We start from the raw sequence: 55,755 nt of genomic DNA, 5'->3' as shown, positions 1-55,755 counted from the left end.
TCTGGGCCAGCTCGTCCGTAGCCGCAGCCGGGGCCGCCGCGCCGCCGATGCCGAGCTTCTGCTTGATCTGCGTCTCGATCGTTCCGGCGACGTCGGGGTTCTTGATCAGGAAGTTGCGGGCGTTCTCCTTGCCCTGGCCGAGCTGGTCGCCGTCGTAGGTGTACCACGCGCCCGACTTCTTCACGATGCCGTGGTCGACACCGAAGTCGATCAGGCTGCCCTCGCGGGAGATGCCCACGCCATAGAGGATGTCGAACTCGGCCTGCTTGAACGGCGGGGCCATCTTGTTCTTCACGACCTTGACGCGGGTGCGGTTGCCGACGGCGTCCGCACCGTCCTTGAGCGTCTCGATGCGGCGGATGTCGAGGCGGACCGAGGCGTAGAACTTCAGCGCCTTGCCGCCGGCGGTGGTCTCGGGCGAGCCGAAGAACACGCCGATCTTCTCGCGCAGCTGGTTGATGAAGATCATCGTGGTGTTGGTCTGGTTCAGACCGCCGGTGAGCTTGCGCAGCGCCTGCGACATCAGACGGGCCTGCAGGCCGACATGCGAGTCGCCCATCTCGCCCTCGATCTCCGCGCGCGGCACCAGAGCCGCGACGGAGTCGATGACGATGAGGTCGATGGCGCCCGAGCGCACGAGCATGTCGGCGATCTCGAGGGCCTGCTCACCGGTGTCGGGCTGGGAGACGAGCAGCGCGTCGATGTCGACGCCGAGCTTGGCGGCGTAGTCGGGGTCGAGGGCGTGCTCCGCATCGATGAACGCCGCGATGCCGCCGGCGCGCTGCGCGTTCGCGATCGCGTGCAGCGTGAGCGTGGTCTTGCCCGAGGACTCCGGGCCGTAGATCTCGACGATGCGGCCGCGCGGCAGCCCGCCGACGCCGAGCGCGACGTCCAGGGCGATGGATCCGGTGGGGATCACGGCGACGGGAGCGCGCTCGTCACTGCCCAGCCGCATGACCGAGCCCTTTCCGAACTGCTTGTCGATCTGGGCGAGGGCGGTCTCGAGGGACTTCTCGCGGTCTGCGGGTGAGGGCATGACGTGCTCCTTCGTGCTCGTGAACTGCCGCCTGTAGGCTGTCGCGGCTGCTCCGGCTGGGGCGAGCTCTCCGACAAGGCGAATGACCTCGTGGTCATGTCGAACACGCTAGGAGGGGCCACCGACATTGCAGTGGGGATCCCGGAAAGCGGGGACGATCCGATCACGAAACCATCTGTGCAGGACGATACCCGCTCATCGAACATGTCTTCGACGACACGCCGTGCGGATCGGGATGCGCCTCGAACACCGCGCGGCTCAGGCGCGCTTCGGCTCCCGCCGCCCCGCGCCATGACGGCGCGCGTCCGGCACGTCCATCTCGGCGCACAGCGCCAGCCACACGTCGCGCGGAGGAACGCCGTCCTCCATCGCCTGCGCGGCCGTGCGGTTCCCGACCGCGGACATCACCAGGTCCGCCACGAGGGCAGCACCGCGCGGCCCGAACTCCGCGTCGACAGCGCGGAGGAACTCGCTTCGCCGCATCCGGTCAGCGCAGGGAGAGCTCGGACTCGACGGACGCCACCAGCTCGTCCGGAACGACGTCCGGGATGACCTGCAGCCCCTCGAGCACCGCGATCCGGTCGCCGACCTCGCGCATGATCGTGGAGATGGGGACGTCGAGCGCCTCGGCGACCGAGGCGAGGATCTCGCTGGACGCCTCCTTCTGACCGCGCTCGACCTCGCTGAGGTACCCGAGCGCGACGGAAGCCTTGCCTGCGACCTGACGGAGCGTGCGGCCCTTCTGCAGACGGAAGTCCCGCAGCACGTCGCCGATCTCCTGCCGTACGAGAATCATCGGGACCTCCTCTCCCCCCATCGAACCGGCGGGACGCCGGATCGGATGGTCAGTCTAACTCGACCCATCGGGTCAGACTCTAGTATTTCGTGCTGTGCATTGAATGTGAGCACACACGACTCAACTTCGGTCGGGAACACTCTATTCCCGCGCACGTGAGCGGGGACCGGCTGCCGCCGATCCCCGCCCGTGGCCGCACCTCTGCTACTTCGCGTTCTTCACGAACTCGTTCGTGAACGTCCGCTCGAGCGCGACCTTCTTCCCGGCGATGTCCGGGTTGGTCTGCAGCACCTGGAAGACCTGCTCCGGCCCGCCCTCCGGCATCAGGCCCGTCGGGTTGAACATCCCCTTCGACTCGTCCAGCGCCTTGATGTACGCGTCCTTGCCGACCGCCTTGTAGTAGTCCTCTGGCAGCTTCGCGGTGATCTCGGCCGCCGAGTGCGCGTCGATCCACTTGAGCGTCTTCACGTACGCGTTCACGAGCTTCTGCACGGTGTCCTTGTTCTTGTCCACGTAGTCGCGCATCATGTACAGGCTCGTCGTCGGGTAGCTGCCGCCGAACATCGCCTTCGTCCCCTCGACGGTCCGGCCGTCGTAGAGGATGAACGCCTTGCCGCTGGAGACGACATTGGACACCGTCGGCTCGGTGGTCATGCCGCAGTCGATGTTCTTCTGGTCCAGCGCCGCGATGAACGTCGTGCCCGCCTGCACGCCGATGCGGTGCGTGCTCGCGGGGTCCACGCCCGCGTGGGTGGTGAGGTACTGGGTCATGAAGTCGGTCGCGGAACCGGGATCGGTGATGCCGAGGTTGCGGCCGGCGAAGTCCTCGGCCCCGGTGATCCGGCCCTTCAGATCCGCGCGGCAGACCTCGGCCTCGCCGGAGGCCTGCAGCATGCTGATCACGGCGACGGCGTCCTTGCCCTTGGCCTGCAGATCGATGGCGTTCTGGTAGAAGCCGCCGGCGCCGTCGACCTGTCCCGCGGCGAGGCTGCTCTTCGCGCTCGCCCCGGAGGGCTCGTCGTTGACCTGGACGTTGAGTCCGGACTCCTGGTAGTAGCCGAGCTTCTCGGCGAGCATGAACGGCAGATAGATCTGCTTGTTCAGGCCGCCGACCATGATGCTCACGCTCGCGCCCTTGGCGTCGCCGGCGTTGTGCACCTTCTCGGTGCCGCCCGCGACGTTGTTCGCGCAGCCGGCGAGGGAGGCGCCGAGGGCGAGGGCGACGATGCCCGCGACCGCGATCCTGCTGGTCTTCATGTGTTCTCCTTGGTGTTTCGGGTGGGACGGGGTCAGGCTTCGGCGCCGGCGGACTGCTGCGGCGGGCGCCAGCGGAGCAGGCGGTGCTCGAGCCGGGTGATGAGCCACTCGGCGAGCAGGGCGATGACGGCCATGATGAGCATCGCGGCCCAGATGGCGTTCTGGTTCAGGGTCCCCTGCGCCTGCCGGATGAGGTTTCCGAGCCCCGCCTGGGAGCCCAGGAACTCGCCGACGATCGCGCCGATGAGCGCGAAGCCGAAGGCGACGTGCAGGCTCGCGATGATCCAGGAGAACGCCGACGGGATGACGACCCTGGTGGTGACCTGCCAGGGACTCGCCCCGAGGATCTGCGCGTTCGCGATGAAGTTCTTGTCCACCTCGCGCGTCCCCTGGAACGCGTTGAAGAAGACGCCGAAGAACACCAGGACGATGACGAGCATCACCTTGGAGAGCAGGCCGAGTCCGAACATCACGATGAACGAGGCGCCGAGGACGATGCGCGGGATCGCGTTGACGACCTTGATGAACGGGCCGAACACCCGGGCGAGGAAGGCGACCCGGCCGAGGCCGACGCCGAACACGATGCCGAGGACGGTGCCGATCACGAAGCCGATGAGCGCCTCGAGCAGGGTGATGCCGATCTGCTCGCCGAGCGAGCCGTTCGGCGTGCCCTGGCTGATCCAGTACCAGAGCTGTTCGACGACCTTGGACGGCTGGCCGTACAGCAGCGGATCCAGGACCTTCGCGTCGACCATGCCCTCCCACGCGGCGAGGAGGACGACGACGATCGCGAGCTGCGTGCCCAGGACCACCCAGCGGGAGGATCCGAGGCGTCGGCGCAGCGGGATGGCCGTCGTCGCCGTGGCGGCGACCCGGGCAGGGGCGGCGAGGGTGGCGGGCGCGGCGCTCATGCGGCCACCTCCGCCGTGCGCTGGGTCTGCGCGTAGGCGATGTCGACCTCTTCGCGCAGGGCCTCCCAGATGGAGTGGTAGATCTCGACGAACCTCGGGTCGAACCGGATCTCCTGCACGGGCCGCGGCCGCGGCAGGTCGATCGGGAACGTCGCCTTCACCCGGCCGGCCGGCCCGGCGGTGAGAACCACGACCTTGTCGGCGAGAGCGATCGCCTCCTCCAGATCGTGCGTGACGAAAACGACCGCGGGTCGGGTCTGCTCCCACAGGCCCAGCAGCTCGGCGCTCATCTTCGCGCGGGTCTGCACGTCGAGCGCACTGAACGGCTCGTCCATGAGCAGGATCCGCGGCTCGTTGATGAGGTTCTGCGCCAGCGCGACGCGCTTGCGCATGCCGCCGGAGAGCTGGTGCGGGAAGTTCTCCTCGAACCCGGCGAGGCCGACCCGGCGGATCCAGTCGCGCGCCCGCTCGTGCGCCTCCGCCTTGGCGACGCCGCGATAGCGCGGGCCGGCGGAGACGTTGTCGAGCACCGACTGCCACGGCAGGATCGCGTCGCTCTGGAACATGAAGCCGCAGTCCGGGGTGATCCCGTCGACCGGACGGCCGTGCACTTCGACGATGCCCTCGCTCGCGCGCTCCTGCCCCGTGATCAGGGTGAGCGTGGTGGACTTGCCGCAGCCGGTGGGGCCGACGACCGCGCAGAACTCGCCGGGCTCGACGGTGAGGTCGATGTCCTGCAGCGCCGTGTACGTGCCGCCCGCCGGGGTGCGGAAGCGCTTGGTCACGTTCTGGATCCGGATCGCAGGGGGCGTCCCGTTCCTGTTCGTCACCGATGTCATTTCGGGTCCTTCCTCACGCGCTCCGCCGTCGGCGGTCGCGCTCCTCGTCGTTGAGAGTCCGGCGGGTGCCGGGGGTTGACAGGGCATGACGCTAGGGAACGGGAGCGTGCAGATCGGGCATGCGGTCATAAGCGTCGTATCGGTCTTTGCGTGCGTTTCGGACGTTGCGCACCTTTCGGTCGTTTCGGTCGCGGTCTCGCCCTGCCGTCCCGCGGAGTACGGCACACTGTCCTGGTGGGTCGGTCGATGTCGCTGAGCATGCAGCTGCTGGTGCTGCAGGTCGCGATCGTGCTGACCGTGGTGCTCGGCACGGGCGTGGTCGTCGGCTTCCTCGAGGAGCGTGCGGTGCGCGACGCCTACCAGGACCGCATGATCGCGGTCGCGCAGTCGGTGGCGACCCTGCCCTCGGTGATCGACGCCTTCGGGTCGGCCGATCCGTCCGCGACCATCCAGCCGATCGCGGAGACCGTGCGCAAGGCGTCGAACGTGACGTACGTCGTCGTCACCGACGAGCAGGGCATCCGGCTGTCGCACCCGAACCCGGACCGGATCGGGCAGAAGGTCTCCACGGACCCGTCCGTCGCGCTCAGCGGATCCGTCTACGTCGGCACCGAACCGGGCACACTGGGGCTGACCTGGCGCGTGAAGGTGCCGATCTTCGATCGCTCGCACACGGTGATCGGCGTGGTCTCCGTCGGGATCCTGGAGGACAGGCTGCAGGCCGACTTCATCGGCGGACTGCCGACGCTGGGGATCGCGCTGAGCGTGGCCGCGGTGGTCGGCGTGGCGGGATCCGCCTGGATCGGCCGGATCATCCGCCGCCGCATCTACGGCCTCGAGCCGGACGAGATCCGCGCGATGCTGGACACCCGCGAGGCGATGCTGCACGGGATCCGCGAGGGCATCATCGCGGTCGACGCGGGCGAGCGGCTCGTGGTCGTGAACGACGCTGCGGCGCGGCTGCTGGACGTCGAGCCGGACGACGTGATCGGGCGTCGGGCGACCGAGGTCCTCGACGACGAGCTCGCCGGATTCCTGCTCTCCGGCGAGACCGCGGAGACGCCCGTGCTCTCCGGCGAACGGGTGCTCGTGGTGCACGGCGCGGCGGTGCGCGTGGACGGGCAGGACGTCGGGCGGATCGCGATGATCCGCGACCGCACCGAGCTCGAGGAGACCCTGCGCGACCTGCAGGGCGCGCAGAGCATGGCCGAGGATCTGCGCGCGCACTCGCACGAGTTCGCGAACACGCTGCAGGTGATCGGCGGGCTGCTCGAGACCGGGCGCGTGGACGCCGCCGTCGCCTTCATCGAACGGGCCGGCGGCGGGGTCGCGCTCGGCGCGGATCCGGTGCACCAGGCGGTCGGCGACATCGAGCTCGAGGCGCTCATCATGGCGAAGACCGCGCGGGCGAGCGAGCAGGGCGTCGACCTGGTCGTGGATCCGGCGTCGCAGCTGAGCGGGATCACGGACGGGCTGCGCGACGATCTGCTCACGATCGTCGGCACGCTGCTCGACAACGCGCTCGAGGCGCTCGGCGCTCACGGCGGGCGGATCCTGCTGTCGATCCGCGACGATCTGACGGCGGGCCGGATCGTGGTGCGCGTGGACGACGACGGCCCCGGCGTGCCGGTCGACAAGCGCGCCGCCATCTTCGAGCCCGACGTGTCGGACAAGGCGCCCACCCCGGGCAAGGCCCGGCGCGGCATGGGGCTGACGATCGTGAAGCGGGTCGCCCGGCGGCTCGGCGGCATGGCCTCCGCGTCGGCCTCGGAGTGGGGCGGCGCGCGCTTCGTGGTGGACCTTCCCCGGCCGGCCCCGGTCCCTCGCACCCAGGACGGACGGCGATGAGGCAGTACACCGCGGTCGTCGTGGACGACGAGATGACCGTCGCCGACCTGAACCGCGAGCGGGTGCAGGCGCACCCCGGGTTCACCGTGGTCTCGGTGGCGCACAACGGAGCGACGGCGCTGCGGGCGATCTCCGAGCTGCGCCCGGATCTCGTGCTGCTCGACGTCTATCTGCCGGATCTGAACGGCCTCGACGTGCTGCGGAGACTGCGCGCGCTCGGCAACGACGTCGAGGTGATCGCGGTGACCGCCGCACGGGACATGGAGACCGTGCGCCGGGCCCGGCTGCTGGGCATCCGGCACTATCTGGTGAAGCCGTTCACCGGGGCGCTGCTCACCCAGCGGCTCGACGACGTGCACCGCGCGCTCTCGGTGCCGGGCCGCGAGGCCGATCTGGATCAGCAGGCGGTGGACAGCATGCTGGGCGGATCCGTGCGCCCCGACGTGGCGCCGAAGGGCCTGTCCGCGGTGAGCCTGCGGCGGGTCACCGCGCTGCTGGATGCGGCGGATCCCGATGTCTCGGCCGCGGAGGTCGCCGAGACGCTCGGCATGTCCCGGGTGAGCGCCCGGCGGTACCTGGAGCACCTCGTCGCGATCGGGCACGCCGAGGTCGCCCCGCGGTACGGGTCGACCGGACGTCCGGAGAACGGCTTCCGGGCCGTGGCCGACGAGCGCTGACGCACGCCCGCGCGCGACGCCTCCGCGTCCGTCGGCTACGCGCCGAGGATCTCCGCGAGCAGCGCGAGTGCCGCGTCGACCGCGGCTGCGCGGATCGCGGCGCGATCGCCCGGGAAGAGGAACTCCCGGCTGAGCTCGCGCTCCCCCGTGCTGACGCCGATGTGCACGACGCCGACCTGCTTCCCGCCCTGCGCCGTGGGCCCGGCGACGCCGGTCGTGGCGACGCTGACGTCGGCGGGGCGCCCGTCGACGGCCAGCGCCGTGCGCACGCCGCGGGCCATCTGCACGACGACCTCGGGATCCACCGGGCCACGCCGGGCGAGCAGCTGGGCGTCGACGCCGAGCAGGCTCGCCTTGATCGGGGTCGCGTAGGCGACGACCGCGCCGGTGAGCACGTCCGAGGCGCCGGGGACGGAGACGAATGCGGCCGAGAGCGCGCCGCCGGTGAGCGACTCCGCGACGGCGAGGGTCTGCCCGCGCCGACGCAGGACGTCGAGGACCGCCGCCGCGGTCATCGGCCGGCGTTCCGGTCCGCCCGCGCCCCGCAGACCTGCGCCGCGACGTAGTCGATGCCGCTCGCGATCGTGAGTATCAGCGCCGCGATCATCAGCACCGCCGTGGTGACGGTCCAGGCCGACAGGCCGATCCACACGTGCAGCGGGAGCAGCGCCCAGGACAGCGCGACGGCCTGCACGGTCGTCTTGATCTTGCCCATCCATGCCGCGGCGACGATGTGCTCCTTGGCCACGACGAGGCGGTGCACGGTGATGCCCCACTCCCGGACCAGGATGATCAGCACCAGCCACCACCACACCTCGCCGAGCACCGCGAGACCGATGAAGCCCGCCCCGGTCAGCAGCTTGTCGGCGATCGGATCCCACAGCTTGCCGAAGTCGCTCACCAGGTCGTACCTGCGGGCGAGGTAGCCGTCCACCCAGTCCGTCGAGATCGCGAGCACGAACAGGCCGGCAGCGACCCAGCGCAGCACGGGCTGCGTCAGGCCGTTCTGGCCGCCCAGCAGCAGGAGCACGAAGAACACGACGGCGAGCGGGATGCGCGCCATCGTGATCGCGTTGGGGAGCCGGCGAGGGATGGCCATCAGTCGCGCCCGGTGAGGCCCCAGGCGTCCTCGTCGTCCTCGGACTCGACCTCGGGCAGGCCGCGGTACTGCGCCTCGATCGGGTCCTCGCCGTAGCGGTCATCGGCGTGGCCCGTCGACGACGGCATCGCCGGCGCGGCCGGCACGGCCGGAGCCGCAGCCGTCGCAGGAGCGGCCGGTGCCGCCTGCCCGGACGGCGGATCGTCACCGCGCAGCTTGGCCAGCACGCCGGGCAGCTGCTCGGGCGTGACGAGCACGTCGCGGGCCTTGGATCCCTCGGACGGACCGACGATCTCGCGTGACTCGAGCAGGTCCATCAGGCGGCCGGCCTTCGCGAAGCCGACGCGCAGCTTGCGCTGCAGCATGGACGTGGAGCCGAACTGCGACGAGACGATGAGCTCTGCGGCGGCGAGGAGCAGCTCGAGGTCGTCGCCGATGTCCTCGTCGACCTCCTTCTTCCTGCCCTCGACGGCCTCGGCGACGTCCGGCCGGTACTCCGGGCGGGCCTGGCCGGTGACGTGCTTGACGACCGCGTCGATCTCGCTCTCGTCGACCCAGGCGCCCTGCAGGCGGAACGGCTTGGAGGATCCCATTGGCGAGAACAGGGCGTCGCCCTGGCCGATCAGCTTGTCGGCGCCGGGGCTGTCCAGGATGACGCGGCTGTCGGTGACGCTGGTCACCGCGAACGCGAGCCGGGACGGCACGTTCGCCTTGATCAGACCGGTGACGACGTCGACGCTCGGGCGCTGCGTCGCGAGGACGAGGTGGATGCCGGAGGCGCGGGCGAGCTGGGTGATCCGGACGATCGAGTCCTCGACGTCGCGCGGGGCGACCATCATCAGGTCGGCGAGCTCGTCGACGACGACCAGCAGGTACGGGTACGGCTTGAGCACGCGCTCGCTGCCCGGCGGCACCTCGACCTCGCCGGCGCGGACCGCGCGGTTGAAGTCGTCGATGTGGCGGAATCCGAACGACGCGAGGTCGTCGTACCGCATGTCCATCTCCTTCACGACCCACTGCAGCGCCTCCGCCGCCTTCTTCGGGCTCGTGATGATGGGGGTGATCAGGTGCGGCACGCCCGCGTAGCTGGTGAGCTCGACGCGCTTGGGGTCGATGAGCACCATGCGCACGTCGGCGGGCCTGGCCCGCATGAGAAGGCTCGTGATCATCGAGTTCACGAAGCTGGACTTGCCGGATCCGGTGGAGCCGGCCACCAGGAGGTGCGGCATCTTGGCGAGGTTCGCGACGACGAAGTTGCCGCCGACGTCCTTGCCGACGCCGATCGTCAGCGGGTGCGTGCTCTTCTGCGCCGCGGCGGAGCGCAGCACGTCGCCGAGCGCCACCGTCTCGCGGTCGGCGTTCGGGATCTCGATGCCGATCGCGCTCTTGCCGGGGATCGGCGAGAGGATCCGCACGTCGTTCGACGCGACCGCGTAGGCGAAGTTGTTGCTCAGCTGCAGGATCTTCTCGACCTTGACGCCGTGGCCGACCTCGACCTCGTACTGCGTCACCGTCGGGCCGCGGGAGAAGCCGGTGACCTTGGCGTCGACGTTGAACTGGGTGAGCACGTGCGTGATCTGCTCGACCACCCGATCGTTCGCCTCGGAGCGGGCGACCGACGGCGGGCCGGCCTTGAGCACGCCCGGCGAGGGCAGGATGTACGGCGCGACGGGGGCCTGCGGTCCCCTCTCCCCGGGCCCGGGAGTGCCGAAGCCGTCGAAGCCGGCGAGCTCCGGGAGCTCCCCGGTGTCGCCGTCGTCGAGGAGGGCCGTGGCCTGCTGCTCGGCGAGCGAGTCGGCGACCGCGCGCACGTCGGTGAGCACCTCGGTCGCGGCGTCGTACGGGTCGTCCTTGATGACGGCCTGGTCGTAGGCCGGGACCTGGGCGACCGTGGGCACATCGTCCTGCGCGGTGAGCAGCTCGGTGAGGTCCTGCGATCCGAGCCCGTCGTCCGGATCCTCCTCGCGCCCGGTCTTGTTGCGCCGCCACCAGGGCAGCGCATCCGGGTCGTCGACCTTGTCGGCCTCGTCGATCTCCGGAGCGACCTCGTCCTTCGCGGGCCTCTCGGCACGCTCGGCGTCGAACATCCACGCGTACAGATCGCCGAGGCGCTGCCCGATCCGGTTCGGCGGCGTCTTGGTGAGGATCAGGATGCTGAGCGCGGCGAGCAGCGACAGCACGATGTAGGCGGGGACCGAGGTGAGGTAGCTGAGCGGCTGCCCCAGCATCCAGCCGAACAGGCCGCCCGCGGCGCTCAGCGCCCCCATGCCCTGCCTGGGCTGCGGCAGGCCGCCGGCCACGTGGCAGAACCCGGCGAGGGAGATCACAAACAGCCCGAAGCCGATCCCGATCCGCCCGTTGTCATGCACCGAGGACGGGTGCCGGAACAGCCAGCCCGCCAGCAGCAGGAGCAGGACGGGCATGACGAAGGCGGTGCGCCCGACGAGCGCGCCGACGGAGTAGGCGCTGATGCCGCTCGCGACCGGCGAGCCGATGAAGAACCATTCGTTGACGGCGCCCGCGACGGCGAGCAGCACGAGGAGGAACGGGAAGCCGTCGCGGCGCTGATCCTTCTCCAGGGTCTCGGGCCCGAACGCGCGGAACAGCCCGCCGACGCCGTGCGCGATGCCCATCAGGGCGCGCGCCATCACCGGCGGCCTGTCGGCCTCGTCGATGTACTTCTTGGGCGCGGCGGCGCTGCGCGGCTTCGCCCCGGACGCGGAACCGGAGCGCGCGCGCGAGGACGATCTCTCGGACGCGGCCGGACGCTTGGTGGCAGGAGTGCTCCTGGGCATGCCTCCACGCTACGGCTGCGCACCGACATCGGGCCGCAGTGACGCGGCTTTCCGCGGGATTCCGGGCCGTTCGACCTGCGCCGCGGCCGGGCTCAGGCCTCGATGACGAGCGGGACGATCATCGGGCGGCGGCGCAGCTTCTGGTTCACCCAGCGGCCGATCGTGCGGCGCACGATCTGCGACAGCGCGTGGTTGTCCCGCACGCCGTTGCCCGCCGCCTCCTTGAGGGCCGCGACGATCTTCGGGGCGACGTCGTCGAACACCGCGTCGTCCTCGGCGACACCGCGCGCGTGGATCTCCGGCCCGGAGATGATCCGCCCGGTGGTCGAGTCGACCACCACGATGACGGACACGAAGCCCTCCTCGCCGAGGATCCGGCGGTCCTTGAGGTCCGCGTCGGTGATCTCGCCGACCGTCGAGCCGTCCACGTACACGAAGCCGATGTCGAGCTGACCGGCGACGCGGGCGACGCCGCCCTTGAGGTCGATCACGGTGCCGTTGGAGCCGACGATGGTGCGCTCCTCCGCGATCCCGGTGTCCTGCGCGAGCTTGGCGTTCGCGATGAGGTGGCGGTACTCGCCGTGCACCGGCAGCACGTTCTTCGGCCGCAGGATGTTGTAGCAGTAGATCAGCTCGCCGGCGGCGGCGTGGCCGGAGACGTGCACGCGGGCGTTGGCCTTGTGCACGACGTTCGCACCGAGCTTGGTGAGCCCGTCGATCACCCGGTACACGGCGTTCTCGTTGCCCGGGATGAGGCTGGACGCCAGGATCACGGTGTCGCCCGGACCGGGCTCGATCGCGTGGTCGAGGTTGGCCATGCGGCTGAGCACGGCCATCGGCTCGCCCTGGGACCCGGTCGACATGTACACGATCCGGTCGTCGGGCAGATCCCGTGCCTTCTTGTAGTCGATGAGCACGTTCTCGGGCACCTTGAGGTAGCCCAGCTGCTCCGCGATGGTCATGTTGCGGACCATGCTGCGGCCGAGGAACGCGACGCGACGGCCGTGCGCGTGCGCGGCGTCGATGACCTGCTGCACGCGGTGCACGTGGCTGGAGAAGCTGGCCACGATCACGCGTCGCGGCGCCTTGCCGATGACCTGGTCGAGCACCGGGCCGATCGAGCGCTCGGTGGGCGTGAAGCCCGGGACGTCGGCATTGGTGGAGTCGACGAGGAAGAGGTCGACGCCCTCCTCGCCCAGGCGGGCGAAGGCGCGCAGATCCGTGATCCGGCCGTCCAGCGGCAGCTGGTCCATCTTGAAGTCGCCGGTCGCGAGCACCATGCCCGCGGGCGTGCGGATCGCGACGGCGAGCGCGTCGGGGATGGAGTGGTTCACCGCGACGAACTCGAGGTCGAACGGGCCGACCTTCTCGCGCCGCCCTTCCTTCACGGTGAGCGTGAAGGGCTTGATCCGGTGCTCCTTGAGCTTCGCCTCGACGAGCGCGAGGGTCAGGCCGGATCCGATCAGCGGGATGTCCTGCTTCATCCGGAGCAGGTACGGCACCGCGCCGATGTGATCCTCGTGGCCGTGCGTGAGCACGACGCCGACGATGTCGTCGAGGCGGTGCTTGATCGGCTCGAAGTCGGGGAGGATCAGGTCGACGCCCGGCTGGTGCTCCTCGGGGAACAGCACGCCGCAGTCGACGACGAGGATCTTGCCGTCGAACTCGAAGATCGTCATGTTCCGGCCGACCTCGCCGAGTCCGCCCAGGGGCGTGACGCGAAGGGTGTCGGGCGCGAGCGCCTCGGGCTCGGCGACGGGGATGGTCATGGTGCCTCCTAGGCGGGGCGCGCTGCGCGCCTCATTGTCTTCTCGGTCCCTGAGCCTGTCGTGGGGTCCTGCGAACGGGATCGGATCCGGTGCGCATCATGCGCGCGGCCGTCCGTCGCGGACCCGCCTCAGCGGGTGGTGCCGTGCACCCTGGGGAGCGCGCCGCCGGCGGCGGCGTTGCGGTCGGGCCGGAAGTCGGAGAAGTCCGCTCCCGGGATGTCCTTGACGAGGGCGAGCTCGTCCTCGATGGCCGCGGCCTCCCACTCCTCCGGGCCCACCAGCGGCAGGCGCACGCGCGGGCTGCCGATGCGGCCGAGGCCGTGCAGGATGTACTTCGCGGACACCGTGCCGGGCACGTGCGTCATCGCGGCGCGCACGAGCGGCTCGAGGCGCTTGTGCTCGGCGGTGGCGGTGGCCAGGTCGCCGCGGTTCACCGCGTCGACGATCGTGCGGTACGGCGCGGAGGTGATGTTGGCGGTGACGCCGATCAGGCCGGTCGCGCCGATCGACAGGTGCGGCAGCACGTTCGCGTCGTCGCCGGAGAAGTACATCAGGTCGGTCTGGTTCAGCACGCGGCTGACCTCGGAGAAGTCGCCCTTGGCGTCCTTCACGGCGAGGATGTTCGGGTGCTTGGCGAGGCGCAGGATCGTCTCGTACTTGATCGGCACGCCGGTGCGGCCGGGGATGTCGTAGAGGATCACCGGCAGGTCGGTCGCGTCCGCGACGAGGCGGAAGTGCGTCAGGATGCCCGACTGGGTCGGCTTGTTGTAGTACGGGGTGACGATCATGATGCCGTCGGCGCCGGCCTTCTCGCTGGCCTTGTACAGCTCGATCGCGTGCGCGGTCTCGTTGGATCCGCCGCCCGTGATGATCTTCGCGCGGCCGGCCGCGACGTCCTTGCCGACCTCGACGAGGCGCAGCTTCTCGGCGTCGGTGAGGGTCGAGGTCTCGCCCGTGGTGCCGGTGACGACGATGCCGTCGGCACCGTCCGAGATCACCCGATCCATGTGCTTCTCGACGGAGGGCCAGTCGACCTCGCCGTCGGCCGTCATCGGGGTGATGAGGGCGACGAGCACCTGTCCGAAGGGATTGCCCGAGTGCGTCATGGTTCCAGAGTAGTGGTTCCCGGTGATGCTCATGCTGTGCCGGTGGAGCGGACGGGCTCCCCTGGTCCGCTCGGTTCGGCTCGGTAGGCTCGCGGCATGGCCTGGCAGACGCGCGCATCCCGCACCGTGTACGACAACCGCTGGATCTCGGTGCGCGAGGACGCGGTGACCGGGCCGTCCGGCGACGGCGTCTACGGGGTCGTCACGATGAAGCACCCGGCGGTGTTCGTCGTCGCGCTCGACGACGCGGAGCGGGTCTGCCTCGTCACGATCCAGCGGTACACGACCGGGCGATCGGTCGAGGTGCCCGCGGGCGGCAGCGACGGCGAGGATCCGCTGCGCGCCGCGCAGCGCGAGCTGCGCGAGGAGACCGGCTTGGAGGCCGAGGAGTGGGCCCCGATCGGCGTGATGAACGCCCTGAACGGCATCGCCGTCGCCCCCGAGCACGTGTTCCTCGCCCGCGGGCTGCGCGCCGCCGCGGACAGCGCGCACACGCAGGCCGAGGAGGGCATCGACGACGTCTTCTGGGTCCCGTTCGGCGAGGCGCTGCAGATGGCGGCGGACGGCCGGATCGCCGACGGCGAGACGATCGCGGCGCTCGCGTTCGCCGGGATCCGCCTGGGCCGGTTCCGCTGAGACCGTTCCGCTGAATCCGAGGTCAGAGGCGGCCGCGACGGGCCATGCGGGAGGTGAACGAGCGGGGCAGGACGCCGAGCAGGGCGACGACGACCTTGTACCGCAGCGACGGGATCGACACCGCCCTGCCGCGGGCGGCGTCGCGCAGGCCCTCCCTGACGACGTCCTCGGCGTCCAGCCACAGCACCCGCGGGACGCCCTCGCGCCCGGGCTCGAGGCCCATCCGGGCGTGGAAGGTCGTGTGCACGAATCCGGGGCAGACCGCGGTCACGGTGACCCCGTCCGCGGCGTACTCGGCGTTCGCCCACCGGCTGAACCCGATCAGCCAGCCCTTGCACGCCGAGTAGGTGGAGCGGGAGAGGAAGCCCGCGACCGAGGCGACGTTGACGATCCTTCCGCCGCGGCCGCGCATCACCCCGAGCGCGGCATGCATGAGCCGCATCGGCGCCTCGACGTGCAGGCGCAGGTGGCGCACCTCGTCGTGCACGTCGTTGTCGGCGAAACGCAGCGGCAGGCCGAAGCCGGCGTTGTTCACGAGCACGTCGATCGGACGGTCCCGGTCGGCGATCCGCTCCGCGACCCGGCGCAGATCCTCCTCCTCGGTGAGGTCGGCGGCGATCACCTCGACCTCGACCCCGAACTCCTCGCGGAGGTCGGCGGCGAGCGCGTCCAGCGCGTCGCGGGACCGGGCGACGATCACCAGGCCGGCGCCGCGCTCGGCGAGCTGGCGGGCGAACTCCGCGCCGAGACCGGCGCTGGCGCCCGTGATGAGTGCAGTGGGCATGCGATGCCTCCTTCGGCGGTCGGCGTGCGGCGAGCGGGTGCGCGGCGGTCAGCGCTCGTAGGCGAGGAAGCGGTAGCGGATCCCGGTCCGGCTGGTCAGCCACTCCCCCTCGGACACCAGGCGGAACCCGTCGCGCGACGGGGCGAACGCGTCGCCGGGGACGTCCACGTCGAGCTCAGTGATCTCCAGGCGGTCGGCCTCGCCGATCACCTGGCGGAAGATCTCGCCGCCGCCGATGATCCAGGCCTCGTCCAGCCCGTCGGTCGCCTCGGCGATCGTGCCGGCCCTGCGGGCGCCCGCGGCGCTCCAGTCGGGCTGCCGGGTGATCACGACGTTGTCTCGGCCCGGCAGCGGGCGGAACCGCTCCGGGAGCGATTCCCAGGTGCGCCGGCCCATGATCACCGGGGCGGTCATGGTGAGCGCCTTGAAGTGCACGAGATCCTCCGGCAGGTGCCACGGCATCACCCCGCCGGCGCCGATCACGCCGCCGTGCGCCTCGGCCCAGACGAGTCCGGTCCGGGTCATACGGCCACCGCCGCCCGGATCGCCGGGTGGTGCCGGTAGTCCTCCACGGCGAAGTCCTCGTAGGCGTAGTCGAAGATCGACTCCGGCGTCCGGGTGATCCGCAGCGTCGGGTACGGGTAGGGTTCGCGGGTGAGCTGCTCGCGCACCTGCTCGAGGTGGTTGTCGTAGATGTGGCAGTCGCCGCCGGTCCATACAAAGTCGCCGGGTTCGAGGCCCGTCTGCTGCGCCACCATCAGGGTCAGCAGCGCGTACGAGGCGATGTTGAACGGCACGCCGAGGAACAGGTCGGCGCTGCGCTGGTAGAGCTGGCAGGACAGCTTCCCGTCGGCCACGTAGAACTGGAACAGCGCGTGGCACGGCGCGAGCGCCATGTCGGGGATGTCGGCCGGATTCCAGGCCGAGACGATGATGCGCCGTGAGTCCGGGGAGTTGCGGATCTGGTCGATCACCTGCTGCAGCTGGTCGATGTGCCCGCCGTCCGGCGTCGGCCAGGAGCGCCACTGCACGCCGTAGACCGGGCCCAGATCCCCATCGGCGTCGGCCCACTCGTCCCAGATCGTGACGCCGTTCTCCTGCAGCCAGCGCACGTTGGAGTCGCCGCGGAGGAACCAGAGCAGCTCGTACGCGATGGACTTGAAGTGCACGCGCTTGGTGGTGATGAGCGGGAACCCCTGCGACAGGTCGAAGCGGATCTGACGCCCGAACACGCTGGTCGTGCCGGTGCCGGTGCGATCGTCCTTGTGCGTGCCGGTGGCGAGCACGTCGCGGAGCAGGTCTTCGTACGGCGTGGGGATCGCGTCGCTCATGCGTTTCAGCGTACCGGCGACGACGCGGACGCGGGCCGGGACGGATCGGGGAACCCGACTTGATCCGTCATATCCGGCCCCCGGCCCCGCGCCCGGACGTAGCCTCGGAGCATGACGCTCCCGATCGCCCTCGTCGCCGCCGCCGCGCTGCTCGCGGTGACGATCCTCGCGGGCGTGCTGCTGCGCCGACGCGACGGGCGGGGCGTCGCGGTCGCCGGGGATCTGCACGTGGATCCGGCCGACCTGCCGACCGCGCTCGGCGCGCGCGCCACGCTCGTGCAGTTCAGCACCGAGTTCTGCGCCCGCTGCCCGCACGTGCGGCGGCTGCTCGGCCACATCGCCGCGGAACGGCCCGGCGTCGTGCACGCCGACGTCGACCTCACCCATCGCGCCGACCTCGCCTCGCGCTACCGCGTGCTGTCCACCCCGACAACCCTGCTCGTGGATCCGGACGGACGGATCCGCTCCCGCTTCACCGGCGTCCCGACCCGCGCGGCCGTGCTCGCGGCCCTCGACGGCGCCGACCACACCTACGCCCAGGAGGACCGCTCATGACCGCTCCCGCCGGCATCGACCCCCGCGGACCCCGCTTCGCGGCGTGGATCACGTCCGTACTCGTGCTCGTCGCGACCGTGCTGGGGCTCATCGGACCGGGCGCGGCCGACGGCCTCGCCCAGCGCGCGACCCAGCCCGCGTTCCTGCTCACCCTCGTGATCGCGCTGCTCTTCCTGTGGGGCGTGCTCTCGCCGCGCACCCAGCCGTGGGGCGCGCTGTTCCGCACCGCCGTGCGCCCGCGGCTCGCACCGCCGACGGAGCTCGAGGATCCGCGGCCGCCGCGGTTCGCTCAGGGCGTCGGGCTCTTCGTCGTCGCGGTCGGGCTGATCCTGCATCTGGCCGGCGTGCCCTGGGCGCTGCCGATCACGACCGCGATGGCGTTCGTCGCCGCGTTCCTGAACGCGGCGTTCGCCTTCTGCCTCGGCTGCCAGATCTACCTGCTGCTGCAGCGCGCCGGGATCCTCGGCCGCGGATCCGCCGCCACCTGACCCGGCGCGCAACGACCGCGCGCGCATCACCGGGACCGAGCCCGGCCCGTCACATCCCGAGGATCTGACGGCACATCATCACGAGCGTCTCCGGCGAGCCGGTGCCGCCCTGCTTGCTGAGCAGCGTGAGTCCGGCGAACGGACCCGCGGCGATGCGCGCGCGGGGGCACAGCGGCTCGATCTCCACGTCCGGCACCAGGGTGTCCGAGCCGAGCGCGCGGACCACGGCGGTCGTGGTGAGCCCGCCGCTGGTGACCACGCCCTGGCAGCGGTTCGGCCCGTCGGCCGAGAGCTGCAGCAGCCGCTGCGCCGCCGCGGCGATCCCCTGGGCCAGTCCCCAGCGGTCCTGCTCCCCCGCGTTCTTGTCGTGGAGGCCGATCACGCGGTGATGCGCCATCACCTCGCGCGCCTGCGCGGGCGTCCAGCGCATCGACTCGGCGGCGCTCGTGACGAGGGCGCGGGTGCCGTACGTCTCGGCGACGCGGGCGAGCTGCGCCTGGTCGGGCGGCAGGTCCCCGGGCAGGGCGATCAGCACGAAGCCGTCGCGGCCGAGGTCCGGGAAGTGCCGCAGCCAGCCGCCCGTGCTCGCGGTGAGCACGCGATGGCCGTGCTGGTGCAGCATGTCGGCGGCGCTCGCCGCGGTCGCCAGGTGCGACTCGAGGGTGCCGTCGAAGACGAAGGTGCGCTCGCCGCGGGCGATCCAGTCCAGCATCCGCTGGCCTGTCACGTTCCCGCCCTGGGTCAGCGATCCGAGGTCGACGAGCCGGGCGCCGGGGATCCCGAGCCGCTCGCGCACATCGAGGTTCACCCCCGAGCCGAGGCTGATCAGGGCGCCGTCCACGCAGACCCGCCCGGAGGTCGGGTAGGCGGGGATGACGAGCAGCACGTCGAAGGGCCCGGCGGCCCCCGGATCGGGGCGCTGCTCGGCGAGCAGGCCCGCGACGAGGGTCTGCGGGGCGCCGTTCAGCTCTGCGTTGAGGCGGACCTCGAGCCGGCTGCAGCCGCTGTCGCGCAGCCAGGCCGCCCAGGCGGCGACGTGACCGGCCTTGTCCACGCCGGCGTGGTGCAGATCCAGGTCGACGACCACGGCGTCGACCGGACCGTCGGGCGGGACCCGGTCCTGCACGATGACGGGCCGCAGTCCGCGCTGGCGGAGCCGCGCGGCCGAGGCGACCGCGCCCTGCAGGTCCTCGGCGAGGACGCCGAGCGCAGGCGCGGCGTCGAACGCGTCGGCCCGCCCCGAGGGGGCGCCGGTGAGGGGGCTGGGCACGCATTCTCCGTTCGGGTCCGCAGCGACGGGTTGTTCCGAGACCAAACATATAGATCACGCGAGGCGCCGGACAGCCGTGTGCCGACTCGCGCGGACGCGGTACGATCCCCGCAGACGACTGTCCCGAGCTCTTCGGGACGCGGGATCGGAGAGCGCGGTGAGCGTCAAGGTTCGGCGCTTCGCGCTGCAGTATCTGAACGAGCTGACACAGGTGTTCAGTCAGTCGCTGAACGTCAGCGCGGTCCTCACCGACCATCTGCTCATCGAGTGCGCCAGGGCCGTCCCGGACCACCTCACGGCCGCGGGCCTGGCCGCGTTCCCCGCACCGCAGCGGTTGAGCACGCTCACATCGCTCGAGAAGCTCGTCGATCCGGTGACCCTCCCCGGCAACGCGGGTCTGGGTGTGCCGCCGGTCGTCGTCGTCCCGCTCGCCGTCGAGCACGAGCACCCGCTGTTCTATCTGTGGCTCACAGGTCTCGATGGGCTCGCCGCCGAGCAGCTCGCGTGGATTCATCAGGTGGCGCAGGTGACCCTCGCCGCCCTCGTCGACAGCGGGGCGTTCACGGAACCGCAATGGCAGGATCCCGAACTCGGACGGCTGTTCCGCACGGGTGATCGCGCCGCGATCGACGCCCTGGTGGCGAATCCGGAACCGGGACGCGAACTCCTACACGACGACATCTTCGTCGCGGTGGCCGTCGTGCTGTCGACGAGCGAGAGCGAAGCGGAATCGGATCCGCACCGGAATCGGCTCCTGTCGGTGGCCGCGTCACTGAGCGACCTGTGCCCGCCCTCCCGACGGATGGTGGTGCTGGGCGACAAGGCGTGCTACGTCCTGTACGCACCGGGCCCCGGTCCGGCCCAGGCGTCTCTGCCGGAGCGCTGCAGGGCGCTCGCGTCGGATCTCATCTTCCGCTCGGGCAGCCCGGGGAACGAGCCGCCGTGGCTCGTCGCCGTGAGCTCCTCGGTGACGAGATCGCCCGGCACAGCAGTGTGGCAGGCCCGGGCGGCGGTCCATTTCGCCTTGCGGATGGGCTGGCATCACCGCTCCCTGGCCTGGAGCGAGGTGGGCCACCTGCGCCCGCTCTCCCTCGTCGAGGACGCGCTGCTCGCGGAGCAGTTCATCCCTCCCGGCATGGCGGACCTCCTCGGCGATCCGGAATCCGCCTATCTCCTCTCCACGCTGCGCAGCTTCCTGAATCATGGCGGCGCCATCAAGGACGTCGCCGAGGAGCTGTTCCTGCACCGTGCCAGCGTCTACCACCGGCTGCGCCGCGTCGAGGAGCGCACCGGGTTGGATCTGTCCTCCGGCAACGACCGGCTGCAGGCGCACCTGGCCCTCGCCGCGAACGACATCGTCAGCCGTCGCGTCCCCGTGCCGGGCGGCGCGACGGGCGCCTGACCCTCCGGTTCCTCGACCCCGGACCCGGTCGATAGGCTGGCAGGCATATACCCACCCCCGATCGGAGGAACCCCATGTCCGTCACGAGCGAAGCCGCTGCCACCTGGACCGGAAGTCTCATCGAGGGCGAGGGATCCGTGTCCTTCTCCTCGTCGCACCTGGGCACGTTCCCGATCAACTGGAAGGCGCGCTCCGAGGGGTCCGACACGACCACCACGCCGGAGGAGCTCATCGCCGCCGCGCACTCGTCGTGCTTCAGCATGGCGCTCTCGAACGCTCTCGCCGGGAACGGCACCCCGCCGGAGCGCGTGGACACGACCGCTTCGGTGACCTTCAAGCCGGGCGTCGGCATCACCGGCAGCCACCTCAACGTGAACGCCTCGGTCCCGGGTCTGGACGCCGAGACGTTCCAGCGCCTCGCCGAAGAGGCCAAGGTGGGCTGCCCGGTCTCCGCCGCGCTGACCGGCATCGAGATCACCCTCGAGGCGACCCTCGCCTGAGCCTTCTCCGGGCTGACGCCCCTTCGGGCGTCAGCCGAGGCGGTCCGCCTTCGACAGGCGGATCGCCTCCCGGATCGCGGCGCGGGCGTCCTTGCGACGACCCGCCGCATCCCGCACCACCCCGAGCCGGTACTGGGCGCGCCAGTCCGCCGGCGACTCGGCCGCCGCCGATCCGTACTCCGCCAGCAGCCGCTCCGCGTCCGCCGGCAGCAGCCGCCCGTTCGGGGACAGCTCCTCCGGCGCCTCCGGCATCCCGCCCTCCGCGTCCAGCGCACGGCCGAGTCGGTCGGCGGCGAGGCCGAACTGCAGCTCGCGGACGAGGGCCCAGCCTCCGATCAGGGCGAGCGCGATGAGCGCCGCCCCCATCGTGACGGCGAGCGGCTGTCCGCCGGAGAACAGCGCCACCGCGTACCACCCCGCGACGGCGACGTAGAGCACGAGGACCGCGGCCATCAGGCCGACGCCGATGCGCGAGGTCATGCGCGGGGCCGGATACCCAGGTCGATGACGTTCTCCAGGCCCACCACGACGCCGCGCAGGTCACGTGCGTAGGGCAGGGCGAGGCGGATCCCGGGGGCGTACGCCGCCTCGGGCTGCACGGTGTCGTGCACGATCGAGAGCGACTCGCCCGCGCCCGAGAGGATGACCTCCTGCTTCGCGATCACACCGGGCCGGCGCAGCGAGTGCACCGGCACGCTCGCGACCTGCTGCCCGCGGGCGCGCTGATCGACGTGCGGGGCGTCGACCGGACCCTGCGCCGCGCGCGCGGCGGCGATGAGCTCGGCCGTGCGCACCGCGGTGCCGCTCGGCGAATCGATCTTGGTGTGCTGGTGCGCCTCGACGATCTCCACGGACCGGAAGAACGGTGCCGCGATCGTGGCGAGCACGGTGCCGATCACCGAGCCGAGCGAGAAGTTCGGGACGAACAGCGCACCGGTGCCGGCGGCGTCGATGAGGGGGCGCACCTGCGCGATCCGCTCGGCCGACCAGCCCGAGGTGCCGACGAGCAGGTTGATCCCCCGCTCGGTCGCCGCGCGCACGACCTCGACGCTCGATCCGGGCGTGGACGCGTCGACGACGAGCCCTGCCCCGTCGAGCTCGTCCATGCCGCTGCGCGAGCCGAGCACCGCGCCGATCTCGAACCCGTCGAGCTCGTCGATCACGGAGCGGATGATGGTCCCGAGCTTGCCGGAGGCGCCCACGAGGGCCACGCGCGTCGTCATGCCCCCAGTCTATTCAGCGCGGCGCGTGCCCTCGGCGGCTCCGCGGGGCTTAGCGTCGGAGCATGCCCACGTTCCGGATCGCGTCCCCCGAGGACGCGGACGCCCACGCCGTGCTCGTCGACTACTTCACGCTGCGCGCGGCGGAGTTCCCGGGCGGGGCCTACTCCCCCGCGTATCCGACGGCGGCGGCGTTCCGTGCCCCGGACGGCGTGTTCCTGCTCCTCGAGGACGAAGGCCGGATCGTCGGCTGCGGCGGCATCCGGCGCCTGTCGCTGCCGGAGGAGGGATCCGTGTTCGAGGTCAAGCACGTGTTCCTGCGCCCGGAGACGCGCGGCCGCGGCTGGGGTCGCCTGCTGCTAGAAGAGCTGGAGGCGAGGGCCCGCGCGTGGGATGCCGCCGCGCTCGTGCTGGACACCCACCACACGCTCGAGTCCGCCGGCCATCTCTACCGCCGCAGCGGCTACACCGAGATCCCCCGCTACAACGACAACCCGAACGCGACGCGCTGGTACCGCAAGGACCTGGCGGGCTGACGGCTCAGACCGTCAGCGGGTCCGGGAGGCCGGTGCGCAGCTCCATCGGGAGGTGGCTGAGGTCGTTGTGCGAGAGCAGGCTCCACGGGCGGCCCTGCTTCTGCGAGATCACGGTGAGGCCGCAGTTCGCCTGGTTCAGCGTCATCCAGCGCCACTCCGGCGCCTCGAGCACCTCGCGCACGAACCACGAGATCACGAAGTTGTGCGTGATGAGCACCTCGTGCACATCACCCGGCTTGCGCACGAGGAACTCGCTGACCGCGTCGGCCATCTGCGCCCTGCCGGCCTCGATCTCCGCGTCCGTGACCGATCCGAAGAACGGCTCGAACGCGGCGGGCGTGTCCTCGGTCATGCCGGTCGGCACGCAGTCGAACAGAAGCGCCGACTCCTCGGCCTCGACCGACGGGATACGCTCGGAGACGGCGCGCGCGGTTTCCACGGCGCGCAGCAGCGGCGAGTGCCAGATCGCGTTCAGCGGCAGACCCGACAGCCGGTCGGCGACGAGCTCGGCCTGACGGCGGCCGCGGGGCGAGAGGGGTCCGTCGGCGAGACCGTGCTCGGCGTCCTGATGTTCGCCGTGCCTGACCAGATAGATGTAGTGCGTCACAACCCGTTCGCCTCGTCTCCGACGATCCTGCCGGGACTTCCAGCCTATGCCACGCCCCGCAGAAGCCGTGCGCTCAGCTCGCCGCCCTGGTCAGCTCGGCGATCTGCGCGCGCCCGAGCGTCACACCGGCGCCCTGCATGAGCTCGTCGACCTGCTCGGTCGCGAAGGCGTTGACGATCGGAGCCGTGACCGTGCGCTGCGCGAGGAGCCAGGCGATCGCGACGGCCGCGACGGGCACGTGCTGCTCCTCCGCGACGATGTCCAGCGCGCGCAGCACCTTGATGCCGCGCCGGTTGATGTTGCTGCGCAGCTGCATGCCGCGCACGCCCTGCAGTGCGTGCTTCGAACGGTGCCGTCCGGAGAGGAACCCGTGCTCGAGCGCGTGCGACGGCGTCACGGCGAGCCCCTGGGCCGCTGCGACGAGGCGCAGGTCGCCTTCGAAGTCGTGCCGGTGCAGGAGGTTGTACGGCTCATCCAGGACGGCGATGCGCGGGTAGCCGGCCGCGGAGAGGATCCGCGCCTCCACCAGCCGTTCCGGGCGGAACGCGAACGCTCCCAGCGCACGCACCTTGCCTGCCTCCACGAGCCATTCCGCGGTCGCGAGCGTGTCCTCGAGAGTGCTGCCGTCGTCGACACCGCCGTCGAGGTAGAGCACGTCGATCCGGTCGACGCCGAGACGCGTCAGCGATCCCTCGACGGCGCGGACGAGATTGACCGAGCCGAGACCGGGGTTGTCGGGGTGCGCCCCGACGCGGACGCTCAGGACGATGTCGTCGCGGTCGCCGCGAGCCGCCAGCCATCGGCCGATGATGTGCTCGCTGCGACCGGCGGCGAAGCTGTCGGCGGTGTGCACGGCGTTGCCGCCGAACTCGACGTAACGGTCCAGGATCCGGGTGGCGGTCTCGGCGTCGGTGTTCCAGCCGAACTCCGCGCCGCCGAGGATGAGCGGGAAGGTGCGGATCCCGGTCTCGCCGAGTTCGACCCGCAGGCCGGTCCCGACTCCGGGGCCGATCACCGGGATCGGGGCGGACGGGTGCGGCTGCAGCGCGGGCGCCTGCGCGACGCCGTGGGCGCTCCCGCCGGGCGCGACGGAGGCCGTGGCCGTGTCCGGGCCGGCGGTTCCGACACCGAAGAGACGCATGCGATCACCCCCGTGCTGCTGCGTTGCGTGTGTTCCACGCACCCCCCGGTGCGCTTCCCTTAGAGAGTAAGGGAGCCCATATGCAGATACGTGCATTGAGGGCTTTCCTCGCGGAACATTGCGTAACAGTTGAGTCACGCATGCGGAAAAGGCCCATCATGTCCTTTCGTGCGGACATGACGGGCCTTTTCCGGCTACGAGGATCAGGCCTCGGCGACCTCCACGACGGGCTCGGCCGCCTCGGCCGGGGCGTCGTCGAGCACCGGCTCGAGCGACAGCTTGCCGCGGTCGTCGATCTTCGTGATCTTCACGAGGATCTTCTGGCCGACCGAGAGCACGTCGTCGACGTTCTCCACGCGCTTGCCACCGGCGAGCTTGCGCACCTCGGTGACGTGCAGCAGGCCGTCCTTGCCCGGGAGCAGGGAGACGAACGCGCCGAACGTGGCGATCTTGACGACCGTGCCGAGGAACTGCTCCCCGACCTCCGGGTTGGTGGGGTTGGCGATCGCGTTGACCTGGGCGCGGGCGGCCTCGGCCGAGGGGCCGTCGGTCGCGCCGATGTAGACGGTGCCGTCCTCCTCGATGGAGATCTGCGCGCCGGTCTCGTCCTGGATCGCGTTGATCGTCTTGCCCTTCGGGCCGATCAGCTCGCCGATCTTGTCGACCGGGATCTGCACGCTGATCACGCGCGGGGCGGTCGGCGCCATCTCGTCCGGGCTGTCGATCGCGGCGTTCAGCACGTTCAGGATCGTCAGGCGGGCGTCCTTGGCCTGGGTCAGCGCGCCGGCGAGCACCTCGGAGGGGATGCCGTCGAGCTTGGTGTCCAGCTGGATCGCGGTGACGAACTCGCTCGTGCCGGCGACCTTGAAGTCCATGTCGCCGAGGGCGTCCTCGGCGCCGAGGATGTCGGTCAGCGCCGCGTAGCGGGTCTCACCGTCGACCTGGTCGGACACGAGGCCCATGGCGATGCCGGCGACGGGCGCGCGCAGCGGCACACCGGCGTTCAGCAGCGACAGGGTCGAGGCGCAGACGGAGCCCATCGAGGTGGAGCCGTTGGAACCGAGGGCCTCGGACACCTGACGGATCGCGTACGGGAACTCCTCGCGGGTCGGCAGCACCGGCACGAGGGCGCGCTCGGCGAGGAAGCCGTGCCCGATCTCGCGACGCTTCGGCGAACCCACGCGGCCGGTCTCACCGGTCGAGTAGGGCGGGAAGTTGTAGTGGTGCATGTACCGCTTGCTCGTCGTCGGGGACAGCGAGTCGATCTGCTGCTCCATCTTGAGCATGTTCAGCGTGGTGACGCCCAGGATCTGGGTCTCGCCGCGCTGGAAGATCGCGGAGCCGTGCACGCGCGGGATGACCTGCACCTCGGCGTCGAGCGGGCGGATGTCCGCGAGGCCGCGGCCGTCGATGCGGACGCCCTCGGTGAGGATCCGGCCGCGCACGATCTTCTTCGTGACCGACTTGTAGGCGGCGGAGAACTCGCTGAGCGCGACCTCCGCCTGCTCGCCCGCCTCGACGGCGGCGGCGAGCTCGGCCTTGACGCGGTCCTTGATCGCGTCGTCGGCGTTCTGACGCTCGATCTTGTCGGCGATCTGGTAGACGTCGACGAGCTCGGCGTAGGCGCGGCTCGACACGAAGTCGTAGGTCTCCTGGCTGTACGGCAGGAAGACCGGGTAGACGCCCGGCTCCTTCGAGGCCGACGCGGCGAGCTGGGCCTGCGCGTCGACGAGCTGCTTCAGGAACGGCTTCGCGGCCTCGAGGCCCTGCGCGACGATGTCCTCGCTGGGCTTGGTGGCGCCGGCCTTGATCAGGTTCCAGCTGCCCTCGGTGGCCTCCGCCTCGACCATCATGATCGCGACGTCCTCGGAGCCGTCCGCCTTGGTGACGACGCGACCCGCGACGACGAGGTCGAAGACGGCCTCGGCGACCTGCTCCACGTTCGGGAACGCGACCCACTGGTCGGCGTTCTCGCCGTGGCCGGGGATGAACGCGAGGCGCACACCGGCGATCGGGCCGGAGAACGGCAGGCCGGAGATCTGGGTCGACGCCGACGCGGCGTTGATCGCGAGCGCGTCGTAGAACTCGCCCGGCGCGATCGAGAGGACCGTGATGACGATCTGGACCTCATTGCGCAGGCCGTCGACGAACGACGGACGCAGCGGGCGGTCGATCAGACGGCAGACCAGGATCGCCTCGGTCGAGGGACGGCCCTCGCGACGGAAGAACGAGCCGGGGATCTTGCCGGCGGCGTAGGAGCGCTCCTCCACGTCGACGGTCAGCGGGAAGAAGTCGAAGCCCTCGCGCGGCGACTTGCTCGCGCTGGTCGCGGAGAGGAGCATCGTCTCCTCGTCGAGGTAGGCGGCGACCGCGCCCTGCGCCTGCTGGGCGAGGCGACCCGTTTCGAAACGGATCGTGCGGGTGCCGAAGCGGCCGTTGTCGAGCACGGCCTCGGTGGCGGTGATTTCAGGACCTTCCAAGAGGTCTCTCCTTCTTTGTTTAGGCTCGCTCTCCCGTGTGGAGCGCGAGCATGGACGGATGCGCACAGAGGCATCCTGTTCGATCCTATCAGCGCGGGGCATCGACGCCCGCGAGCACAGGGAATGCGCGGGAGCCGCTCAGGCCTCGCTCGGCTCGCGCACCCCGCGCTCGCGGCCGAGCCGCACGTAGCCGTCGTGCTTGGCGCTGCGGCCGTCGCCCGCGGCACGGCCGTGCAGCCGCCGCCACACCCACGGCAGTGCGTGCCGCAGCCACCAGGCGCCGGCCCCCGCGCGCTCGATCCCGTGCAGCGCCTCGTCGAGCGCGGAGAGCTCGTCGGCCAGCGGCACCCCGAGCGCGACGCCGGCCCGGTACGCGAGGAAGCGGTGCCCGTGCGGGGACAGGTGCACGAGATCCTCGCCCCAGTTCTCCCGCTCCGCGAGCTGCGGATGCAGATCCGTGTCGACGAGGATCGCGCCGTGCCGCTCGGCGATCCCGGCGAGCGCGGAGGCCCAGGCCGAGAAGCGCCGGGCGTAGATCCGGGCGGCGGGGTTGCCGGGCAGGAACGGTGTGACCAGGAGCACGTCGGCGCCGATCTCGCGGAGCCGGCGCACGGCGTCCTCCAGCCGTGCGGCGAGCGCGGGGATCACCACGCGGCGCTTCACCAGATCGTTCGCACCGACGAGGATCGAGACGAGGTCGGGGCGCAGCTGCAGCGCCCGGTCCAGCTGCGTGCCGCAGACGTCGGAGACCCGCTTGGAGCGGATCGCGAGGTTCGCGTAGTCGAGGGGCTCCCGCGCAGCCAGCAGCAGTGCGAGACGATCGGCCCAGCCGCGCAGCCGTCCGTCGGGCCCCGGATCGCAGAGCCCCTCGGTGAGCGAATCGCCGAGCGCCACGTACCGCTGCCACGGCTTGCGCTCCCCCGTCCGCGGCAGCTCGGGCCTCCTCGTGCGGCCGGCGCGGAGCCCGGCGTCCACGCCGTGCAGCCCCCGCGCCTCGTCGAAATGCCCGAGCAGCTCCTCGCACACGGCGCCCCAGCTGCGCTGCTCGACGGCCGCGCGCCCCGCGCGCCCGAACGCGCGGCGCTTGCGCGCGTCGCCGGCCAGATCCTGCACCCGGGCGCGCAGATCCTCGAGGTCGCCCGGCCGGTACAGCCAGCCGTCGATCCCCATCCGGACGAGGTCGAGGGGGCCGCCACGGCCGGTCGCGATCACCGGCACACCGCTCGCGTGCGCCTCCTGCAGCGTCTGCCCGAACGTCTCGCTCTCCCCCGGGTGCACGAAGACGTCGAACGAGGCCATGATCTCGGCGAGCTCGGCGCCGGAGCGGTGGCCGAGGAAGACCGCCTGCGGAAGGAGGGTCTCCAGCTTCGGGCGGGACGGCCCGTCCCCGACGATCACGAGGCGCACGCCGGGCACATCCGCGAGCACCCGCAGATCCTCGACCTGCTTCTCCGGCGCGAGCCGCCCGACGTAGCCGACGACGACGTGGCTGTCGCGGTGCTCCCAGCGGGCGAGGCGGCGCTCGGGGTGGAACCGCTCCGCGTCGACACCGCGGCCCCACCGCCGCACCCGATCGACGCCCAGCCGGGCGAGCTGCTGCTCGGACTCGGTGGACGGCGCGAGCGTCAGCGTGGCCCGGCGGTGCAGCCGGGCGATGTGCGCCTCGGCGAGCGCGGTGGTCAGCGAGACGCCGTAGCGGGCCGTGTACGCGGCGACGTCGGTCTGGTAGGCGGCGACCGCGGGGACGCCGATCCGCTCGGCCGCGAGAACGCCGCGCCAGCCGAGGGCGAACGGCGAGGCCAGGTGCACGACGTCGGGCTGGAAGCGGGAGAGCGCCGCCGACAGCCGGTGCGCGCTGGAGGTGCCGACCCGCACCGTGCGGTAGCCGGGCAGCGCGACCGACGGGATCGGCTCGATGCGGGCGCCGCCGATCTGGCGGGGCATGTCGACGGCGGCGGGCGCGTACACCCGGGCCTCGTGGCCGTGGCGCTCCAGGTGGCGGAGGATCTGCAGGACGGATCCGGTCACGCCGTTCATGTGCGGGAGGAAGGACTCTGTCACGATCGCTGCTCTCACAGGTTCAGGATCCCGCCCGGCCGGCCCCGGATCCGCCGGAATCGGCCCGATCGCGCAGTGTTCACCGGATGCACCGCCTCCGGTCACCGTCCGTCCGCCGCGGCGCCCCCTCCCGGTCGCCGCGGCGTCGCCACACGGTTCCGAACCGTTCTGCGGGCGACGGCACGGGTCTAGGCTGACGGCCATGAGTACCGACGACACCGCCGCATCGGATATGAAGCGCAAGTTCAAGGAGGCGCTCGACAAGAAGAACGCCCAGCACCGCCGCGGTGAGGCGCACCTGGACGGCGACTCCGCCGTGCACGGCACGCACACCGCCGCACAGACCAAGCGCGAGTTCCGCCGCAAGAGCGGCTGAACCCGCACCGGCACGGACGGGGGCGTCGACGAGCGATCGTCGGCGCCCCCGTCCGTGTCTGCAGGATGAACCGCGCCGCCGGATCCCGCCCCGCCGCGCATGTGTCGCTGATCCACAGGGTTCGGGGTTAGCGTCGAAACCGTGACCGAATCGAGGGCGGCTCTGGGGGGCCGCGCAGAGATCCGGCGACCTGCGCGTCCCGTCCTGGCCGCCGCGGCCATCGGCGCCCTGCTGGCGGCTCCGCTGCTCCTGCCGGCGGCCCCCGCGCACGCCGACGACTACCCGTCCTGGCAGGACGTGCAGAACGCGCAGGGGAACGAGCAGGCGACGCAGGACGAGATCGGCAAGGTCAGCACCGCGCTCGCCTCCACGCAGAAGCAGGCCGCCGAGGCCTCCACCGCGGCGCTCAAGGCCGGAGAGGCGTCCGCGACCGCCCGCACACAGGCCGACGACGCCTCCCGGCGCGCCGACGCCCTGACCGCGCAGGCCGACACCGCCCAGCAGGCGGTGCAGCAGGCGCACGAGCAGGTCGGCTCGATCGCGGCGGGGCGGGAGCGCACCGACACGACGGCGCCGCTCGCCGTGCGGCTGTTCACCTCGGCCCATCCCGACGAACTGCTCACCCGCCTCGGCGTCATGCAGCAGCTCGACTCGACGTGGTCGGAGCTCGGCGCCCGGGCGATCGAGCAGCAGGGCGTCGCGACCTCGTTGCAGGCGCAGGCGCAGGCGGCCCGCAAGGCCAGGGACGACCTCGCCGCGGCGGCGGATCGGGCCGCGAAGAAGGCGCAGGAGGCCGCCGACGCGGAGGCCGCGGCGGTCGCGGATCTGCAGGGGCACGTCACGACGCTGTACGCCCAGCTCGCGACGCTGAAGAACACCACCGCCGACGTCGTGCGCCGGTACCAGATCGGTCAGGCGGTCGCCGAGCAGGCACGGGCGCAGGCCGCCGCAGCCGCCGCTGCGGCGGCACAGCAGGGCTCCGGCGGATACGACCTCAGCGGCTACGGCGTGAACGTCGACCCCGCCGGCGCGCAGGCGTACGCCCGCGGCCAGCTCGGCAACTACGGCTGGAGCGACGGACAGTTCGGCTGCCTGCTGAACCTGTGGAACCAGGAGTCCGGCTGGCGGGCCGACGCGCTCAACCCCGACAGCGACGCGTACGGCATCCCCCAGTCCCTCCCGGCCGACAAGATGGCCGCGGCCGGGCCCGACTGGCGCACCAACGGCGACACCCAGATCGACTGGGGCCTCAGCTACATCCAGAACCGCTACGGCTCCCCGTGCGGCGCCTGGTCGCACGAGATGGCCTTCAACTGGTACTGATCGCGCGACGACCCGCAGCCGCACGACCCCCGACGCGACGACGGGCATGTCCCCACCGTGGTGAGGAACATGCCCGACGTCGATCCGGAGTCCTACTCCCCGGCGAGCCCGCCGAGCAGGTGCCCGAAGGAGCGGCCCTCGCCGAGGTAGTTACCCGGGTCGAAGGGATCCGTGTCGGCGACGGGTTCGCGCCGGGCCATCGCCTCGGCGAGCTCCCTGGCGCCGCGTTCGATCCGCGTGCTGAGCGGCGCGACGTCGTCGGCCTTCGCGCCCCAGTCGCTGGAGGCGGCGAACACGCCGGTGGACACCGGCTCCGCGTGCAGATAGGTGAACAGCGGGCGGATCGCGTAGTCGATCGCGAGCGAGTGCCGGGCGGTGCCGGCGTTCGCGCCGATGAGCACCGGCTTGCCGGTGAGCGCGTCGGGGGCGAGCACGTCGATGAACGACTTGAACAGACCGGAGTAGCTCGTCGAGAAGATCGGCGTGACGACGATCAGGCCGTCCGCGGACACCACCGTGTTGATCGCCGAGTCCAGCGCGGGCGGTGCGAACCCGGTGAGCAGGTTGTTCGTGATGTCGTGCGCGAGGTCGCGCAGCTCGATCACGTCGACGCTGACCTCGGAGCCGAGCTCGCCGAGCCGGTGCGCGGTCTCGGCCGCGAGCCGATCGGCCAGCATGCGGGTGGACGACGGGTTGCTGAGCCCTGCGGAGATCACCGCGATGCGACGGGCGCCCATCTCAGTTCGCCGCCTTCGTGGCCGCCGCGCCGAACGCGGATCCGGAGACGGCCGGCATCGCGCCGCCGTCCTGGTACGGCGAGCCCGCGGTCAGGTTGTCGCCGCGGTTCGCACCGGGTCGCGCCTCGCGCGAGGGTCCGTCGCCGTACACGGCCTTGACCCGGGCGGCGTGCGTCGGGGCGTCCGGCACGGAGGCCGGGCGGTTCTGCGCGAGCTCCTTGCGGAGCACCGGCACGACCTCGCCGCCGAGCAGGTCGATCTGCTCGAGCACGACCTTGAGCGGGAGCCCTGCGTGGTCCATGAGGAACAGCTGACGCTGGTAGTCGCCGTAGTAGTCGCGCATCGCGGCGTAGCGGTCGATGACCTGCTGCGGCGAGCCGACGGTGAGCGGCGTCATCTCGGTGAAGTCCTCCATCGACGGGCCGTGGCCGTAGACCGGGGCGTTGTCGAAGTACGGACGGAACTCGTTCACGGCGTCCTGCGAGTTCGCGCGCATGAACACCTGGCCGCCGAGGCCGACGATCGCCTGCTCGGGGGTGCCGTGACCGTAGTGCGCGAAGCGCTGACGGTAGAGCTCGATCAGGCGCTGGTAGTGCTCCTTGGGCCAGAAGATGTTGTTCGCGAAGAAGCCGTCACCGTAGTAGGCGGCCTGCTCGGCGATCTCCGGCGTGCGGATCGAGCCGTGCCAGACGAACGGGGCCACGCCGTCGAGCGGGCGCGGCGTGGCGGTGAAGCCCTGCAGCGAGGTGCGGAACTTGCCCTCCCAGTCCACGACGTCCTTGGTCCACAGCTCGTGCAGCAGCGCGTAGTTCTCGATCGCGAGCGGGAGGCCCTGGCGGATGTCCTTGCCGAACCAGGGGTAGACCGGGCCGGTGTTGCCGCGGCCCATCATCAGGTCCATCCGGCCGCCGGACACGTGCTGCAGCATCGCGTAGTCCTCGGCGATCTTCACCGGGTCGTTCGTGGTGATCAGCGTCGTGGAGGTCGACACGATGAGGCGCTCGGTCTGCGCGGCGAGCGCGGCGAGGAAGGTCGTCGGGCTGGACGACCAGAACGGCGGGTTGTGGTGCTCGCCGATCGCGAAGACGTCGAGGCCGACCTCCTCCGCGTGCTTGGCGATGGTGAGCGTGTTCTGGATGCGCTCGCGCTCGCTGGGGGTCTGGCCCGTCACCGGGTTCCGGGTGATGTCGCTGACCGACATGAGGCCGAACTGCATGCCCGACCAGGTGCTGGACTCGCTCACTGTTCTCTCCTTCAGATTTCTATTCACTTGAATATATCTGGTTCAACAGCCGTCCCCCAGAAGTATTCCCGGACGGCGCGGAGAAGACGAGTGAACCCCCGATCGCGCGCGCCGACGGCTAGGAGAACAGGCCCGCGCCGACGTAGGAACCCTTCTGCGCACCCGGCGGGATCGCCCAGACCCCGGATCCGACGTGCGTGACGTACTCGCTCATCAGGTCGGTCGCGAGGCGCTTCTGGATGCCGATGAACTGCGCGGGCGTCCGCTGATACGACAGGAAGAAGAGGCCTGCGTCGAGCTTGCCCAGGCCGTTGTTGCCATCGACGTAGTTGTAGCCGCGGCGCAGGATCCGTACGCCGTCGTTCACCGTCGGATGCGCGAGCCGGACGTGCGCGTTCGCATCGATCGCACCGCCGTGGAAGGACGGCTCGGCGAACTCGTCGCCGCCGGAGAGCGGCGCCCCCGTGCCCTTGGCCCGGCCGATCGTGCGGTCCTGCTCGCTCAGCCGCAGCCGATCCCAGGTCTCGATGTGCATGGCGATCTTGCGCGCGACGAGGTACGAACCGCCGGCCATCCACGCCTGCTCGCCGCCCCCGCCGGCCCAGACGTGCGCGTCGAGGGCCTCGGCGTCGTCGCCGAGGATGTTCGCCGTGCCGTCCTTGAATCCGAAGAGGTTCCGCGGGGTCTGCTGCTCTGCCGAGGTACGGGATGTCCGCCCGAAGCCGAGCTGCGACCAGCGCAGACGGGCCCGGCCGAACGCGATCCGGCTGAGGTTGCGGACCGCGTGCACGGCGACCTGCGGATCGTCCGCGCAGGCCTGGATGCAGAGGTCCCCGCCGGTGTACGCCTCATCGAGGGCATCGCCGACGAACGCCGGCAGCGGCGCCAGCGCGGCGGGGCGCCGGTGCGCGATCCCGAACCGGTCGCCGTCCGCGTCGAACAGGCCGGGACCGAGCCCGAACGTGATCGTGAGACCGGTGGCGCCGAGGCCCTGCGCCTCGCCCGAGTCGTCGGGCGGGGCCTCCGAGGGCCCGCCGACCGCGCCGGAGGCGCTGACGTCGAGCCCGGTCACCATGCGCGCGGCGGCGTGACTCCAGTCCTGCAGCAGCGACACGAGGTCGTCCCGACGCGCGCGCGGCATCATGTCGAAGCTCGCGAAGTGCAGATGGTCCTGCACCCGCGTGGTGATGCCGGCCTGATGCGCACCCTCGAACGCGAACTCGTCCGGGGGCGCCGCTCCGCGGAGGATCCCGGCACCGGCCGCAGCCGCCCCGGCGCCGACGGCGAGACCGGCGACGCCGCTGCCGACCGCCCAGCCGATCAGGCCACGGCGGCTGATCCCGGTGCGGTCGGGCGAGGCCGCGGCCGTGGGCGCGGAGGCGTCGGCGGGCTCCGCACCCGCGGGGGCCGTCTCGGGGAGGGTCATCGGCTGAGGATCGTTCCGGTGAGCTTGGAGAGCGGCTCTGCGAGCGCGTTCAGCAGATCGGTGAGGTCGCGCTTCTGCGGGGCGGTCACGGTCGAGTAGGGAGCGAAGCCGGCGTCGAGGGATCCGTGCACGGCGAGCTCGGCCTCGAGCGCCGAGAAGCCGCGGTCGATCTGCGAGACGAGCTTCCGGCCCTCGGCGCCCTTGCTGTCGGCGAAGTCCCGCACGAGCGAGAAGGACATCTTGGATCCTTCGACGTTCGCCGCGAAGTCGGACAGATCCGTGCCGGACCACCAGTCCTCCTCGCCGGTGATCTTGCCGTTCGCGACCTCGTCGAGCAGCGAGATCGCGCCGTTCGAGATGCCGGCGACGCCCTGCGCTTCGAGATCCTTCAGGAAGGCGTCGGCGTGCACGTGGCCGTAGAGCTCCTGCAGGTCGGCGACGAGCCTGTCGGCGTAGGCTCCGCGCTCGGCCGAGGTGGACGGCGACCAGTCCTTGTCGGCCGGGGTGGCCCCGTCCGAGTTCAGCGCACCCGCGGCGGGAACCCACAGGTCCTTCTCGATCCGGTGGAACCCGGTCCAGTCCAGCCCCTCCGCCTTCGCGTCGAGCTCGCGGTAGTCCAGGCGCGGGTCGAGCGTGCCGAGCTTGTCGGCGACGGGCTCGATCCGCTCGTAGTACGACCGCACGACGGAGAACTGCGCCTTGGCCGTCGCGTCGTCGCCGGTGCGGTAGGCCTGCGCGAAGGTCTTCGCGGCCGGCAGCAGCTGCCCGACCTGGTCCTTCACGAACGCGGCGTAGAGCGCCACGGCCTTGGTCTTCTGCGCGGCGTCGCCGCCCTTCACCGCGACCTTGTCGCCGCTCACCGAGAAGCCGGTCCTGCCGACGCCGTCGCCGATCATGCCGGGCTTGCAGACGGTGAAGTACTCGCCGGGCTGGGCGACCACGGTGAGGGTGCGGGAGGCGCCGGGGGCGACGTTCTCGACCTCGCCCACGATCCGCACGCCGTCCTGGGCGAGCAGGTAGAACTCGGTCACCTCCGCGCCCTTGTTGGTGACGTCGAACGCGAGCGTGCCGCTCGTCGCGGTGTGGGCGGACACCGTGCACGCGTCGGCCGTGGACGAGACGGTGAGGCGTCCGGCCGCGGCAACGTCGGCCTTGGCGACGCAGCCGGTGAGGGCGAGGCCGAGCGCCGCAGCGGCGCCGACGACGGTGAGCGAACGGCGGGCGAGGGTCATGATGCTCCTTCGGGAGTGGACGAGACGGTCGCGGGAACGGCGGCGACGTGCGCCGCCGGAGTCGAGGGACGGGAGGATCCGGCGGGCCGGGTGGCCGGGCGGCGGGTGACGCTCGACCGGCGCAGCCCGCGGACGAACAGCGCGCCGACGATCACGAGGTAGAGCGCCCAGGCGATCACCTGCAGCCAGCTCATCCGCGGCAGGAAGCCGACCGTGGCCTGCAGCAGAACGGCGAGCGCGCTGTCGGGGCGGATCGTGGCGGTGAGGTCGAACGCCCAGCCGAACGGGAGCCCGGCGAGGCCGATGAGCACGCTCCCGTGCGCATCGAGCGGCGCGACGGCGGTGAACGGGCCGGGCAGCACCCCGGCCTCCTGCAGGTCGCTCAGAGCGTAGGCGAGGACACCGCCGGCGACGATCACGAGGAAGCCGCCGGTCCAGGTGAAGAACCGGGAGAGGTCAAGGCGCACGGCGCCGCGTGCGAGCAGCCAGCCGGCCAGCACGGCCACGGCGAGGCCGAGCGCGGCGCCGAGGATCGCCGAGGGCGCGTCGCCGAACGATTGCACCATGGACCACAGCAGCAGGGTGGTCTCGATCCCCTCGCGGGCGACCGACACGAAGCCCACGAGCACGAGCGCCCACACCGTTCCCGTGGCGAGCGCCCGATCCACACCGCCCCGCAGCGCGGCCTTCATGGTGCGGCCGGCCCTGCGCATCCAGAAGATCATCCAGGTGACCATGGCGACCGTGACGAGCGACAGCGTGCCGCCGATGATCTCCTGGCCCTGGAAGGTCAGCGCGTAGGCGCCGAAGGTCAGCGCCGCACCGATCACGAGGGCGAGCAGGACCGCGGCACCGACGCCGGCCCACATCCGCGGCAGCACGTCGCGGCGGTCGAGGCGCGTGAGGTAGGCGACGAGGATGCCGACGACGAGCGCGGCCTCGAGGCCCTCGCGGAGGCCGATCAGGAAGGTGGCGAGCACAGCGGATCCCTTGCACGGAAGAAGTTTGGTTAGGCAAACCTCACCTATCCTTGCACACGCCTCGGAGCGGCTCGATCCTGCGTTCCCTCGACGGATCCGCGCCCGGTAATCCTCGGCAACAAACGATCCGGTCCCGCGATCGGCGTCCTAGCCTCGCCTCATGGCTGCTCTGAACCTCCCGATCCTCGACCTGTCCCAGCTCGACGCCGGCGACGAGGCCGCCGCGCGGTTCCGCGACGAGCTGCGCGCGGCGACGCACGACGTCGGCTTCTTCTACCTCACCGGGACCGGGGTCACCCCCGAGCTGGAGGCGCGTCTGCACCGGGCGGCGAAGGACTTCTTCGCGCTGCCGGAGGCCGACAAGCTCTCGATCGAGAACGTGAAGAGCCCGCACTTCCGCGGGTACACCCGGATCGGCGGGGAGCGCACGCAGGGGAAGGTCGACTGGCGTGAGCAGATCGACATCGGCCCGGAGCGCGAGGCGGTCGAGGGCGGCGCGGCGTACACCCGCCTCATCGGCCCGAACCTGTGGCCGACCGCTCAGCCGGAGCTGCGCGAGATCGTCACGGAGTGGCATGCGCACCTGTCCGGCGTGGCGCGCAGGCTGCTGCGCGCGTGGGCGCTGGCCCTCGGCGCCGACGAGTCGTACTTCGAGGTGAACTTCGGCGATCCGTCCACGCTGATCAAGATCGTCCGCTATCCGGGCACGCACGAGCCCGAGCCGCAGCAGGGCGTCGGCGCGCACAAGGACTCGGGCGTGCTCACCCTGCTCTGGGTCGAGCCGGGCAAGGGCGGGCTGCAGGTCGAGCGGGACGGGGAATGGGTCGACGCTCCCCCGGTCGATGGCGCGTTCGTCGTCAACATCGGCGAACTGCTCGAGTACGCCACCGACGGCTACCTCAAGGCGACGAACCACCGGGTCGTCTCGCCGAAGGCCCCGGACGAGCGCATCTCGATCCCGTTCTTCTTCAACCCCGCACTCGACAAGCGCCTGCCGCTCATCGAGCTGCCCGCCGAGCTCGCCGCGCAGGCGCGCGGCGTGACCAGGGATCCGGCGAACCCGATCCACGCGCTCTACGGCGAGAACGCGCTCAAGTCACGCCTGCGGGCGCACCCCGACGTCGCCGCGATCCACCACTCCGACCTGGTCGGCGCGACGGTCTGACCGCCCCCGACGGCGGACGCCACGACCACCGTCGGAACCCGCCGGGTTCGGGGCGGGGCGTGGCGGTGCGCCTCAGTCGTCCAGCACGCCCTCGAGCTGCGCGAGCACGGGGCCGCGGCTCATGTCGATGTGCGCGTACATCTGGGCGGCGGCGAGGAGCCCCCGTCCCGCCGCGATCGACTCGACCAGGTCGATGTGCTCGTCGTTCTGCTGCCGCTCGCGGGTGTCCCTGGTGAGCCGGAACAGCCATTCCATCCTGCCGATCAGCGGGCCGAGGCTCCGCAGCAGCAGCCGGCTTCCGCTGAGTCGCACGATCTCGGCATGGAAGTCGAGGCTGGCCGCACGGCCGGCGTCGGGATCCGCAACCGAGGCCGCCACGTGCAGCTCGCGGAGGTGGTCGACCGTCTCCAGCCCGGCGAGCACCCGCTCCGCGGCGCGCTGCGCCGCGAACGGCTCGAAGCACAACCGGGTGTCGAAGAGGTCGTGGATGTCGGCCCGGGTGATCGGCGTCACGTTCGCGCCCCGGTGCGGCGACGTGGACACGAACCCCTCGGCCTCGAGCCGCTGCAGCGCCTGCCGGACCGGGATCCGGGACACCGCGAAGCGCTCGGAGAGCTCCCGCTCCTTCAGCCACGCGCCCGGTTTGGCCTCCCCCTCGATGATCGAGCGGAGGAGGTCCCGATAGACGCGGTCGGCGAGCGCATGGCGGTCTCCGTCAAGAGTGATCGTCATCGCATACCCCTTCTCAGACTACGGCCGGGAAGACCGGCGGGAACAGCGCATCGCCGCCGATGAAGTCGCGCTCATCATAGGCCGCGCGCATCTTCTCGAAGATCCGCTGCGAATCGTCCTTGATCGCCTGCAGGTCGACGCCCTCGATCCGCCCGTCGCGCATCACGGCGCGGCCGGCGACCATCGTCAGGCACGCGTCACGCGCACTCCCGGCGAGCACGAGGTTGCGCACCGGGTCCTCGATCGGGCCGAAGCGCACATCGGAGATCCGGAACGCGGTGAGATCCGCGGAGGCGCCCTCGGCGATGCGGCCGAGGTCGGGGCGGTGCAGGGCCCGGGCGCCGCCCAGGGTCGCCGCCTCGATGTAGCCGGCGAGGTCGCCGGCGGCGAGACTGCGATTCTGCACCTTCGCGACCGAGACGCCGGTGTCGATGCCGCGGATCAGGTCCGGCGGGAACGAGTCGGTGCCGAGGGAGATGTTGAGCCCCGCGTCGCGGTAGCGGGCGAAGGTCTCCAGCTCGGAACCGTAGCGGGCGTTGGTGAGCGGGCAGTGCACGATCGAGACGCCGGCGTCGACGAGCGTCGCCAGGTCGCCGCGGTCCTCGCCCCACACCCGCGGGTTGACGTCGAGGAAGACGCCGTGCGGGACGATCAGCCGGTCGTCGAGCAGCCCCTCGCGCTCGATGAGCTCGAGGGGGGTCACGCCGTAGGTCCTGATGATCCAGTCGCGCTCGAACTCGCCCTGCAGCGCGTGCAGGCGCACGAGGGCGCCGCGCTCGCGCGCCGCCTGCGCGGTCGCGGAGAGCAGCTCGGGGGTGAGCGTCTCGATGCGGCAGGGCAGGAACACGGGCGTCAGCAGGTCGTCGCCCCAGTCGCGCACGGTGTCGTGGAAGCGGATCGCCTCGGCGAGCCCGGTCACACCCTCGGCCTCGTCGAAGAGCACGTCGCGCGCGCCGTCGCGCACCACGTTCACGCCCGAGCGGTAGGACGGGCCGAGGAAGCCGCGCAGGCCGATCGTGCGGGAGAACTCCGCCATGGCGAGGAAGTCCTCGGCCGACTCGGCCCAGGCGGAGTGCACCTCGGAGGCGATCGGCATGTAGCTGGTGATGCCGTGCAGGGCGAGCTGGACGAGTCCGATCTCGCAGATCCGGCGGCGCTCCTGTTCGCTGAAGACGTGCCGGCGGCGGTCGAAGTAGTCGGCGGACCACTGCAGCCGGCGGGCCTCCTCGGCCGTCGACCAGGAGTCCAGGATCAGGTGGTCGACGTCGGTCAGCGCGTCCAGGTCGATGAGTCCCGGCATGAGCAGGCTCTCGCCGAGCTCGACGGTCTCGTCGGCGTCCCGGGGAGCCTCCGAGCGGGGCCCGACATACGCGATCAGGTCGCCCTCCACGAGCACCGCGCCGTCGCGGAGCTCGGTGTGGGAGGTGCCGTCGAAGGCGAGGACGTGGTCGGCGGTGATCAGCGTGCGCACGGGAATCTTCCGATCGAGAGTGAGATTGGTATCCAAAAAGCTATCCCCCGGGAACCCGCTGAGCAAGACCGAAGAATCTTCTCTTGACAACCGGAGAAGCACGAAAACAGCGGAAAACCGGTATGAAAGCAGTGATGACGCCTGCCGTCGATGAGGACGGGAGTGGGGTGAGGGGGGTTTGTTGCGTTGTGTGACTCCCATCTTGGTATACAATTCGAAACATCCCCGTCCCCGACCATCAAGGAAGATCGTGACGGACACCCTGACGACGGCCCCCTCCACCGAGGCCGTGACGACCACCCCGAAGATCGCAACCGGGCGCTCCCTGCTCGGCACGGCCTGGCTGCGGATCCGACGCAGCAAGATCGCGCTGGTGTCCTTCGGCGTCGTGATCGCGATCATCCTGTTCGCGCTCCTCGCGCCGGTGCTCACCGCGATCGAGGGCCAGAGCCCGTTCACCACGCACACGGGTCCGGACACGCTGGACGATTTCAACACCCCGGGCCTCCCGCTGCCGCAGTTCATGTTCCCGTCGGGCGCGCACTGGCTCGGCGTCGAGCCCGGCCTCGGTCGCGACCTGTTCGCGCGCCTCGCCTTCGGCGCGCAGGTGTCGCTGCTGATCGCGCTGCTGTCCACGCTCGTGTCGGTCGTTCTCGGCACGGTCATGGGCGCGGCCGCCGGCTACTTCGGCGGCAAGGTCGACATGGTGATCAGCCGCATCATCGACCTGTTCCTCGCGTTCCCGCACCTGCTCCTGGTGCTCTCGCTCACGCCGATCCTGCAGTCGCGCCTGAGGAACACCCCCCTCGGCACGGGCAGTTTCGTGCCCATCGCCTCGCTCGTGATCATCCTGGGGTTCTTCGGCTGGGCGTATCTCGCCCGCGTCGTACGCGGCCAGGTGCTCAGCATCCGCGAGCAGGAGTACATCGAGGCCGCCCGCTCCTACGGCGCCTCCAAGCGCACGATCCTGTTCACCCAGGTCATCCCGAACGTCTCCGGCGTCGTCCTCGTCTACGCGACCATGCTGATCCCGACGAACATCTCGGCCGAGGCCGCGCTCTCGTTCCTCGGCGTCGGCGTCAAGGACCCGACGCCGTCGTGGGGACAGATGCTCAACGCCGCGCAGTCGGGCAACTGGTACCTGGTCGACCCGTGGTTCCTCATCGTGCCCGGTTTCGCGCTGGTGGTCACGGTCCTCGCGTTCAACCTGCTCGGCGACGCCGTGCGCGACGCGCTGGACCCGAAGGCCTCGCGCAGCTGATCCGCCGCGCGCCGCTGATCCGCCTTGCGCCGCCGATCCGGCGCCCCGTCTTCCCCCGAACGTCCCTTCCCATCACAGCGAAAGAGAAAACATGAGACACAGTCGTCCACTGCTCGCGGCCTCGGTCGTGGCGGTCGCGCTCGTCGTGACCGGCTGCTCGGCCGGAACCGCCCCGAGCGGATCCACGACCGGTGCCCCGAGCGCCAACAACCCGTACGCCCCGAAGGTCGTCAAGAACGGCTTCAGCACCAAGGGCGGCAACGTCAACGTGCTGATGTCGAGCGACTTCCAGACGCTCGACCCGGGCAACAGCAACTACGTGCAGACCGCGAACGTCGGCCAGCTGTACTACCGCACCCTGACCATGGCGAAGGAGACCGCCGGCCAGCCGCCGAAGATCGTCCCCGACCTCGCCACCGACCTCGGCAAGGTCTCCTCGGACGGCCTCACCTGGACGTACACGCTCCAGGACGGCCTGAAGTACGAGGACGGCTCACCGATCACCTCGGCCGACATCAAGTACGGCATCGAGCGCACCTTCGCGCGCGACGTGTACACGCAGGCCCCGCAGGAGCTGGACGCGGTCCTCGCCGCGGACACCTACAAGGGCCCGTACTCCGGTGGCGACCTCTCCGCGATCGAGACCCCGAACGCGAAGACGATCATCTTCCACCTGAAGCAGCCGTACCCGGACTTCCCCTCGCTCGCGTCGCGCTCCAACAGCGCGCCCGTGCCGCAGGCGAAGGACACGAAGCTCGACTACACCAACCACCCGATCGCCTCGGGCCCGTACATGATCTCCAGCTACGACCGCGGTCGCCAGCTGAAGCTCGTGCGCAACCCCAACTGGGACGCGAAGACCGACCCGAACCGCACGGCTCTGCCGGACACGTTCACGTTCTCGCTGTCCACCGCGCAGGCGACGATCAGCCAGCAGCTGCTGAGCGACTCCGACCCGACCGCGATCACGCTGGACTCGAACGGCGCCCTGCAGGCTTCCGACGCGTCTCGTCTGGCGGACCAGACCATCGCGCCGCGCACGGCCGCCGGCCTGCTCGGCTGCACCGACGTGCTCGACCTCAACACGACCACCATCACCGACCCCGACGTGCGCCACGCGCTCGCCCTGGCGATGGACCGTGCGGCCATCCAGGTGCAGTACGGCGGCAAGCGCTTCGGCAAGCTGACCAACTCGTACCTGAACGACGCGCAGGTCGGCTGGATCCCACCGACGATCGACATCGACCCGACCGGCAAGCCGAAGCTCGCTGAGGCCAAGAAGCTGCTCCAGGGCAAGACCGTCCCGAAGACGCTGACCTACGGCTACGCGAACGCGACCGAGCGCTTCAAGAACCTCGGCACCGTTCTGCAGCAGAACTTCAAGGAGCTGGGCATCGACCTGCAGCTCGTCGCGATCCCGTCGCCGAACTACTACACCACGCTCGCCGGCGACCAGATGCCCGACATCGCCCGCTCCGGCTGGTGCGGTGGCGCCGCGTCCGGTTCGACCCGCACCACGGTCGACCCGAACCTCGGCCCGAGCCTGGACGGCAAGACCTACGGGTTCAGCAACATCCCGCGGTTCTACGACGCCAACCTGTCCGGCCAGATGTACAAGCTGCGCAACACGAACGGCTCCTCCGCCGACCTGAACAAGCAGTGGACTCAGCTCTACAACAAGGTCATGGAGCAGTACCCCATGGTCCCGCTGATCCGCACGTACACCTCGAGCGTCGTGGGCTCCAAGGTCCGCAACGCGCAGGTGGGGTACTTCTTCGGAAGCATCGACCTGTCCATCGTCGGCGTCGAGCACTGACGCCTCCGCACCTCTGAAAGGACGGGGCCGGCCGGCCGAGCCGGCCGGCCCCGCACGGGACAGCAATGTTCGGATTCCTCCTCCGCCGGGTGGCAGCCCTTGTCATCCTGCTCATCGTCGTGAGCTTCGCCACGTTCGCGCTCTTCCAGATCGGCCCCGCCGATCCGGCCGCCGCCGCCTGCGGCCAGGAGTGCACGCCCGAGCGCATCGAGCAGGCGCGCATCGCGCTGGGCATGGACAAGCCCTTCTTCCTCCAGTACTTCTCGTACCTGTCCGGATTCTTCGGGCAGCGCATGATCGGCGCCCCCGGCGCGGAGCAGCTGTGCGCCTGGCCGTGCCTGGGCAAGTCGTTCCAGACCAACGAGAACGTCACGGACATCATCGCCCGCGCTCTCCCCTACACGCTGTCCATCGCCGTCGGCGCGGTGGTCCTGTGGACCCTCGTCGGCGTGGGCCTCGGCCTGACGGCGGCCCTGCGCAAGGGCAAGCCCGCCGACAAGCTCATCGTCGGCGCCGCCTCGGTCGGCGTCTCGCTGCCGATCCCGGTCACCGGACTGCTTCTCCTGCTCGTCTTCGTGAGCACGCTGCACCTGCTGCCGTTCACCAGCAACCAGATCAACAACCCGTTCGGCCCCGCAGGGCCCGGCGCGTGGATCCTCAACTACCTGCTTCCCTGGGTGGCGATCGCCGTGCTGTTCAGCGCCCAGTACATCCGCGTCACGCGCAACAACATGATCGAGACGTTCGGCGAGGACTTCATGCGCACCGCGCGCGCCAAGGGCCTCAATCGCGGCGAGATCGTGTTCCGCCACGGCGTGCGCGCGGGCATGACCCCGATCGTGACCATGCTCGGCCTGGACATCGGCGGCCTGCTCGGCGGCGCGGTGCTCACCGAGCAGATCTTCTCGGTCCCCGGCCTCGGATTCACCGCGGTGCACGCCGCTGTCGCGGGCGACCTGCCCGTGACCATGGCGATCACCATGCTCGCGGCCTTCTTCATCATCACCGCCAACGTCGTGGTCGACCTCGTCTATGCGGCGATCGACCCGAGAGTGAGGATCAACTGATGACCTCCGCCTTCCTCGACATCCGCGACCTGCGCGTCGACTTCCCCACCGACGACGGCATCGTGCATGCGGTCAACGGGATGGACCTGCGCCTGGACCGCGGCGAGACCATCGGCATCGTCGGCGAGTCCGGATCCGGCAAGACCGTGACCAGCCAGACCCTGATGGGCCTGCTCAAGGGCACGAGCGCGCAGATCAGCGGCCAGATCCTGTTCGAGGGCACCGACCTGGTGCCGCTCACCGAGAACGAGATGCGCCCCTACCGCGGCCGCAAGATCGGCATGATCTTCCAGGACCCGCTCTCCGCGATGCACCCGTTCTACACGGTCGGCAAGCAGATCTCCGAGGCCTACCGGGTGCACAACAAGGTCAGCGCGAAGGCGGCGAAGGCCCAGGCCATCGACATGCTCGCGCGCGTGGGCATCCCCGACCCGGTGTCGCGCTACGACTCCTTCCCGCACGAGTTCTCCGGCGGCATGCGTCAGCGCGCGATGATCGCGATGGCGCTGATCTGCGAGCCCGAGCTGCTCATCGCCGACGAGCCGACCACCGCGCTCGACGTGACCGTGCAGGCGCAGATCCTCGACCTGATCTCGTCGCTGCAGCAGGAGACCGGATCCGCGGTCATCTACGTCACGCACGACCTCGGCGTGGTCGCCGAGGTGTGCAAGCGCGTCGTCGTGATGTACGGCGGCCAGTGCGTGGAGCAGGCCGATGTGGTGGACGCGTTCGACCACACGGCGCACCCCTACACGAAGGGGCTCCTCGCGTCGATGCCGTCGATGGCGGACGAGGCCGGCCGGCTCACCCCGATCCCCGGCTTCCCCCCGTCGCTGCTGAACCTGCCGCAGGGCTGCCTGTTCGCCGAGCGCTGCCCGGTGCGGCACCTCGTCCCGGACGACCGGTGCTTCACGCAGCGCCCGCCGCTGCACGGTGCCGGCGACCACCGGTCCCGCTGCCACCTTTCCGAGAGCCTCGGCACGTCCGAGGCCGCCACGATGGAGGCCGCACGATGAGCGAAACGCTGCTGCAGGTCGAGGGCCTGACCAAGCACTTCTCCGTCTCCAAGGGCGTCTTCCAGCCGAAGAGCAACGTGCGCGCCGTCGACGGCGTCTCGTTCTCGCTCCAGCGCGGCAAGACCCTGGGCCTGGTCGGCGAGTCCGGCTGCGGCAAGTCCACCACCGGCCGTCTGCTGATGCGCCTGCTCTCCCCGACCGCCGGCAGCATCAAGCTCGAAGGCCAGGAGATCGCCGGGCTCAAGGGCTCCCAGCTGCAGGACTTCCGCCGCCGCGTGCAGATGGTCTTCCAGAACCCGGCCTCCTCGCTGAACCCGCGCCAGAGCGTGGGTGCCGCGATCGCCGCGCCGCTGCGGGCGCAGAAGATCACGCCCAAGGAGGGCATGAAGGTCCGCGTGCAGTCGCTCATGGACCGGGTGGGCCTGCGGCCGGAGCACTACAACCGCTTCCCGCACGAGTTCTCCGGGGGCCAGAAGCAGCGCGTCGGCATCGCACGCGCCCTCGCCCTGGACCCGGACGTGGTGATCTGCGACGAGCCGGTCTCGGCGCTCGACGTGTCCGTGCAGGCGCAGGTGATCAACCTGCTGCAGGACATCCAGGCCGACATGGGGATCTCGTACGTGTTCATCGCGCACGACCTGTCCGTCGTGAAGCACTTCGCCGACGACGTGGCCGTGATGTACCTCGGCAAGATCATGGAGTTCGGCACCCGCGACGAGGTCTTCGACGCGCCGCGGCACCCGTACACGCAGTCGCTGCTGTCGTCGGTCCCCTCCCCGGATCCGCACGCCGATCGCAGTGGACGGATCCGCCTCACCGGCGACCTGCCGCACCCGTCGAACCCGCCCTCCGGGTGCGTGTTCCGCACTCGCTGCCCCGTTGTCCCGCTCCTGCCCGAGGAGAAGAGGAAGATGTGCGTGGAGCTGGTGCCCACCGGTGCCGCCGCCTGCCACCACCTGCCCGAGGCCGCGGCATTCGCCGCGAGCACCCCCGATGAGAGGAAGATCCATGCTGATTCGTGACGTCCGCCCCTGGGGCGCAGACGCCTCCGATGTCGTGATCGAGGACGGACGCATCTCCGCGATCCGCGCGCACGACGCCTCCTCTCCTCTCGCGGAAGGCGACGTGGACGGCCGCGGCCGTCTGCTGCTGCCCTCGTTCAGCGACGTGCACGTGCACCTGGACTCCAGCCGCATCGGCCTGCCGTTCCGCGAGCACACCGGCGCTCCGGGCGTCTGGGCGATGATGATGAACGACCGCCTCAACTGGCGCAACACCGACGTGCCGCACGCCGACATCGTCGCCGGCACGCTCGAGCGGATGATCGCCCGCGGCACCACCCGCGTGCGCACCTACGCCCAGGTCGACGTGGACTGCAAGCTGGAGAAGTTCGACTCGGTCATGGCCGCGAAGGAGAAGTTCCAGAACCAGGCCGAGGTGCAGGTCATGACCTTCCCGCAGGCCGGCATCCTCCTCGAGGAGGGCACCGTCGAGTACCTCGAGGAGTCCCTCAAGCAGGGCGCGGACGTCATGGGCGGCATCGACCCGTCGCAGCTCGACCGCGACCCGGTCAAGCACCTCGACGTCGTATTCGGCCTCGCCGAGAAGTACCAGGTCGAGATCGACATCCACCTGCACGAGCCGGGCCACCTGGGCGTGTTCAGCACCGAGCTCGTGCTCGAGCGCGTGCGCGCTCTCGGCATGCAGGGCAAGGTCACGATGTCGCACGCCTACGAGCTGGGCGGCGTGAACGAGGCGACCAGCCGTCGCCTCATCGAGCAGTTCGCCGAGCTGGACATCGCCATGGCGAGCGTCGCCCCGGCCGCGCGCAACCAGCTGTCCCTGGTCGAGCTCGTCGAGGCGGGCGTCCGCTTCGGCCTCGGCGAGGACGGTCAGCGTGACTACTGGAGCCCCTACGGCAACTGCGACCTGCTCGACCGGACCTGGCAGCTGGCGTTCACGAACAACTTCCGTCGTGACGACCACATCCAGATGTGCCTCGCGATCGCGACCATGGGCGGCGCCAGCATCATGTCGCACGACGTGCCGCGTCTCGCCGGCGTGAACGACCGTCCCGGCACCGCCGTGGGCGACCGCGCCGACCTCGTGCTCGTCGACGGCCAGACCCCGACCAGCGCCGTCATGGACCGCGGCACCGACCGCACGGTCATCCACGACGGACGGGTCGTCGCCGACGGACTTCGTGTCCTCGCAGTCTGATCGGACCGGAAGCGCCGCCCGAGCCTTCGCGCTCGGCGCGGCGCTTCTTGTCGGCATCAACCTGCGTCCCGCGATCACCTCCGTCTCCACCCTGCTCGACCAGGCCACGCGTGCCTTCGCGCTGACCGGCGTGGAGCGGAGCCTGCTCGCCACCCTGCCGGTGATCGCCTTCGGGCTCACCGCTCCCCTCGGGCCCATGCTCTCACGCCGGATCGGCACCTCCCGGAGCCTCCTCGTCGCGATGGCCGTGCTCGCCGTGGCCCTGGTGACGCGCGTGCTCGCCGGCTGGATGCTGCTGCCGGGGACCTTCCTCGCCGGCGCCGCGATCATGGTGGCCGCGACCCTGCTCCCGCCGTACCTGAAGTCGCTCGACGCGAGCGGTCTGTGGGTGGGCCTGAGCAGCATGTCGTTCGGCGTCGGCGCCGCGCTCGGCGCCGGGTTCGCCGTCCCCCTCGACAGCATGCTCGGCGGCGTGGCCCCCGCCCTCGCGGCCTGGGCCCTGCTGGCCGTGCTCGCCGCCCTGGCGATGATCCCGATCGGACGCGGCGACCGCTCCCCCGGCCAGCGTCCGCCGCGCATCGTGATCGACGGCGGCAACCGGCTCACGATGATCATCATGACCGCCGTCTTCTCGCTGCAGGCGCTGCTGTACTTCGCGGTGACCACCTGGCTGCCGCTGATGCTGGCCTCGCACGGAGAGAACCGCGCCGTCGCGGGCCTGCTGCTCGGCTGGTTCAGCCTGATCGGCCTGATCCCGACGCTCGTCGCGCCGGTGATCGCGCGACGCCGGCGGATCCTCACCTGGTTCGGTCCGGGACTCGGGATCGTCATGGGCGCGAGCTTCGCGTGGTTCGCGTTCGACGCCGGATCCGACGTGGCGATCGTCACGATCCTCGGGATCGCCCAGAACGCGGGCTTCGGCCTCGCGATGGGCCTGCTCGTCAGCCTCGCCGCCGACGCGCCGTCGGCCGGCCTGCTCAGCGCGATCGCGCAGGGCGTCGGCTACATCGTCGCGGGCGGCGGCAGCCTGCTCTTCGGCGTCGTGCACGACGCCACCGGGGCCTGGACGGCGACGCTCGTGCTCATGGCCCTGTGCGGCGCCTCCCTGAGCGCGGTCGTGGCGCTGGTGATCCGGCGCCGCCCGGTGTCGCTCGTCGCGCGCTGAGGTCGCGCGCGGTCACCGCGCTGCCCCGGGGCGTCCTGCTGCAGGAGGCCCCGGGGCGCTGCTGTCCGCGCGGACGCGCCGCCCCTGGGCTTCCCCCGCGGAGCACCGGTGACAGGAGCGGAACGGTCCGGGGAACGACCGAGGGCCGCCCCACACCTGGGACGGCCCTCGCAAGAATGTTCTGCGCGATTGAACGCTGGGTTGCTCTGCTTAGCGGCGGAGACCGAGACGCTCGATCAGCGAGCGGTACCGCTCGATGTCGATGTCCTGGAGGTAGCCGAGCAGACGACGGCGCTGACCGACGAGCAGGAACAGGCCACGACGCGAGTGGTGGTCGTGCTTGTGCTCCTTGAGGTGCTCGGTGAGGTCCTTGATGCGCTGCGTCAGCATCGCAACCTGCACCTCGGGGGATCCGGTGTCACCGGGGTGCGTCGCGTACTCTTCGATGATCGCCTTCTTGACGTCTGCATCCAGTGCCATAGGTGATCCCCTTCCTCTTTGCTGCGCGGTGCCCGACGCCGGATGCGTGGGCTCTCTTTCTCCGCGGCCGATCGAACGGCAACCGCACAAGTCTATCAGTCCCTGCAGCGTTCCCGCGCCGCCCGGGATCCCGCCCGTTTCCGCACCGATACGCTCGACGGGTGGGCCACCTGATCGACCTGAGACCGTTGCGGCAGAGTCCCGCGTTCGCCCGGATGTGGATCGGATCCACCCTCAGCGGCATCGGCGGGCAGCTCACGGTGGTCACCGTCATGCTCCACGTCTTCTTCCTGACCGGGAGCACGTTCGCGGTGTCCATGATCGCCGTGGCAGGGCTGGTTCCGATGATCCTCGCCGGCCTCTACGGCGGCATGCTCGCGGACGCCTTCGACCGCCGTCGCGTCGCGCTCATCGCCGCCGTCGTGGCGTTCGTCGCGACCGGGTCGCTGGTCGCACTCACGTGGACGCACACCGTGACGATCTGGTGGCTGTACGCGCTCAGCATGATCGTCGCGGCGGCGAACTCGGTCGGCATGGCCACCCGGACCGCGATCGTGCCGCGACTGCTCCCCCGGGAGATGCTCGCCCCCGCGTCCGCCCTGAACGGCGTCGCCTTCGGCATGACCGTGATGGTCGGCCCCGCGCTGGCGGGCCTGCTCGTCGCCCTCACCGGCTACGGCTGGACCTACACGATCGACGTCGTCCTGATGCTGTCGATGTTCCTCGGACTGTGGACGCTGCCGGCACTGCGGCCGGAGGGCGAGATCGTGCGGCCCGGGCTCGCCTCGCTCGTCGACGGGGCGCGGTTCCTGCGCCGGGCGGGCAACATCCGGATGCAGTACGTCCTGGACATCTGCGCCATGACGTTCGGCCAGCCGCTCGTGCTGTTCCCGGCGCTCGGCACGGTGATCCTGGGCGGCGGGGCGGTGACGACCGGCCTGCTCACCGCCGCCGTCGCGGCGGGGACGTTCCTGTCCAGTCTGTTCTCCGGGCGGATCGTGCACTACCGCTGGCACGGACGCGGCATCGCCTGGGCCGTGCAGGCGTACGGCGGCGTGATCGTCCTGTTCGGTGCGGTGCTGCTCACCGGCGTCGGGTCGAGCTCGGCGACGGCATCCTCCCCGGACGTGCTGCTGATCGCCCTCGCCTGCGTCGCGCTCGCGCTGTCCGGCGCGGCCGACAACGTCAGCTCGATCTACCGCAACACGATGATGCAGGCCGCGGTGCCGGACGCCATGCGCGGCCGCCTGCAGGGCGTCTTCATCATCGTCGTGGCCGGCGGGCCGCGGCTGGGCGCGCTGTACGCGGGCGCGCTGGCGTCGTTCACCGCGCTCTGGTTCCCGCCACTGCTCGGCGGACTGCTGGTGATCGCCCTGGTGGCGCTGTTCGTGCGGATGAGCCCGCGCTTCCGCACGTACGACGCCGATCATCCCGAGCCCTGAGCGCGGCTCGCCACGCACTGTCGCTCGGCCCCGCGCCGTCGCAGCGCGCCGTTGCAGCGCGCCGTCGCTCGTCGCCGCCCGGTCGGAAAACGGAGAGCCGACGGACCCGCCTCGGCGCGTCGCCGGGCGCGGAGCGCCCGACACGCCGACTCGCTCTCCGTTTTCCGACGACGGAACAGCTTCCGCCGATGCGATGTCGGTGGCCCGGGGCAGAGTGAGCGCATGAGCACCACCGCCCGCACGACCACGCTGCCCCTCATCGGGCCGTACGACCTCCGCGAGGTCGCACTCATGGGGTTCGGCCACCGCGACGAGTCCTCCTTCGACGGCGTCATGAGGCTGGCGTTCTGCACCGACGCGCTGGATGAGCAGGTCGGCGTCGAGGTGCGCCAGCAGGGGGACGCCCTCGCGCTGACCGTTCAGGGCGCGGGGGATCTCGACGCGATCGCGGCGCAGGTCGCCCGGGTCGTCTCGGCGGATCACGACGGCGATGCATGGGCGGCCGTGTGCGCTGCGGATCCGGTGCTCGCACGGGTGCACGCCGCCGCCCCCGGCTTCCGGCCGTCGAACTTCTACAGTCCGTACGAGGCGGCCGTGTGGGCGACGCTCTCCGCACGCAGGGCGCGGCACCAGGGCATCGCCCTGCGGCAGCGCCTCTCCCAGGAGCACGGCAGGGTCTTCGACGTCGCCGGACGCACCGAGGCCGCCCTGCCGCTGCCCGAGCAGCTGCTGCGCATCGACGCCTTCCCGGGACTGCCCGCCGACCGGATCCCCCGCCTGCACGCGATCGCCCGCGCCGCCCTCGACGGGCAGCTCGACGTCTCCCGCCTCGCCGCGATGACGCCCGAGGAGGCCCTGCTCGACGCGCAGCGCCTTCCCGGGATCGGCCCGTTCTACAGCGCACTGATCGTGATCCGCGCGTGCGGCTTCACCGACGTGCTGTCGACGCAGGAGGATCACACCCGCGCGGCGGTGCAGGAGCTCTACGGCCTCGACCACTCCCCCGGCGACGCGGAACTGGAGCGGATCGCCGAGGCGTGGCGGCCGTTCCGCACCTGGGCGACCGTCGCGCTGCGCGCGGTCGGATCCCGGCTCGGCGCCGCCGCCTGAGCGGATCGCGACCGGGAGCCCGGCCCCGCGCGATGCGCATGCGCCCGACGGGGACGACGAAGGGCGGGCGCCGCCGCAGCAGCACCCGCCCTTCGGACAGCCTGAGGCTTACGCCTGCAGCGCGCCCTGCAGGTCGAGGGTGATCGTGACGTCCTTGCCGACGAGCACGCCACCGGTCTCGAGCGCGGCGTTCCAGGTGAGGCCGAAGTCCTCGCGGTTGATGACGGCCTTCGCCGAGGCACCGGCCTTGTAGTTGCCGTGCGGGTCGGCACCGAAGCCGCCGAAGTCGAGCTCGAAGGTGACCGGCTTGGTCACGCCGTGGATGGTGAGGTCGCCGTCCACGTAGAAGTCGCCGCCCTCGATGCGGGCTCCGGTCGAGGCGAAGTCCATGGTCGGGTAGGTCTCGGCGTCGAAGAAATCGGCCGACATCAGGTGGCCGTTGCGGCCGGCGTCACCGGTGTCGAGCGAGGTGACGTCGACGCTCGCCTCGACGCGGGCCTCGAGCGGGTTCTCCGGGGCGATCAGGGTGGCGCTCTTCACACCGAAGGTGCCGCGGACCTTCGAGATCATCATGTGGCGGACGCTGAAGGTGACCTCGCTGTGGGACGGGTCCAGGATCCAGGTGCCAGCGCGGTAACCGGGGACGTCGATGCTCATGTCTGCTCCTCGTGGGGAAGTTCGGGGCCACCGCTCGTGCGGCGACATCATGATCCAACTTACATGCGCATGAATACATTCCCGATTCGCCGAACTTTTTTCGGGATCCTCCCCGACACGACGAAGGCCCCGTCCGCGGACGGGGCCTTCGGGATCGGTTCGTCAGCCGACGGCGACGAGATCGATGATGAAGATGAGGGTCTTGCCACCGAGGAAGTGGCCGGAACCCGCAGGGCCGTAGGCCAGGCGCGGCGGGATGGTCAGCTCGCGGCGTCCGCCGACCTTCATGCCGGGGATGCCCTCCTGCCAGCCCTGGATCAGGCCGCGCAGCGGGAACTGGATGGTCTCGCCGCGACCCCAGGAGGAGTCGAACTCCTCGCCGGAGTCGTGCTCGACACCCGCGTAGTGCACGGTCACGGTGTCGCCGGGCTTGGCCTCGTCGCCGGTCCCCTCGATGAGGTCGCGGATCACGAGCTCCGTGGGGGCGGGGCCGGTGGGGGCGTCGAACTCGGGCTTGGTGCGCTCAGTCATGACTCCATACAACCCGACCCCGCCCGCGGTGGTCAACGCGAGCGGCTGTGCCGAGGGCGAACACGACGCGATCCGTCTGGATCCCCGGAGCGGATCCTTGACATCCCCGCGGCCCGGGTGCAGGCTGATACCAGATCAAAGATCAACTCAGCGCCCGGTAGGACTCGCAGGCATCGCCGCAGCCCCGGGCGCTGAGTCTTGCTACGCAAAGGCTCAATGTCGCCGAAGGCGGGGTTGAGCCTTCGTCGTAGCAAGGTTGAGCGAGCACCGCGAAGCGGCGCGGGTCGAAACCTCCCCTGTGCGCCTCAGATCGACAGCAGGGCGTCGCGCGCCGCGTGGGTGCGCTGCAGCAGGGTCTGCTCGTCCTGCGCGGCGAGCGGGTCCCGGCCGGTGATGATCCGCTGACGGACCGCGGCCAGCGTCGTGGCGTCCTTGATGAACCCCCGCATGATCGGCCGCCGATCGCCGCGGAGCGTCGCCGCCCACTGCATGCCGGCGCGACGGCCCGCGCCGGTCGCGAGCATCGAGACCTCCTGCGGGGTGAACCATCCCGCGGCCGCGTAGTCGCTGAGCCGCGCGAACGTGAGCCGCGCCTCCTCCTTGCGGAGCAGGACCACCCCGATGATGAAGCCGACGAACAGCGGCACCTGCAGCACCAGGTACAGGACGAAGAAGTTGCCGAACGTGGCGGAGCCGTTCCACAGCGCGTGCAGCGCGACCGCACCGACGAGGCCGATCGCACCGAAGCCGAGCGCCCTGCCTGCGGAGGCTCCGCGCCGCGCCGCCAGACCGATCGCGACGCCGGTGACCGACGTGAACATCGCGTGCGCGAACGGCGAGAGAAGTCCTCGCATCACGAACGTAACTGTGAGCTGCGCCGCGCCGCCCTCGATGAGGTTGACCGCGAAGTACTGGATGTTCTCGGTGAACGCGAACCCTGCGCCGACCAGAGCGCCGTACACGACGCCGTCGATCGGGCCGTCGAAGGCGCGGCGCGCGATCAGGAAGACGAGGAACACCCCGAACCCCTTCGCCGTCTCCTCCACGAGCGGCGCCTGGATCACGCCCTGCAGCGCGTCGTCCCGGTGCCCGAAGACGAGGGTGAGGCCGAGATCGACGAGCAGCGCGATCCCGACCGAGGCGATCGCACCCCATCCGATCGCGAAGGCCACGAGCGACCTGGGCTCCGGCTCCCAGCGGTCGATGAAGAACACGCCGAAGAACACGATCGTGAGCGGGACGAGGGCGAGCACCATGCCGATCCCGGATGCCGCGACGCCGAGCGCCCACACGAAGTAGGCGATGAGCCCGATCAGCAGGAACCCGAGCACGCCGAAGATCCACACGGACGCGTGCCGGCCCCTGGTCGACGGCACGGGGAGGGCCGGAACCGCGGCCACAGGCGCCGGCGGACGGTACTCGTGCCAGGCCTCGGATGCGTGGTGCTCCGGGCGCTGCGCGAGCACCGATCCGTACACCGGCGACGCCGGGGTGGAGGCGGGCTGCGGATATGCCTGCGGCTGCACGTACTGCGGCGCCTGCGCGTACTGCGGCGCTGCGTGCGGCGCGCCGGGCGCCGACCCGGGGCGCTGCTGCGCGGGGTCGTCGTGTCCTCCGAAGGTCATAGGAGAAGACTAGGGCTCGCCGCAGCCCTGGTGCCGCCGCGCGGGCGACCCGGATCCCCGACGACCGGGAACGACGGAGGGGCCGGTCCCTCCCGGACCGGCCCCTCCGCCCTGCGCGGGCGCTCAGCTGCCGGAGACCGCGCCCTGGCTCGCCGCGATCATCACGCTGACGATGACGAGGATGCCCACGAGAACGCCCAGCGCGGTCAGGATCCAACCCGCGATGATCGCGATCTTCGCGGGGGTGTTGTCATAGCCGACCGCGCGGCTCTGGCCGCGGGCGACATAGCCGAGGATGAGGCCGAGCAGGGACGACACGACGAACGTCAGCACGAGGGCGACGATGCCGAGGGTCTTGCCGGGGACGGACGCGGGAGCGGGGGTGTAGGCCGGCGTCTGAACGCCGTCGGGAGCCTGGTTGGTCATGGTGTCCTCCTGTCGAATGAAAATGCCGAGATGACACTATCCTGTGAATTGCCTGAGCGTCTATAGGGAGAATGCCCCATCGACGACGGATGGCCCGCCGCTCTGGAGCGACGGGCCATCCGGGGGCAGGGGATCAGACCCCGGCGTCGACGTCCTTGTGCGGGATGACCGGGATCGCGGCGGTGATCGCCTCGAGACCGGACAGGCGCGCCGGCGACAGCTGCTTGGTGACCTCCTCGCGCGACATCAGACCCGCCTCGACGACGAGGTCGGCGACGTTGCGGTTGGTCAGCAGCGCGGTCTTGGCGAGGGCCGCCGAGGCGGAGTAGCCGATGAACGGGGTGAGCGCGGTGATCACGCCGACCGAGGAGCCGACCATGGCGCCCAGACGGTCGCGGTTGGCGGTGATGCCGTCCACGCAGTTCACCCGCAGCGTCCACATCGCCTGGCGCATCCAGGTGATCGACTGGAAGATCGAGTGCGCGATCACGGGCTCGAACGCGTTCAGCTGCAGCTGACCGGCCTCCGCCGCCATCGTGACGGTCATGTCGGATCCTGCGACCGCGAAGGCCACCTGGTTGACGACCTCGGGGATCACCGGGTTGACCTTGCCGGGCATGATGCTCGAGCCGGCCTGCATCGCCGGGAGGTTGATCTCGCCGAGACCGGCCTGCGGGCCGGAGGAGAGCAGACGCAGGTCGTTGCAGATCTTGGAGAGCTTCATGGCGTTGCGCTTGAGCGACGAGGAGAACGACATGAAGGATCCGGTGTCGCTGGTGGCCTCGACGAGATCGCTCGCGGTCGACAGGTCCAGGCCGGTGATGTCGCGCAGGTGGCTCAGCACGGCGGCGGCGTACGCGGGGTGGGTCGTGATGCCGGTGCCGATCGCCGTGGCGCCCATGTTGATCTCGAACATGAGGGAGGCGTTCTCGGTGAGGCGCTCGTGGTCCTCGCCGAGAGTCACCCCGAAGCCGTGGAACTCCTGGCCGAGGGTCATCGGCACGGCGTCCTGGAGCTGGGTGCGGCCGACCTTGAGCACGTCGTGGAACTCGCGCCCCTTGGCCAGGAATGCGACACGCAGGTGGTCGAGCTCGTCGAGCATCGAGCGCAGGG

General features: G+C 70.8%; 54 protein-coding genes (2 of these 54 running past the window's edge). 20 read left to right on the top strand and 34 right to left on the bottom strand.

Annotation, left to right across the window (positions count from 1 at the left end; translation table 11 throughout):
* From recA to RBR11_RS00770, 6 genes are all read right to left on the bottom strand, one after another.
* Window positions 1-1,036, bottom strand: the 5' portion of a protein-coding gene (recA, locus tag RBR11_RS00795; protein WP_308487389.1) for a recombinase RecA. 14 nt of this gene lie to the left of the window's left edge; only the first 1,036 of its 1,050 coding nucleotides appear in the window; its start codon is at window positions 1,034-1,036; its stop codon lies beyond the left edge, outside the window.
* A gap of 258 nt (window positions 1,037-1,294) precedes the next feature.
* Window positions 1,295-1,519: a DUF3046 domain-containing protein gene (locus tag RBR11_RS00790; RefSeq protein ID WP_308487388.1), complete on the bottom strand. Its 225-nt coding sequence runs from the start codon at window positions 1,517-1,519 to the stop codon at window positions 1,295-1,297.
* A 4-nt stretch (window positions 1,520-1,523) separates the two neighbouring features.
* Window positions 1,524-1,832 (bottom strand): helix-turn-helix domain-containing protein, encoded by a 309-nt coding sequence (locus RBR11_RS00785; protein WP_045251803.1) that lies wholly within the window; start codon window positions 1,830-1,832, stop codon window positions 1,524-1,526.
* Between the two features lie 204 nt (window positions 1,833-2,036).
* The gene (locus RBR11_RS00780; RefSeq protein ID WP_308487387.1) at window positions 2,037-3,089 is read right to left on the bottom strand and encodes an ABC transporter substrate-binding protein; all 1,053 of its coding nucleotides are present in this window, start codon (window positions 3,087-3,089) and stop codon (window positions 2,037-2,039) included.
* Between the two features lie 32 nt (window positions 3,090-3,121).
* On the bottom strand, window positions 3,122-4,000 hold the full coding sequence (locus RBR11_RS00775; RefSeq protein ID WP_308487386.1) for an ABC transporter permease: 879 nt from the start codon (window positions 3,998-4,000) through the stop codon (window positions 3,122-3,124).
* Window positions 3,997-4,839, bottom strand: a complete 843-nt coding sequence (locus RBR11_RS00770; protein WP_308487385.1) for an ABC transporter ATP-binding protein — start codon at window positions 4,837-4,839, stop codon at window positions 3,997-3,999. The genes RBR11_RS00775 and RBR11_RS00770 overlap by 4 nt, the downstream gene beginning before the upstream one ends.
* A 234-nt stretch (window positions 4,840-5,073) precedes the next feature.
* On the opposite strand from RBR11_RS00770, the gene RBR11_RS00765 reads away from it, so the two are divergent.
* Both RBR11_RS00765 and RBR11_RS00760 read left to right on the top strand, forming a co-directional pair.
* Complete coding sequence (locus tag RBR11_RS00765) at window positions 5,074-6,687, top strand: sensor histidine kinase (RefSeq protein ID WP_308487384.1); 1,614 nt, start codon at window positions 5,074-5,076, stop codon at window positions 6,685-6,687.
* Entirely contained in the window at window positions 6,684-7,364 is a 681-nt protein-coding gene (locus RBR11_RS00760; protein ID WP_308487383.1) for a response regulator, read from the top strand. Before RBR11_RS00765 ends, RBR11_RS00760 begins: the two co-directional genes overlap by 4 nt.
* Before the next feature lie 35 nt (window positions 7,365-7,399).
* Here RBR11_RS00760 and RBR11_RS00755 read toward each other — a convergent pair whose 3' ends face one another.
* From RBR11_RS00755 to dapA, 5 genes are all read right to left on the bottom strand, one after another.
* On the bottom strand, window positions 7,400-7,879 hold the full coding sequence (locus tag RBR11_RS00755) for a CinA family protein (RefSeq protein ID WP_308487382.1): 480 nt from the start codon (window positions 7,877-7,879) through the stop codon (window positions 7,400-7,402).
* Complete coding sequence (pgsA, locus tag RBR11_RS00750; RefSeq protein ID WP_308487381.1) at window positions 7,876-8,463, bottom strand: CDP-diacylglycerol--glycerol-3-phosphate 3-phosphatidyltransferase; 588 nt, start codon at window positions 8,461-8,463, stop codon at window positions 7,876-7,878. Before pgsA ends, RBR11_RS00755 begins: the two co-directional genes overlap by 4 nt.
* Window positions 8,463-11,258, bottom strand: a complete 2,796-nt coding sequence (locus RBR11_RS00745; protein ID WP_308487380.1) for a DNA translocase FtsK — start codon at window positions 11,256-11,258, stop codon at window positions 8,463-8,465. The genes pgsA and RBR11_RS00745 overlap by 1 nt, the downstream gene beginning before the upstream one ends.
* Before the next feature lie 92 nt (window positions 11,259-11,350).
* Complete coding sequence (locus tag RBR11_RS00740; RefSeq protein WP_308487379.1) at window positions 11,351-13,027, bottom strand: ribonuclease J; 1,677 nt, start codon at window positions 13,025-13,027, stop codon at window positions 11,351-11,353.
* Between the two features lie 128 nt (window positions 13,028-13,155).
* The gene (gene dapA, locus RBR11_RS00735; RefSeq protein WP_308487378.1) at window positions 13,156-14,133 is read right to left on the bottom strand and encodes a 4-hydroxy-tetrahydrodipicolinate synthase; all 978 of its coding nucleotides are present in this window, start codon (window positions 14,131-14,133) and stop codon (window positions 13,156-13,158) included.
* A 96-nt stretch (window positions 14,134-14,229) separates the two neighbouring features.
* Between dapA and RBR11_RS00730 the strand changes: the two genes are divergently transcribed.
* The gene (locus RBR11_RS00730; RefSeq protein ID WP_308487377.1) at window positions 14,230-14,769 is read left to right on the top strand and encodes an NUDIX domain-containing protein; all 540 of its coding nucleotides are present in this window, start codon (window positions 14,230-14,232) and stop codon (window positions 14,767-14,769) included.
* A gap of 22 nt (window positions 14,770-14,791) precedes the next feature.
* Here the strand turns inward: RBR11_RS00730 and RBR11_RS00725 are convergent, their stop codons facing one another.
* From RBR11_RS00725 to RBR11_RS00715, 3 genes are read right to left on the bottom strand one after another with little or no spacing between them, the layout of a single operon-like run.
* Complete coding sequence (locus tag RBR11_RS00725) at window positions 14,792-15,553, bottom strand: SDR family NAD(P)-dependent oxidoreductase (RefSeq protein ID WP_308487376.1); 762 nt, start codon at window positions 15,551-15,553, stop codon at window positions 14,792-14,794.
* 48 nt (window positions 15,554-15,601) lie between these two features.
* The gene (locus tag RBR11_RS00720) at window positions 15,602-16,078 is read right to left on the bottom strand and encodes a dihydrofolate reductase (protein WP_308487375.1); all 477 of its coding nucleotides are present in this window, start codon (window positions 16,076-16,078) and stop codon (window positions 15,602-15,604) included.
* The gene (locus RBR11_RS00715; RefSeq protein WP_308487374.1) at window positions 16,075-16,884 is read right to left on the bottom strand and encodes a thymidylate synthase; all 810 of its coding nucleotides are present in this window, start codon (window positions 16,882-16,884) and stop codon (window positions 16,075-16,077) included. Before RBR11_RS00715 ends, RBR11_RS00720 begins: the two co-directional genes overlap by 4 nt.
* Before the next feature lie 111 nt (window positions 16,885-16,995).
* Between RBR11_RS00715 and RBR11_RS00710 the strand changes: the two genes are divergently transcribed.
* Together RBR11_RS00710 and RBR11_RS00705 are read left to right on the top strand one after the other, a co-directional pair.
* On the top strand, window positions 16,996-17,439 hold the full coding sequence (locus tag RBR11_RS00710) for a TlpA family protein disulfide reductase (RefSeq protein ID WP_308487373.1): 444 nt from the start codon (window positions 16,996-16,998) through the stop codon (window positions 17,437-17,439).
* Entirely contained in the window at window positions 17,436-17,927 is a 492-nt protein-coding gene (locus RBR11_RS00705) for a DUF4395 domain-containing protein (protein ID WP_308487372.1), read from the top strand. Before RBR11_RS00710 ends, RBR11_RS00705 begins: the two co-directional genes overlap by 4 nt.
* Window positions 17,928-17,976: 49 nt before the next feature.
* Here RBR11_RS00705 and RBR11_RS00700 read toward each other — a convergent pair whose 3' ends face one another.
* Entirely contained in the window at window positions 17,977-19,197 is a 1,221-nt protein-coding gene (locus tag RBR11_RS00700; RefSeq protein WP_308487371.1) for a four-carbon acid sugar kinase family protein, read from the bottom strand.
* A 157-nt stretch (window positions 19,198-19,354) separates the two neighbouring features.
* On the opposite strand from RBR11_RS00700, the gene RBR11_RS00695 reads away from it, so the two are divergent.
* Both RBR11_RS00695 and RBR11_RS00690 read left to right on the top strand, forming a co-directional pair.
* Window positions 19,355-20,599 (top strand): PucR family transcriptional regulator, encoded by a 1,245-nt coding sequence (locus tag RBR11_RS00695; protein WP_308487370.1) that lies wholly within the window; start codon window positions 19,355-19,357, stop codon window positions 20,597-20,599.
* 74 nt (window positions 20,600-20,673) lie between these two features.
* A complete protein-coding gene (locus tag RBR11_RS00690) occupies window positions 20,674-21,099 on the top strand; it encodes an OsmC family peroxiredoxin (protein ID WP_308487369.1) in 426 nt (141 codons plus the stop codon).
* A gap of 30 nt (window positions 21,100-21,129) precedes the next feature.
* On the opposite strand, the gene RBR11_RS00685 is transcribed toward RBR11_RS00690, so the two are convergent.
* Window positions 21,130-21,579 (bottom strand): hypothetical protein, encoded by a 450-nt coding sequence (locus RBR11_RS00685; RefSeq protein ID WP_308487368.1) that lies wholly within the window; start codon window positions 21,577-21,579, stop codon window positions 21,130-21,132.
* Window positions 21,576-22,322: a 4-hydroxy-tetrahydrodipicolinate reductase gene (dapB, locus tag RBR11_RS00680; RefSeq protein ID WP_308487367.1), complete on the bottom strand. Its 747-nt coding sequence runs from the start codon at window positions 22,320-22,322 to the stop codon at window positions 21,576-21,578. The genes RBR11_RS00685 and dapB overlap by 4 nt, the downstream gene beginning before the upstream one ends.
* A 62-nt stretch (window positions 22,323-22,384) precedes the next feature.
* Between dapB and RBR11_RS00675 the strand changes: the two genes are divergently transcribed.
* Complete coding sequence (locus tag RBR11_RS00675) at window positions 22,385-22,855, top strand: GNAT family N-acetyltransferase (RefSeq protein ID WP_308487366.1); 471 nt, start codon at window positions 22,385-22,387, stop codon at window positions 22,853-22,855.
* A 4-nt stretch (window positions 22,856-22,859) separates the two neighbouring features.
* Here the strand turns inward: RBR11_RS00675 and RBR11_RS00670 are convergent, their stop codons facing one another.
* The 4 genes from RBR11_RS00670 to RBR11_RS00655 form a co-directional block, all read right to left on the bottom strand.
* Window positions 22,860-23,462: a histidine phosphatase family protein gene (locus tag RBR11_RS00670; RefSeq protein ID WP_308487365.1), complete on the bottom strand. Its 603-nt coding sequence runs from the start codon at window positions 23,460-23,462 to the stop codon at window positions 22,860-22,862.
* Between the two features lie 73 nt (window positions 23,463-23,535).
* Window positions 23,536-24,603, bottom strand: coding sequence for an aldo/keto reductase (locus RBR11_RS00665; RefSeq protein WP_308487364.1), 1,068 nt, complete (start codon window positions 24,601-24,603; stop codon window positions 23,536-23,538).
* A 203-nt stretch (window positions 24,604-24,806) separates the two neighbouring features.
* Window positions 24,807-27,083 (bottom strand): polyribonucleotide nucleotidyltransferase, encoded by a 2,277-nt coding sequence (locus RBR11_RS00660; protein ID WP_308487363.1) that lies wholly within the window; start codon window positions 27,081-27,083, stop codon window positions 24,807-24,809.
* Between the two features lie 138 nt (window positions 27,084-27,221).
* Entirely contained in the window at window positions 27,222-29,144 is a 1,923-nt protein-coding gene (locus RBR11_RS00655; protein ID WP_308487362.1) for a GDSL-type esterase/lipase family protein, read from the bottom strand.
* Between the two features lie 199 nt (window positions 29,145-29,343).
* On the opposite strand from RBR11_RS00655, the gene RBR11_RS00650 reads away from it, so the two are divergent.
* Together RBR11_RS00650 and RBR11_RS00645 are read left to right on the top strand one after the other, a co-directional pair.
* Window positions 29,344-29,517 carry a DUF5302 domain-containing protein gene (locus tag RBR11_RS00650; protein WP_308487361.1) on the top strand — a complete coding sequence of 58 codons (174 nt, stop codon included), beginning with the start codon at window positions 29,344-29,346 and terminating at the stop codon, window positions 29,515-29,517.
* Between the two features lie 141 nt (window positions 29,518-29,658).
* Window positions 29,659-30,840 (top strand): coiled-coil domain-containing protein, encoded by a 1,182-nt coding sequence (locus RBR11_RS00645; protein ID WP_308487360.1) that lies wholly within the window; start codon window positions 29,659-29,661, stop codon window positions 30,838-30,840.
* A gap of 92 nt (window positions 30,841-30,932) precedes the next feature.
* Here the strand turns inward: RBR11_RS00645 and RBR11_RS00640 are convergent, their stop codons facing one another.
* The 5 genes from RBR11_RS00640 to efeU form a co-directional block, all read right to left on the bottom strand.
* Complete coding sequence (locus RBR11_RS00640) at window positions 30,933-31,577, bottom strand: FMN reductase (protein ID WP_308487359.1); 645 nt, start codon at window positions 31,575-31,577, stop codon at window positions 30,933-30,935.
* A 1-nt stretch (window position 31,578) separates the two neighbouring features.
* Window positions 31,579-32,793 carry an LLM class flavin-dependent oxidoreductase gene (locus RBR11_RS00635; protein WP_308487782.1) on the bottom strand — a complete coding sequence of 405 codons (1,215 nt, stop codon included), beginning with the start codon at window positions 32,791-32,793 and terminating at the stop codon, window positions 31,579-31,581.
* A 145-nt stretch (window positions 32,794-32,938) separates the two neighbouring features.
* Window positions 32,939-34,246 (bottom strand): iron uptake transporter deferrochelatase/peroxidase subunit, encoded by a 1,308-nt coding sequence (gene efeB / locus RBR11_RS00630; protein WP_308487358.1) that lies wholly within the window; start codon window positions 34,244-34,246, stop codon window positions 32,939-32,941.
* Window positions 34,243-35,478, bottom strand: a complete 1,236-nt coding sequence (gene efeO / locus RBR11_RS00625; RefSeq protein ID WP_308487357.1) for an iron uptake system protein EfeO — start codon at window positions 35,476-35,478, stop codon at window positions 34,243-34,245. The genes efeB and efeO overlap by 4 nt, the downstream gene beginning before the upstream one ends.
* Window positions 35,475-36,458, bottom strand: coding sequence for an iron uptake transporter permease EfeU (gene efeU, locus RBR11_RS00620; RefSeq protein WP_308487355.1), 984 nt, complete (start codon window positions 36,456-36,458; stop codon window positions 35,475-35,477). The genes efeO and efeU overlap by 4 nt, the downstream gene beginning before the upstream one ends.
* A 160-nt stretch (window positions 36,459-36,618) precedes the next feature.
* Here efeU and RBR11_RS00615 point away from each other — a divergent pair, with 160 nt between their 5' ends.
* Entirely contained in the window at window positions 36,619-37,623 is a 1,005-nt protein-coding gene (locus tag RBR11_RS00615) for an isopenicillin N synthase family dioxygenase (RefSeq protein WP_308487354.1), read from the top strand.
* 72 nt (window positions 37,624-37,695) lie between these two features.
* Here the strand turns inward: RBR11_RS00615 and RBR11_RS00610 are convergent, their stop codons facing one another.
* Window positions 37,696-38,355 carry a GntR family transcriptional regulator gene (locus tag RBR11_RS00610; protein WP_308487353.1) on the bottom strand — a complete coding sequence of 220 codons (660 nt, stop codon included), beginning with the start codon at window positions 38,353-38,355 and terminating at the stop codon, window positions 37,696-37,698.
* A 13-nt stretch (window positions 38,356-38,368) separates the two neighbouring features.
* Entirely contained in the window at window positions 38,369-39,826 is a 1,458-nt protein-coding gene (locus RBR11_RS00605) for a chlorohydrolase family protein (protein ID WP_308487352.1), read from the bottom strand.
* Window positions 39,827-40,076: 250 nt separating this feature from the next.
* On the opposite strand from RBR11_RS00605, the gene RBR11_RS00600 reads away from it, so the two are divergent.
* From RBR11_RS00600 to RBR11_RS00570, 7 genes are all read left to right on the top strand, one after another.
* The gene (locus tag RBR11_RS00600) at window positions 40,077-41,087 is read left to right on the top strand and encodes an ABC transporter permease (protein ID WP_308487351.1); all 1,011 of its coding nucleotides are present in this window, start codon (window positions 40,077-40,079) and stop codon (window positions 41,085-41,087) included.
* Between the two features lie 91 nt (window positions 41,088-41,178).
* Window positions 41,179-42,903 carry an ABC transporter substrate-binding protein gene (locus tag RBR11_RS00595; protein WP_308487350.1) on the top strand — a complete coding sequence of 575 codons (1,725 nt, stop codon included), beginning with the start codon at window positions 41,179-41,181 and terminating at the stop codon, window positions 42,901-42,903.
* A 65-nt stretch (window positions 42,904-42,968) separates the two neighbouring features.
* Complete coding sequence (locus RBR11_RS00590; RefSeq protein WP_308487349.1) at window positions 42,969-43,970, top strand: ABC transporter permease; 1,002 nt, start codon at window positions 42,969-42,971, stop codon at window positions 43,968-43,970.
* Window positions 43,970-44,986, top strand: coding sequence for an ABC transporter ATP-binding protein (locus RBR11_RS00585; protein WP_308487348.1), 1,017 nt, complete (start codon window positions 43,970-43,972; stop codon window positions 44,984-44,986). The genes RBR11_RS00590 and RBR11_RS00585 overlap by 1 nt, the downstream gene beginning before the upstream one ends.
* A complete protein-coding gene (locus tag RBR11_RS00580; RefSeq protein ID WP_308487347.1) occupies window positions 44,983-46,008 on the top strand; it encodes an ABC transporter ATP-binding protein in 1,026 nt (341 codons plus the stop codon). The genes RBR11_RS00585 and RBR11_RS00580 overlap by 4 nt, the downstream gene beginning before the upstream one ends.
* Window positions 45,995-47,206, top strand: a complete 1,212-nt coding sequence (locus RBR11_RS00575; RefSeq protein ID WP_308487346.1) for an amidohydrolase family protein — start codon at window positions 45,995-45,997, stop codon at window positions 47,204-47,206. The genes RBR11_RS00580 and RBR11_RS00575 overlap by 14 nt, the downstream gene beginning before the upstream one ends.
* A complete protein-coding gene (locus RBR11_RS00570) occupies window positions 47,190-48,371 on the top strand; it encodes an MFS transporter (RefSeq protein WP_308487345.1) in 1,182 nt (393 codons plus the stop codon). Before RBR11_RS00575 ends, RBR11_RS00570 begins: the two co-directional genes overlap by 17 nt.
* A 210-nt stretch (window positions 48,372-48,581) precedes the next feature.
* Here RBR11_RS00570 and rpsO read toward each other — a convergent pair whose 3' ends face one another.
* The gene (gene rpsO / locus RBR11_RS00565; protein ID WP_029145701.1) at window positions 48,582-48,851 is read right to left on the bottom strand and encodes a 30S ribosomal protein S15; all 270 of its coding nucleotides are present in this window, start codon (window positions 48,849-48,851) and stop codon (window positions 48,582-48,584) included.
* A 215-nt stretch (window positions 48,852-49,066) separates the two neighbouring features.
* On the opposite strand from rpsO, the gene RBR11_RS00560 reads away from it, so the two are divergent.
* Both RBR11_RS00560 and RBR11_RS00555 read left to right on the top strand, forming a co-directional pair.
* Entirely contained in the window at window positions 49,067-50,293 is a 1,227-nt protein-coding gene (locus RBR11_RS00560; protein WP_373889760.1) for an MFS transporter, read from the top strand.
* Window positions 50,294-50,515: 222 nt separating this feature from the next.
* Complete coding sequence (locus tag RBR11_RS00555) at window positions 50,516-51,403, top strand: DNA-3-methyladenine glycosylase family protein (protein ID WP_308487343.1); 888 nt, start codon at window positions 50,516-50,518, stop codon at window positions 51,401-51,403.
* A gap of 108 nt (window positions 51,404-51,511) precedes the next feature.
* Here the strand turns inward: RBR11_RS00555 and RBR11_RS00550 are convergent, their stop codons facing one another.
* The 5 genes from RBR11_RS00550 to RBR11_RS00530 form a co-directional block, all read right to left on the bottom strand.
* Window positions 51,512-52,060, bottom strand: coding sequence for a YceI family protein (locus RBR11_RS00550; RefSeq protein WP_308487342.1), 549 nt, complete (start codon window positions 52,058-52,060; stop codon window positions 51,512-51,514).
* Between the two features lie 162 nt (window positions 52,061-52,222).
* Window positions 52,223-52,591, bottom strand: a complete 369-nt coding sequence (locus RBR11_RS00545) for an FKBP-type peptidyl-prolyl cis-trans isomerase (RefSeq protein WP_308487341.1) — start codon at window positions 52,589-52,591, stop codon at window positions 52,223-52,225.
* A gap of 305 nt (window positions 52,592-52,896) precedes the next feature.
* On the bottom strand, window positions 52,897-54,216 hold the full coding sequence (locus tag RBR11_RS00540; protein WP_308487340.1) for a PrsW family intramembrane metalloprotease: 1,320 nt from the start codon (window positions 54,214-54,216) through the stop codon (window positions 52,897-52,899).
* A gap of 123 nt (window positions 54,217-54,339) precedes the next feature.
* A complete protein-coding gene (locus tag RBR11_RS00535; protein ID WP_308487339.1) occupies window positions 54,340-54,642 on the bottom strand; it encodes a hypothetical protein in 303 nt (100 codons plus the stop codon).
* A 133-nt stretch (window positions 54,643-54,775) separates the two neighbouring features.
* A protein-coding gene (locus RBR11_RS00530; protein WP_308487338.1) for an aspartate ammonia-lyase crosses the window boundary here: on the bottom strand, window positions 54,776-55,755 show its 3' portion. The gene runs 484 nt beyond the window's last position; 980 of the gene's 1,464 nt are visible here — the last part of the coding sequence; its start codon lies beyond the right edge, outside the window; it ends in the stop codon at window positions 54,776-54,778.

Origin of the sequence: Microbacterium capsulatum (assembly GCF_030865425.1) — a bacterium.
GTDB lineage: Bacteria > Actinomycetota > Actinomycetes > Actinomycetales > Microbacteriaceae > Microbacterium > Microbacterium capsulatum.
This window is presented reverse-complemented; position numbering and strand designations above follow the sequence as displayed.

Excerpts from the sequence above, each read along its gene's own strand:
- RBR11_RS00705 (WP_308487372.1), top strand. The coding sequence starts at position 17,436 with ATGACCGCTCCCGCCGGCATCGACCCCCGCGGACCCCGCTTCGCGGCG.
- RBR11_RS00690 (WP_308487369.1), top strand. The coding sequence starts at position 20,674 with ATGTCCGTCACGAGCGAAGCCGCTGCCACCTGGACCGGAAGTCTCATC.
- pgsA (WP_308487381.1), bottom strand. The coding sequence starts at position 8,463 with ATGGCCATCCCTCGCCGGCTCCCCAACGCGATCACGATGGCGCGCATC.
- RBR11_RS00550 (WP_308487342.1), bottom strand. The coding sequence starts at position 52,060 with ATGAGCATCGACGTCCCCGGTTACCGCGCTGGCACCTGGATCCTGGAC.
- RBR11_RS00665 (WP_308487364.1), bottom strand. The coding sequence starts at position 24,603 with ATGCGTCTCTTCGGTGTCGGAACCGCCGGCCCGGACACGGCCACGGCC.
- RBR11_RS00650 (WP_308487361.1), top strand. The coding sequence starts at position 29,344 with ATGAGTACCGACGACACCGCCGCATCGGATATGAAGCGCAAGTTCAAG.
- RBR11_RS00755 (WP_308487382.1), bottom strand. The coding sequence starts at position 7,879 with ATGACCGCGGCGGCGGTCCTCGACGTCCTGCGTCGGCGCGGGCAGACC.
- RBR11_RS00640 (WP_308487359.1), bottom strand. The coding sequence starts at position 31,577 with ATGGGCGCCCGTCGCATCGCGGTGATCTCCGCAGGGCTCAGCAACCCG.
- RBR11_RS00595 (WP_308487350.1), top strand. The coding sequence starts at position 41,179 with ATGAGACACAGTCGTCCACTGCTCGCGGCCTCGGTCGTGGCGGTCGCG.
- RBR11_RS00615 (WP_308487354.1), top strand. The coding sequence starts at position 36,619 with ATGGCTGCTCTGAACCTCCCGATCCTCGACCTGTCCCAGCTCGACGCC.
- RBR11_RS00540 (WP_308487340.1), bottom strand. The coding sequence starts at position 54,216 with ATGACCTTCGGAGGACACGACGACCCCGCGCAGCAGCGCCCCGGGTCG.
- RBR11_RS00535 (WP_308487339.1), bottom strand. The coding sequence starts at position 54,642 with ATGACCAACCAGGCTCCCGACGGCGTTCAGACGCCGGCCTACACCCCC.
- rpsO (WP_029145701.1), bottom strand. The coding sequence starts at position 48,851 with ATGGCACTGGATGCAGACGTCAAGAAGGCGATCATCGAAGAGTACGCG.
- RBR11_RS00785 (WP_045251803.1), bottom strand. The coding sequence starts at position 1,832 with ATGATTCTCGTACGGCAGGAGATCGGCGACGTGCTGCGGGACTTCCGT.
- RBR11_RS00635 (WP_308487782.1), bottom strand. The coding sequence starts at position 32,793 with ATGCAGTTCGGCCTCATGTCGGTCAGCGACATCACCCGGAACCCGGTG.
- RBR11_RS00760 (WP_308487383.1), top strand. The coding sequence starts at position 6,684 with ATGAGGCAGTACACCGCGGTCGTCGTGGACGACGAGATGACCGTCGCC.
- RBR11_RS00685 (WP_308487368.1), bottom strand. The coding sequence starts at position 21,579 with ATGACCTCGCGCATCGGCGTCGGCCTGATGGCCGCGGTCCTCGTGCTC.
- RBR11_RS00725 (WP_308487376.1), bottom strand. The coding sequence starts at position 15,553 with ATGCCCACTGCACTCATCACGGGCGCCAGCGCCGGTCTCGGCGCGGAG.
- RBR11_RS00730 (WP_308487377.1), top strand. The coding sequence starts at position 14,230 with ATGGCCTGGCAGACGCGCGCATCCCGCACCGTGTACGACAACCGCTGG.
- RBR11_RS00675 (WP_308487366.1), top strand. The coding sequence starts at position 22,385 with ATGCCCACGTTCCGGATCGCGTCCCCCGAGGACGCGGACGCCCACGCC.
- RBR11_RS00715 (WP_308487374.1), bottom strand. The coding sequence starts at position 16,884 with ATGAGCGACGCGATCCCCACGCCGTACGAAGACCTGCTCCGCGACGTG.
- efeO (WP_308487357.1), bottom strand. The coding sequence starts at position 35,478 with ATGACCCTCGCCCGCCGTTCGCTCACCGTCGTCGGCGCCGCTGCGGCG.
- RBR11_RS00575 (WP_308487346.1), top strand. The coding sequence starts at position 45,995 with ATGCTGATTCGTGACGTCCGCCCCTGGGGCGCAGACGCCTCCGATGTC.
- RBR11_RS00580 (WP_308487347.1), top strand. The coding sequence starts at position 44,983 with ATGAGCGAAACGCTGCTGCAGGTCGAGGGCCTGACCAAGCACTTCTCC.
- RBR11_RS00555 (WP_308487343.1), top strand. The coding sequence starts at position 50,516 with ATGAGCACCACCGCCCGCACGACCACGCTGCCCCTCATCGGGCCGTAC.
- RBR11_RS00740 (WP_308487379.1), bottom strand. The coding sequence starts at position 13,027 with ATGACCATCCCCGTCGCCGAGCCCGAGGCGCTCGCGCCCGACACCCTT.
- dapB (WP_308487367.1), bottom strand. The coding sequence starts at position 22,322 with ATGACGACGCGCGTGGCCCTCGTGGGCGCCTCCGGCAAGCTCGGGACC.
- RBR11_RS00745 (WP_308487380.1), bottom strand. The coding sequence starts at position 11,258 with ATGCCCAGGAGCACTCCTGCCACCAAGCGTCCGGCCGCGTCCGAGAGA.
- RBR11_RS00545 (WP_308487341.1), bottom strand. The coding sequence starts at position 52,591 with ATGACTGAGCGCACCAAGCCCGAGTTCGACGCCCCCACCGGCCCCGCC.
- RBR11_RS00775 (WP_308487386.1), bottom strand. The coding sequence starts at position 4,000 with ATGAGCGCCGCGCCCGCCACCCTCGCCGCCCCTGCCCGGGTCGCCGCC.
- RBR11_RS00780 (WP_308487387.1), bottom strand. The coding sequence starts at position 3,089 with ATGAAGACCAGCAGGATCGCGGTCGCGGGCATCGTCGCCCTCGCCCTC.
- RBR11_RS00560 (WP_373889760.1), top strand. The coding sequence starts at position 49,067 with ATGTGGATCGGATCCACCCTCAGCGGCATCGGCGGGCAGCTCACGGTG.
- RBR11_RS00610 (WP_308487353.1), bottom strand. The coding sequence starts at position 38,355 with ATGACGATCACTCTTGACGGAGACCGCCATGCGCTCGCCGACCGCGTC.
- RBR11_RS00590 (WP_308487349.1), top strand. The coding sequence starts at position 42,969 with ATGTTCGGATTCCTCCTCCGCCGGGTGGCAGCCCTTGTCATCCTGCTC.
- RBR11_RS00720 (WP_308487375.1), bottom strand. The coding sequence starts at position 16,078 with ATGACCCGGACCGGACTCGTCTGGGCCGAGGCGCACGGCGGCGTGATC.
- dapA (WP_308487378.1), bottom strand. The coding sequence starts at position 14,133 with ATGACGCACTCGGGCAATCCCTTCGGACAGGTGCTCGTCGCCCTCATC.
- RBR11_RS00770 (WP_308487385.1), bottom strand. The coding sequence starts at position 4,839 with ATGACATCGGTGACGAACAGGAACGGGACGCCCCCTGCGATCCGGATC.
- RBR11_RS00585 (WP_308487348.1), top strand. The coding sequence starts at position 43,970 with ATGACCTCCGCCTTCCTCGACATCCGCGACCTGCGCGTCGACTTCCCC.
- RBR11_RS00710 (WP_308487373.1), top strand. The coding sequence starts at position 16,996 with ATGACGCTCCCGATCGCCCTCGTCGCCGCCGCCGCGCTGCTCGCGGTG.
- RBR11_RS00790 (WP_308487388.1), bottom strand. The coding sequence starts at position 1,519 with ATGCGGCGAAGCGAGTTCCTCCGCGCTGTCGACGCGGAGTTCGGGCCG.
- efeB (WP_308487358.1), bottom strand. The coding sequence starts at position 34,246 with ATGACCCTCCCCGAGACGGCCCCCGCGGGTGCGGAGCCCGCCGACGCC.